Consider the following 56,909-nt stretch of genomic DNA (forward strand, 5'->3'; position numbering starts at 1 on the left):
CGCGTTGTCGGACTTCCTGATCGCCAACCCGGATCGCTGGCACGACCTGGCCATCGACGACCCGGTGGACGAGGAGTCGTTCGCGCCCGCGCTCGTCGCCGCGGTCGAAGGGCTGACCGGCGCGGACGCCGTGCGCGCGTTGCGGCTGGAGTACCGGGCGCTGCTGTGCCGGATCGCCGCCGCGGACCTGGCGCACGTGGTCGAGCCGGACCAGTTGTACGTGAGCTATGACGAGGTCGCCGGTCTGCTGTCGGACCTCGCGGTGGCGGCGTTGCGGGCCGCGCTGGACGTCGCCGAACGGCAGGTGCCGCGGGCCGACGAGTGCCGGCTCGCGGTGATCGCGATGGGCAAGTGCGGCGCGCGGGAGCTGAACTACGTCAGCGACGTGGACGTGGTGTTCGTCGGCGAGGGCGACATCGCGGTGGGGACCCGGCTGGCCAGCACGGTCATGCAGGTCGCGGGCCAGGCGTGCTTCGAGGTGGACGCGGCGCTGCGGCCGGAGGGCAAGGCGGGCGCGCTGGTCCGCACGCTGGACGGCCACGCCACCTACTACCAGCGGTGGGCGCGCACGTGGGAGTTCCAGGCGCTGCTCAAGGCCCGGCCGGTCGCCGGTGACGAGGAGCTGGGGCGGCGGTACATGGACGTGGTGCGTCCGCTCGTGTGGACGGCCGCTGAACGAGAGAACTTCGTGCCCGACGTGCAGTCCATGCGCCGCGTCGTCGAGGACCACGTGCCGGTGGGCCTGGCCGACCGGGAGCTGAAGCTCGGGCGCGGCGGGCTGCGGGACGTCGAGTTCGCCGTGCAGTTGCTCCAGCTCGTCCACGGTCGCGGTGACGAGGAGCTGCGGATCACCACGACCACGCAGGCGTTGGCCGCGTTGGGGCGTGGCGGGTACGTGGGCCGCACGGACGCCGTCGACTTCGGCCGCGCCTACCGGTTCCTCCGCACGTTGGAGCACCGGTTGCAGTTGCAGCGGATGCTGCGCACGCACCTGTTCCCGGCGGACGACGACGCCGGCGCGCTGCGGTGGTTGGCGCGCGCCGCGGGTTTGCAGGCCGAGGGTGGGCTGTCGGAGAGCCAGGTGCTGCTCGCCGAGTTCCGCAAGCGCGCGAACCAGGTGCGCCGGCTGCACGAGAAGCTGTTCTACCGGCCGCTGTTGCAGGCCGTCGCGAACGTGCCGACGGAGGCCCTGCGGTTGACCACGTCCCAGGCCGCGGCCCGCCTGGCCGCGTTGGGTTACGCCGCCTCTGACGGCGCGTTGACCCACATCGAGGCGTTGACCAGGGGTGTTTCCCGGCGGGCGCGGATCCAGACGGCGCTGCTGCCGGTGCTGCTGGACCTGTTCGCCACCACACCGGACCCGGACCGCGGGCTGCTGGCGTACCGGAAGGTGTCCGAGGCGCTGGCCGAGACGCCCTGGTACCTGCGGCTGCTGCGGGACGAGGGCACGGTGGTCGACCGGCTGGCCGCGTTGCTGGGCACGTCGAAGCTCGTGCCGGACCTGCTGGTGCGGGCGCCGGAGGTGCTGCGGCTGCTGGCCGACACCGAGGCGTTGATCGGCGGCGACCCGATGGCCATCGGCAACCCGCTGCGCAGCGCCGTGTCCCGGTACACCGACCTGGGCCGCGCGGTCACCGCCGCCCGGTCGTTGCGCCGTCAGGAGCTGCTGCGGGTGGCGTCGGCGGACCTGCTCGGGCTCGTGCCGCTGCGGACGGTGTGCGTGTCGCTGTCCGAGGTGTGGATCGCGGTGTTGCAGGCGGCGTTGGACGCGGTGGTGCGGTCGTCCGGCGAGCGGTCGGCGTCGATCGCGGTCATCGGCATGGGCCGGCTCGGCGGGCGTGAGCTGGGGTACGGCTCGGACGCCGACGTGCTGTTCGTCTGCGAGCCCGCTGAAGGCGTGACGGATTCGGACGCCGCTCGGTACGCGTCGTCCGTGGTGGAGGAGGTGCGGCGGCTGCTCAGCGCGCCCAGCCAGGACCCGCCGTTGCAGGTGGACACCGACCTGCGGCCGGAGGGCAGGCAGGGGCCGCTGGTGCGCACGCTGGAGTCGTACCGGGCGTACTACGCGCAGTGGGCCGAGCTGTGGGAGGCGCAGGCGTTGCTGCGGGCGCGGTTCATCGCGGGTGACGCGGAGCTGGGCGCGCGGTTCATCGAGATGATCGACCCCGTGCGGTATCCCTCGAAAGGGCTGGACGCGGCGGCGGTGCGGGAGATCCGGCGCATCAAGGCGCGTGTGGAGGCCGAGCGGCTGCCGCGGGGCGCCGATCCGTCGACGCACACCAAGCTGGGGCGCGGCGGACTGGCGGACGTCGAGTGGACGGTGCAGCTGTTGCAGTTGCAGCACGCGTTCGAGGTGCCGGGCCTGCGGACGCCGTCGACCGTGCGCGGGCTGCGTGCGGCGACCGACGCGGGGCTGATGTCGCCGGAGGACGCGTCCGCGCTGATGGAGGCGTGGGTGATGGCGACGAAGGCGCGGAACGCGGTGGTGCTGGTCCGGGGCAAGGCCGGTGACCAGCTGCCGACGGCGGGGCGTGACCTGGCGGCGGTGGCGTCCGCGATGGGGCACGACACCGATCCGGGCGAGTTCGTGGACTCCTACCGGCGCACGGCCAGGCGCGCGCGGGCCGTGATCGAGCGCATCTTCTACGGTTCCTGAACACTGGAGTTCGTGAAAGCGATCGCGCAGAACCAATTCGGAGATGCCGACGTCCTCGTGCTGCGGGAGCTGCCGGACCCGCCGATCGCCCTTGACCAGGTGTTGGTCGAGGTGCGGGCGGCCGGGGTGAACCCCGTGGACCGGCTGGTGCGGATGGGGTACGTGGCGGGTTCGATGCCGCACCACTTCCCGTTGATCCCGGGCTGGGACATGGCCGGCGTGGTGCGTGCCGTCGGGCCCGCGGTGGACGGGTTCGCGGTCGGCGACGAGGTGTTCGGCTACCAGCGCAAGGACCACGTGCAGCACGGGACGTACGCGGAGCTGGTCGCGGCCACCGAACGCGGGTTGGCGCACAAACCGGCGTCGCTGTCGTTCGAGGAGGCGGGCGGGCTCGCGTTGACCGGGCTGACGGCGTTGCAGGCGTTGCGGAAGGTCGGGGTGTCCGAGGGCGACACGGTCCTCGTGCACGCCGCCGCCGGTGGTGTCGGGCACCTCGCCGTGCAGGTGGCGCGGATCCTGGGCGCTTCGCGGGTCATCGGCACCGCGTCACCGCGCAACCACGCGTTCCTCAGGTCGCTCGGCGCGGATCCGGTGGCCTACGGGGACGCGTTGGTGGACAACGTGGCCGAGCTGCTCGGCGGCGACGGGCTGGTCGACGTGGCGTTCGACTGCATCGGCGGTGCGGCGCTCAACGACTCGCCCGCGCTGGTGCGCGATCCCGCCCGGATCGTGTCCATTGTGGACACGAACGTGCTGGAGCTGGGCGGGCGTTACGCGTATGCCAAGCCGGTGGCCGCGGACCTGGACTGGCTGGCCGGGCAGGCGGGCTCGGGGGCGTTGAAGGTCGAGGTGCAGCAGACGTTCCCGCTGGCGCTGGCCGCGGAGGCGCACCGGCTGCTGGAAGGCAAGCACGTGCGCGGCAAAGTCGTGCTGACGGTGTAGTGAAGGGCCCCCGTCGAGGACGAGGGCCCCTCGGGGGTCTTACTCCTCGTCGACGGTCGGGACCGAGGTGAGCAGTTCGACGATCCACTCCTCGACGAGGGTGTCGTCGGATTCCTCGTCCTGGACGAGGCGGTTCGACACCCGGACGCCGAGTCCGAGCACGTCGGCGGCGGCGATCGCCTCGATCGCCTCGGAGGCCGAGTCGAAGATGTTGGTGGACAGCACCTGGGCGGAGTTCACGACGTCATCAGACACGGCGTGACCCTAACCGGCGTCCACGACCGGGGGACGGGCAGCCCTGGCGTCGACGCGGTGTCCACGGAGGGCTCGCGGGGGCTGACGCGGTGTCCACGGGGGGCTACGGAGGGTCGATCCAGGGCCTCTACGCATTGACTATTGGTGTTCCCTATGTCGAGACTGTCCGCACTAATGGGGGAGATTCCCGTTCGCACGCGTGCGCCCGGACGAAGGACGTCATGGACGACGAGAACCAGACCCACCGCAAGAAGAGCAGCGCGTTCCTGAAGATCGGCATGGTCGTGCTCGGCGTGCTCGTGCTGCTCGGTGTGATCCAGGCGGTGACCGCAGGCACGATCGGTGTCGGCGCGTTGAGCGTCACCCTGCGCGAAACTTCTTCGACGGTCCCGACGACGTTGTCGTCCCCGACCTCGTCCTCGGACGACTCCGTCGGCTTGGACGGCGCGGTGGGGTCGGCCCCGTCGTCTTCTGATGCTTCGGACACTTCGGACGCGGGGGCGCCGCCCAGCGCGGAGACCAAGGTCGCCGGCGGGTCGTGGAAGCAGGCGCGCGGCCTGCTGACCGTCGAGGTGACCAAGGTCGAGAACGAGGGCGGCCGGCTGAAGGTCTTCGTCACCGCGATCAACGCCAGCACCTCGAAGATGGACCTGCCGGTGGCGTCGATCTCGGCGGTGGACGACGCGGAGCGCAACTACGCGGCGTCCCCGTCGACCAGCCGGTGGCCGGCGTCGATCGGGAAGAACTCGGCGATCAACGGTTTCGTGGTGTTCGACCAGAAGGCGAGCGCGTCCGGCACGACGTTCTCGCTGACGTTCGCGGGGATCATCGGTCAGCTGGCGCCCACCGGTGGCGCGGTGACCGTGTCCGGTGTCCCGATCCCGAAGTAGGTGGACGTCCTCGTCGGTGTCGCCCTGGGTCTGCTGGGCCTCTGGGCGGCACTGCTCCCGGGCCTGTTCCTGATCCGGCCGCGCGGCAACGCGCCGGCGTTGGCGATCCGCCTGCTGCCGGACGTCCTGCGCCTGGTCGCCCGCCTGGCCCGAGACCCCGAGTCCCCCCACCTCGCCGGACGGCCTGGCCGTGGTGCGCAGGCTGACCAGGACCTGATTCCCGTTGAGGGATGACACAGGCCGAGGGCCGGGCGACTGTGTGGTCACCCGGCCCTCGGCCTGTGGTCGATCAGACGCTACGGATCACACGTCGTAGTACAGAGCGAACTCGTACGGGTTCGGGCGCAGGCGCAGGGGGTCGATCTCCTGCTCGCGCTTGTACGAGATCCAGGTGTCGATGACGTCCGGCGTGAAGACGCCGCCCTCCAGCAGGAACTCGTGGTCCGCTTCGAGGTTGTCCAGCACCGCGTCGAGGCTGGCCGGCACCTGCTTGACGTCGCGGGCCTCCTCGGGCGGCAGCTCGTAGAGGTCCTTGTCGATCGGAGCGGCCGGCTCGATCTTGTTCTTCACGCCGTCGAGGCCCGCCATCACCATCGCCGAGAAGGCGAGGTACGGGTTGCCCGACGAGTCGGGGCAGCGGAACTCGATCCGCTTGGCCTTCGGGTTGTTGCCGGTGATCGGGATGCGCACGCAAGCCGACCGGTTGCGCTGGGAGTAGACCAGCGAGACCGGGGCCTCGTAACCCGGCACCAGGCGGTGGTACGAGTTCACCGTCGGGTTGGTGAACGCCAGCAGCGACGGCGCGTGGTGCAGGATGCCGCCGATGTAGTGCCGCGCCATGTCCGACAGGCCCGCGTAACCGGACTCGTCGTGGAACAGCGGCTGGCCGTCCTTCCACAGCGACTGGTGCGTGTGCATGCCCGAGCCGTTGTCGCCGAACAGCGGCTTCGGCATGAACGTCACCGACTTGCCGGCCTGCCACGCGGTGTTCTTGATGATGTACTTGAACAGCATCAAGTCGTCCGCGGCGTGCAGCAGCGTGTTGAACTTGTAGTTGATCTCGGACTGGCCCGCGGTGCCCACCTCGTGGTGCGCGCGCTCGACCGAGAAGCCCTGGGCCTGCATGTTCAGGACCATCTTGTCGCGCAGGTCCGCGTAGTGGTCGGTCGGCGAGACGGGGAAGTAGCCGCCCTTGTACTTGACCTTGTAGCCGCGGTTGCCGCCCTCTTCCTCACGGCCGGTGTTCCAGGCGCCGGAGATCGAGTCGATCTCGTGGAAGGACGCGTTCGCGGTGGTGTCGAAGCGGATCGAGTCGAAGATGTAGAACTCGGCCTCGGCGCCGAAGTACGCGGTGTCCGCGATGCCCGACTCGGTGATGTACTGCTCGGCCTTGCGCGCGATGTTGCGCGGGTCGCGGCTGTAGGCCTCACGCGTGAACGGGTCGTGCACGAAGAAGTTGACGATCAGCGTCTTCTCGATCCGGAACGGGTCGAGACGCGCGGTGTACAGGTCGGGCAGCAGCAGCATGTCCGACTCGTGGATCGACTGGAAGCCGCGGACCGACGAGCCGTCGAACGCGAGGCCCTCGGCGATGGCGTCGGCGTCGAACGCGGAGGCGGGGAGCGTGAAGTGCTGCATCACGCCGGGCAGGTCGCTGAAGCGGACGTCGACGAACTTTACGCCCTCGTCTGAAATGAACTTCAGGACCTCGTCGGGATTCTTGAACACCCTCGTCGACTCCTCTGCTGCGGTGGGGGCGTGGTTGTACGCCGCTGCGGTGTGCGGCCGGCCATCGTGGCGAAACTAAGACCGTGTTGTTGCCCAGCCATCACCCACGTGTTTCGCCAGTGTTAACGGGGTGCCCGGGTCGGGCAACCCGGCTGCCGCTCCTCACCCGCTGAGCACGGCCCTTACTCTGGTGGGGTGAGCAAGTGGACCGGTTCGTGGCTGTCTGGATCTCGCTCGGCGCTGGAGCCCGGCGCCGACTCCGGTGACGGTACCGGGCAGCGGTGGCGAGGTGAACGCCTCGGCCTGCCGCAGTCGGGACCCGGCTCGGTCGCGTCCAGCGGGCGGCGGGCGTTCGCCATCCTGGTCGACTTCCTGCTCTCGGCGGGTGTCGCGGGCCTGTTCACGATGCCCGAGCTGCCGCAGAACTGGAGCCTGCTGACCTGGTTCACGATCACCGTGGTCGCGGTCGGCTTCTTCGGCTTCACCCCTGGTCACGCGCTGTTCGGGCTGCGGGTCGCCCGGCTGGACGGCGCGGGCATGGTCGGCGTGCCCCGCGCGATCCTGCGGACGGTGCTGATCTTCCCCATCGTCCCGGCGGTGGTGTGGGACGCCGACGGCCGGGGTCTGCACGACAAGGCCGCGGGCACGGTCGTCATCCGCGTCCGCTGAGTTCGCGTTCGCTGACCGTTCCGCCACGCGGGCGAACCGCTGAAACGACTCCGGCACCGTGCCGCGGTGCGCGGTTCACGGTGCCGGAGTGGACGACGTGCGGGGTCAGCGGCGGCGCATGGCCCGCTGCACGTTCCGCATCTTGGCGCCCTGGGGCATCGGGCCCTTGGGCAGTGCCGCGCCACGGCTGGCCAGCGCGGCGAGCCGGTTGTCGATCGTGTCGACCTGGGCGGTCGAGATGTTGCGCGGCAGCTTCATCAGGTGGCCCTGGAGCTTGCGCAGCGGGACCTGGCCTTCCTCCGTGCCGACGACGAGGTCGTAGATCGGCGTCTCGCCGATCACCCGCGCCACCCGCTTCTTCTCCTGCGCGAGCAGGCCCTTGACCCGGTGCGGCGCGCCCTCGGCGACCAGCACCACGCCCGGCCGGCCGAGCACCCGGTGCACCATGTCACCGCTCGTCGTGCCCGCCACGGCCTGGGTGACCCGCCACTTGCCGCGCAGGTTGTCCAGCGCCCACGCCGCCGCGCCCGGCTGCCCGTCCGCCTTCGCGTACACGGTGCGCTGCACCCGACGGCCGAACACGATGACCGCGAGCAGCGCGCCCACCGCGATGCCCATCGGCAGCAGCACCCAGTGCATGTCCCAGATGAGGCCGATCAGGAACGCCGCGGCCGTCGCGCCGAGCAGGCACGCCAGCATCAACGGCACGAGCGCCTTGTCCTCGCGGCGCTGCATCTTGAACGCCTCGAAGATCTGGCCGCGCTTCGCCTTCGATGCCGCGCGCCGGGCCTTCGCCGCTTCCTTGGAGGCCGCCTTGGCAGCCGCCTTGTCCTGCTTACCAGCCATGCCCACCAGGATACGGCGCGGCGCGTCGCCCCATCACGGGAGGACTCGCTGTGCTCTGCGAGGATGCAGCGCATGGACCGGCTGCTGGAGGGACTGGACCCGGAACAGCGTGCCGCCGTGGAGGCCCCGCGCGGCCCGGTGTGCGTGCTCGCGGGCGCCGGCACCGGCAAGACCCGGACGATCACCCACCGGATCGCCTACCTCGTCCAACGTGGGCATGTTTCCGCTGGTCAAGTCCTCGCCGTCACGTTCACCGCACGTGCCGCGGGTGAGATGCGGACCCGGTTGCGGGCGCTCGGCGTGCACGGCGCGCAGGCCCGCACGTTCCACGCCGCCGCGCTGCGCCAGCTCCGCTACTTCTGGCCGCGCGTGGTCGGCGGCGAGCAGTGGCAGCTGATCGACCGGAACAAGTTGAGGCTGGTCGCGCAGGCAGCCAACCGGGCGGGCCTGTCCACCGAGTCGGATTCGCTGCGCGACCTGGCGGGCGAGATCGAGTGGGCCAAGGCTTCGCTGGTCTCTCCCGAGGACTACCCGGCCGAGGCGGGCCGCACGAGCCGTGACACGCCCGCGCCCGCCGAGCAGGTCGTGCAGGTCTACCGGACGTATGAAGAGCTGAAGAACCAGGCGCAGCTGCTCGACTTCGACGACCTGCTCCTGCACACGGCGGCGGCGTTGGAGGAGCACGGCGAGGTCGCCGAGGAGTTCCGCGACCGGTACCGGTGCTTCGTGGTGGACGAGTACCAGGACGTCACGCCGTTGCAGCAGCGCGTGCTGGACGCGTGGCTGGGCGCGCGCGACGACCTGACCGTGGTCGGCGACGCGAACCAGACCATCTACTCGTTCGCGGGCGCCTCACCGCGTCCGCTGCTCGACTTCCCGCGCCGGTTCCCCGAGGCCGTCGTGGTGCGGCTGGAGCGGGACTACCGGTCCACGCCGCAGGTCGTTGGCCTGGCCAACGAAGTGATCAAGTGGGCGCGCGGACGTCCGGCCGGGTCGAGGTTGAAGCTGATCGGGCAGCGCCCGGACGGTCCGCGGCCGACGTTCACCGAGTTCGACGACGAGCCGCTGGAGGCAGCGGCGGTCGCGCAGCGGGTGAAGGCGTTGCTGGACGAGGGCGTGTCGGCGAGCGAGATCGCCGTGCTCTACCGGGTCAACGCCCAGTCGGAGGTCTTCGAGCAGGCGTTGGCCGAGGTCGGCGTGCCGTACCAGGTGCGCGGCGGCGAGCGGTTCTTCCAGCGGGCCGAGGTGCGGCAGGCGATGGCCGCGCTGCGGTCGGCGGTGGCGCACGAGCCGACCGGCGAGCTGCCGAAGGTGGTGCGCGAGGTGCTGGCGGGGATCGGCCTGACCGACGAGCCACCCACCGGCGGGTCGGCGCGGGAGAAGTGGGAGTCCCTGCTCGCGCTGGTCGAACTGGCCGAGGAACTGGTCACCACGGTGGACGGGGCGGACCTGCCGAAGTTCGTCGCCGAACTCGACCTGCGTGCGGAGGCCCAGCACCCGCCGACGGTGGAGGGCGTGACGCTCGCGTCCCTGCACGCGGCGAAGGGGCTGGAGTGGGACGCGGTGTTCCTGGTCGGGTTGGTCGACGGCACGTTGCCGATCCAGCACGCGGACGGTGACGACGCGGCGATCGAGGAAGAGCGCCGGTTGCTGTACGTGGGCGTGACGCGCGCCCGTGTGCACCTGTGGATGTCGTGGGCGTTGGCGCGCGCTGCGGGCGGACGTCGTTATCGGCGGCGCAGCCGGTTCCTCTACGGGTTGGTGCCGGAGGACCACCCGGCGTCGCGGACGGCCAAGCGTGAGCCGTTGCAGAAGCGGCCCAAGCCGCAGTGCCGGGTGTGCGGGTCGGCGTTGGTGGACGCGCGGGCGATCAAGCTCAGCCGGTGCGCTTCGTGCCCGTCGGACGTGGACGAGGAGCTGTTGGCCAAGCTGCGGTCGTGGCGGGCGGACCGGGCGCGTGAGCTGAAGGTGCCGGCGTACGTCGTGTTCACCGACGCGACCTTGGTGGCGATCGCCGAGCAACGGCCCGAGGACGTCGCCGGCCTGGTGTCGATCTCCGGCATCGGCGCCGCCAAACTCGACCGCTTCGGTGACGACGTCCTGGCCCTCGTGCGCGGCGGGCGTTGACGGCCGGTTGGTGGGTCGGCGTTCGCGGGCGGGCGTTGACGGGCGGGCGTTGACGGGCGGTTGGTGGGTCGGCGTTTGCGGGCGGGCGTTGACGGGCGGGCGCTGATCGGCCAGCGTTGAGGGGTGGCGTTGATCGGCGGGCGTCGACGGGGCGGCGTTGATCGGCGGGCTTGGCGACGTGCGGTGACCGGCCTGTCCCGCCGGCGGGCCGACTGGTCCGGACGAGTGTTCGCGTCCTAGCCCTCTGTGCAGGGCAAACGCAGATTTTTCACTCAATCGACAGGTATTTGGAAAAACCGGTTGCACCCGCCGTGCGCCGAGTCATAACCTGCTCAGGCCGGGTGCGATGCGCCCGCTGGGGATTCAAGAGCTTGCAGTCGACCACGAGACACCCGAGGAGGTGACCGGACGTGAACAGCAGCCTCATGTGCTTCAAGACGCCCGGTTACCTGAAGTCCGGGGTGGCTCTGGCGTCCGGCGCTGCTCGTGTCGCGGGGGAGAAGTCTGCCCGCGATCGCCACGCCCTCGGTTGGGGCGTCGAGCGAGTTGAACTGATTCAGGTGCCGACGCCGCACGCGTCGACCTATGTCCCGACTCAGAACGTTGCGCCGTCCGCGCGAGAGCGAAGTACCTGACCACCTTGTAGTCAGGCCACGAAGCTCACAAAGGCCGCGGACCCGTAACCGGATCCGCGGCCTTTGTGCTGTTCAAACCCGTTTTTCGCACGCAATCGCACTACCAAACCCCATGCAAGACCTGACAGGAGTCCACTGATGTTGACCGCGACCGTCCCCATAAACGGGACGTTGTCCACCGAGTCGGAGTTCGTCGGAGCCGGAGTCGCTTCCTTGATCGACACCGCGCCCGACGCCGGCTTGGAACTTCCTTGCCGTACCAACAACCCTGACCTGTGGTTCGCCGACGCTCCGGCGGAGCTGGAGGAGGCGAAGAAGTTCTGCGCCAACTGCCCCGTGATCGCCGAGTGCCTGGCCGGCGCGATCGCCCGCCACGAGCCCTGGGGGGTCTGGGGCGGCGAGATCTTCGAGCGCGGAGCCGTGATCGCGCGCAAGCGTCCCCGTGGACGCCCCCGCAAGGATGCAGCACCCGTTGTGCCCGCGGCGCCCGCCGCGACCGTTGTCCGGGGGGCTAACGACCAGGAGGCCGCCGCGTGACCACGTACCGATCCACCACAGACGAAGCGATGTTCACCGAAGTCAACCCCAAGGGGAACCCCATGCTGCTCGAAGAAAATCTTGCCAGATCCCGAATGCATGACGCGGAGATATTCGCGCAACAGCATCGACTGGCCCACCGGCTCGTCGTCGCCCGCAGGTGGCGTCGGCTGGCCGGATGGGCCCAGCGCAGGGCCGCTCTGAAGGCTCACGCGATCTGATGCACGCCGCGGCCCGTCCTCCCCGCCCGATGCGGGGATGGCGGGCCGCTGCCGTGCGACCCGGCGTGCCATCGCGTGGTGGGCGGTGCGATTTTCGGTGGGAGGGTTTCGCCCGTTCTGGGTACGGTGCGACTTGTGGCCGTTCACTCTCACAACCATGCCCGCACCCATGACGGAATCGACTGGTCGTCCCAGCTGAACGCACGGCGACGGGCCGACGAGCTGGACGCCGAGGCCCACCGCGTGGTCGCGCGCAGACTCGTCCGCACCCTCCCCGACAACCCGACCGTGCTCGACGTCGGTTGCGGCACGGGCGGGATGAGCGTCGCACTGGTCGAAGCCCTGTCCGCTCGTGGCGGTGGCACGGTGGTGCTGGTCGACGCGGTGCCCGAGATGCTGGACGCCGCGACCGGTTCGGCGCGGTCGGCCGCCAGCTACGAGACCGACACGACGAGGGCGACGGTTCGCATCCGGCCGGTCCTCGCCGACCTGGCCACCGAACGGCCGGCCGAGATCGCCGGGGCCGCGCAGTTGGTGTGGGCGTCGAACGTCGTGCATCACCTCCCTGATCAGCGTGCCGCGGTGTCCGGGTTGGTCGAGGCGGTCGCGCCAGGTGGGTGGTTGGCGCTCGCCGAAGGCGGGTTGTCGGGCAAGTTCCTCCCGTTCGACCTGGGGGTCGGTGAGCCTGGCTTGCAGGATCGGCTGCTGACGGCCCGGGCCCAGTGGTTCGTGCGGATGCGGGAGAACATCACCGACGCCGTTCGCATGCACGGCGGCTGGAACGTCGCGCTCGCCGATGCCGGTCTCGTGGACGTGACGGCGTTCAGCTACCTCATCGACCACCCCGCACCGGCCAAGCAGGCCGTGCGCGACTGGGCCGTTGACCACCTGAAGTGGTACGGGGAGGCCGCCGGCGACCTGATGCACCCCGCCGACCGCCGCACGGTTCGGCAACTGCTCGACCCGCAGGACCCCGCCTTCCTCGGGCTGCGCGACGACGTGTTCATGCTGCTCGCCAACACCGTGTACCTCGGCCGCAAGCAGTGACCGACACCTGTGCCCGGTGTGGTCGGATGCGGTCTTCGGTGACTGATCCGGCGGAGCTGTTGGCATGGGTGCGTGAGCGGGAACGCGGAGTAGACCAGTGGTTGTGCTCCCAGTGCGCGCGGACACACGTCCGGGACATCGAGGGCAAGCTGCCCAGCGACTACTGGTCCCACTGATCCCACTGACAACCGACCTACAGACCTCGTACGACCCCCCTCTGACAACCCCCTCCCGCTGACTACCGGCACTGTGGCTGCCGGCGCTGTGGCTGCCGGGCAGGGTGACCAGTGCGGGCTGGAGTGGCGGACTGGGCGCGCGGTGGCCGCCGGGTGTGGTGGCGGACTGCGCTCGGTGCGGATCGGGTGTGTTCCGGATCCGGTGTGGTGGCGGGCTGGCTGCGCTGCCGGATTGGGTGCGGGGCGGACTCGGCACGGTCCTGGGCTCGGTGTGGTGGCGGACTGGGTGCGGTGGCGGCTTGGGTCTGGGGCTTGGGTCTGGGGCTTGGGTCTGGGGAATTGGGTGGTGGGTTTGTTTGGCCGGGGTTTCTGCCTGGTGAGGGTGGTCGGGTGGGTGGCTGGTGGTCAGCGGAGTAGGGCGGATAGCAGGCGTAGGGCCGATCTTGGGGTGGCTGAGCCTCGCCGGCTGCCTGCGTTCAGCTCGGCGGTGAGGTCGGCGACTGTGCACAGGCCCGACCGGACCGCTGTGGCGAGCATGTGGTGTTGGCGCAGCGCGTCCGGCTCGTGCCGGGCGGCGTCGACCACGGCGCGGTTCGGCTCGGCTAGCGGCAGGCCGTCGCGGACTACTACCGCGGGTGGTCTGGTGGTGCGTTCCAGCAGCACGTGGTCCGCGCAGGAGCGGCGGCTGGCGGCCGGTTGCAGCAGGTGGATCCTGCGCGGCGGCGGCAGAGGCCGGAGGCCGTGGGCGTGTAGGGCGTCGACGCCGGTGACGACGGTGCCCGGACCCGCGTAGACCAGGGCCGCGCGCACGCGCTGCGCCCTGGTCGGCGGGCCGGCGCCGAGCAGCAGCACCCCCGGTAGGATGCGCTGCCACGGCCCGCCGGGGCGGCACTTGAGGTCGATGACGTAGCCCGGCACGCCGGTGGCCATCAGGTCTTTGGTCTTGATCACTTGGTCCATGGGATCGATCTTCCGGGGGTTCCGGGGATCGGGCCATGGGCTGTGGGTGATCTGTGGATAAGTCGGCGAGCTGTGGACAACTCAGTCGGCGAAACCGGGCTGCCACTTGGCGACGATGGCCTTGGCCTGCACGTTCGCGTCGAGCTGGCAGAGGATGCCCGTCGCGCCGAGCGTGACCCTGTGGATAAGTAGGTACTCGGGAGGCAGGTTCAACCACCTTCCGGCCTGCGATTCCGGGTTCTGGAAATCGCTGACGCGCTCAGCCTCGCGCTGCAACCACTTGCGGGTGAAGTGGAACGACTCCGTCCGCAAGGGCTCCACGAACGGCCCCAGGTAGTTGATCAGTTCGTCGGGCTGCATCTCCGTCCCCGGACGGATGAACCGCTCTGCCCGGAACAGCTCCACCAAGTCCTCCGGCCGACCCTCCAGCGCCACCTTGGTGATCACGCCGAGCGTCTTGGGCAACCCCTGGGGCAGCCGCGCGACCGCGCCGAAGTCGATCACTCGCAGCCGTCCGTCCGAGCCGAGCATGAAGTTGCCCGGGTGCGGGTCGGCGTGCAGCAAACCGGCCCTGCTCGGCGCGGAGAAGTGGAACTCCGCCAACAACTGCCCGGCCAGGTCGCGTTCGTCCCGGTCGCCATCACGGATGATCTTCGACAGCAGCGTGCCGTCGATCCACTCGGTGACCATCACCTTCGGCGAGCTGGCCACCACCCGCGGCACCAGCACGCGGTCGTCACCATCGAACGCCTTGGCGAAGACCCGCTGGTTGTCCGCCTCGATCCGGTAGTCCAACTCCTCCAGGTAACGGTCGCGCAGCTCCTCCAGGAGCGGCTTGACCTCGACACCCGGCGCCATCATCTGAAAGACCCGGCTGAACCGCAGCAGCTGCTTCAGGTCGGCCTGCAACGCCTGGTCGGCACCGGGGTACTGCACCTTCACCGCGACTTCGCGGCCGTCGTGCCACACCGCCCGGTGCACCTGCCCGATGCTCGCGGACGCGGCGGGCGTGTCGTCGAACGACGAGAACCGCTTCGCCCACGCCGTGCCCAACTGCTCGGTCAGCACGCGGTGCACGGTGCGGGCCGGCATCGGCGGCGCCGACGTCTGGAGCTTGGTCAGCGCGTCGCGGTACGGACCGGCGAGCTCGTCCGGCACCGCGGCCTCGAACACGCTCAGGGCCTGGCCGAACTTCATCGCGCCGCCCTTGAGCTGCCCCAGCACCGCGAACACCTGTTCCGCGGTCTTCGCCGACATCTCGGCGCTGACCTCCTCGGAACTGCGTCCTGCAAGGCGCTTCCCCCAGCCGCCCACCACGCGGCCCGCCACCCCGAGGGGAAGGCTGGCCAGCTTGGCGGTGCGATGCGCTGCACTCCGTGGGATCTCGCTCACCCGGTGATTCTCCTCCCCGCCCGTTCGCGTGGTGGCTGTAACGCGCGCCACCCCCACAAAACCTACACAGGCCTCCCTGAGGGTGGATCACAGCGCGGAACGGCACTCGCAGCGCGGGTGCACAGGGGCCAACCGGTGCTCGACCAAACCGGTGAACGCGTCGACCTCCAGGGTCGCGTCCCAGGTCGGAGGCCTGGTCGGAGCCTCCTCCGAACGGTCCAGTGCCAGCAACGCCTGCCCGACCGCGACGCCCGCGGTGGCCGTGACGGTGGCCAGATCGGCGTGCTGCGGGCGGTCCACTAGTTGGGCGGCTATCAGCGGCCACGCCGGGTCGAGGTCGGCCTGGTGCCGGTCCGCGCACCTCAGGCAGCTGCTGCGGCCCGGCACCACCAGCGGCCCCACCACGCCCAACCCTTCGCGGACCCGAACAGCCAAGTGCGTGGTGCCGTCCGACGCGAGCTCGTGCAGCAACTCCGGGGCGGGCACCAACGCGTCGGCCAACACCACCAGATCCGTGCCGCGACCCACCGGCCGCACGGAGCCGCACGCGCGTTGGACCGCGTCCCGGGCGGCGTCTGCGCGCAACCGGCCGACGTCCGACTCGACGTAACCCGATCCAGTGTCCTCAGGCCCGACGCGTCCCCGCGCTATCACCCGAACGTGTGCCACGCCGGAGGCCGCCAGGAGCGCCGCGACGGTCACCGCGAGACGCCCCTCGCCGTGCACGACGACGGATCTGGCGGCACGGGCGGCGGGCAGCCGGACCGCCGAACGACGGGTGCGCAGCGCCCAGCCCGTCACCTCGGCGGTCAGCCGGGCGTGCGGCGCGGGCACCGATTCCTCGACCAGCCCGGCGCGCGCCAGACCGTGCAGGACGCCGGTGAACTCGGCTGCCTGGTCACCGTGACGGTCGAGGCGTTTTCGCAGGTCGGAAAGGGTGTGCTGGCCGGTGAGGCCGAGCAGCACGGAGGACATGGGCTCGGGCACGTCCTCGACCAGCATGGCGTGCCGGGGGTCGGTGCCGATCTGCACGACATCGTCCCGGCGGCGCAGCAGCGGCAGGCCGGGGAGAACCCTGGGGCGGTTGGGGAGATCCACACCGGCAGCCTGCCCACAGCCGCCGATCTGGCAAAACGCCTGTCCACAGGCTTACGGGTTGTCCACAGGAGAAGCGGAGGGCCTTGACGGGAGGCCGGGCATCTGCCGCCCGGCCACCCGTCGGGGTCAGACCTTCGCCTTGCCGAGGATCCGGGTCACCGTGGTTCCGCAGACCGGGCACTTGCCCTTGGCCATCCTGCGGTTGTTGCTCTCGTGCACCTCGCCCGTGAAGTCCCGCTTCTCACGGCACTTGACGCAGTAGCCGTTGTAGGTCTCGGCCACGGCTTCCTCCCTTGTTTCGAGAGTGCGGCGCGATCTGCGCCACACTCGGGGGTTGCGCTGCACGCTACCTCCGCAAACCCCGGTCCGCTGCACGCCGCGTCCAGCGTGTCCAGCCGCCTTTCGGTGGAACCTGCTCGTCCGTCCCTCCACACACCGCCGCTTGGCCGCCGCGAATTGTCGGTCTCTGGCCTTACCGTGAACGCCATGCCCGAACCGCAGGTGGAGGTGCGGCGCAGCGCCCGGCGCCGTCGCATGGTGAGCGCGTACCGCGAGGGGGACACGGTCGTCGTCCTGCTGCCGGCTCGTATGAGCAAGAGCGAGGAGAAGCACTGGGTGGCGGAGATGCTGAGCCGCCTCCAGCGCAGCGAGACCCGCAGGCGTTCGCCCACGCGCACGTCCGACGCGGCGTTGCTGGCCAGGTGCGAGGAGCTTGCGGACCGGTACCTGAACGGCGTGCAGCCGAGCAGCGTGCGGTGGGTGCCGCCGATGCGCACGAGGTGGGCGTCGTGCACGCCCAGTGAGGGCACCATCCGGATCAGCGAACGCCTGCGTGACGTGCCCGCCTGGGTGCTCGACTACGTGCTGGTGCACGAGTTGGCGCACCTCGAGGTGCCCGGCCACGGCAAGGACTTCTGGCTGCTCGTGCAGCGGTACCCGAAGGCCGAGCGGGCCATCGGGTACCTGGAGGGCATCTCGGCCGCGGCGGGCCTGGGCATCATCGAGGAGGACTAGCGGGCACGACCAGCACACCGCGCGGTGAGGGCACCGCGCGGTGCCGGACCGGACGGCCCGCGCGTTCTGAGCGTTGAACTCAGGGGTCCTGAACGTAGGACTCGCGTGTTCTGAACGTAGGACTCGCGGGTTTAGGCGTCCTTGCCCTTGTCCTCGTCAGAGTCCGAGGCTGAGGGCTTGTCGGAGTCCGCGGGCTTGTCGGGCTGGTCGTCGGACTTCTCGCGGAGGGTGCGTTCCAGCTCCGCCATCGGGTCCTCCAGCGCCTTGCGCGTCTTGCCGAACCGCTCGGCGAACTCCATCGGGTCGTCCAGGTCCTCGGCCGTGGGCACGAGGTCGGGGTGGTCCCAGACGCTGTCGCGCTGCTCCATCCCGTGCTGGTCGCCGAGCAGCTTCCACAGCGCCGCAGCCGACCGGTGCCGGCGCGGACGCAGCTCCAACCCGACCAGCGTGGCGAACGTCTGCTCGGCCGGACCACCGGACGCCCGCCGCCTGCGCAACGTCTCGCGCAGCGCCTCGGCGCCGGGCAGCCGCTCGCCGACCGCCTCGTTCACGACCACGTCCACCCAGCCCTCGACCAGGGCCAGCAACGTCTCCAGCTTGGTCAGCGCGGCCTTCTGCTCGGGCGTGGTCTGGGGTTCGAGCATCCCCGACTTCATCGCCTCTTCGATGCTCGCCGGGTTCGCCGGGTCGATCTGACCGGCCAGCTCCTCCAGCGCGGACGTGTCGACCGTGATGCCGCGGGCGAACTCCTCGACCGTGTCCAGCAGCCGCTGCCGCAGCCACGGCACGTGGCTGAACAGCCGCTGGTGCGCCGCCTCACGGGCGGCCAGGAACACCAGCACCTCGCTGGCCGGCCGCTCCAGGCCCTCGGTGAACTTCTCGATGTTCTCGGGCAGCAGCGCCGCCGTGCCCTCGGGCCCCAGCGGCAACCCCACGTCGGTCGACGTCAGCACCTCGGCGCCGAGCTGCGCCAGCGCGCCGCCCAGCTGGGAGCCGAACGCCATGCCGCCCATCTGCCCGAGCATCGACAGCAGCGGGCCGGCGGCTTCCTTGGCCTCGGCCGGCATCGCCTCGACCCACGCGCCGGACACGCGCTGCGCCACCGGGTCGCACAGCCGCTGCCACGTCGGCAGCGTGCGCTCCACCCAGTCGCGCGCGCTCCAGCCCTGGGCCGTGCGCGCGCCCGCGGGCAGCGCCGTCACCGGGTCGAGCCACATCTCCGCCAGGTGCACGGCGTCGACCACCGCGCTGTTCTGGTCCGGGCCGAACCCGGTGGTCGGGCCGCCCTTGCCGGCGAGCTGCTGGAGCGCGATCTGCTTCGCGAGGTCGTAGTTGACCGGCCCGGACGACGTGCCCGCATTGCTGAACATCGCACCGAGCTGGCTCAGCATCGCGCCGAGCTGGTTGAAGTCGAAGGGGTTGTCCCCTTGGTCTCCTGGTTTGCGGTTGCGGTCGTCGGGGTCCTGCGGGCCGAACCCGAAGGGCTGGTCACTCATACCTCCACGGTACGCGGGACGCCGCCCGGAGGAGGAGCCGACAATCCGAACACAGGCGTGCGGGACCGGTTCGCCGGTAGCGGAACGCCGGGGTCGTACCCTGTCGTGCGTGACCGAAGGCACCGACACCGTCGTGGACCAGGCACCAACACCACCGCACGCGCCCCGGCGTGGCCTGACCCGGCGGACGTGGACCCTCGTGGTCAGCCTCCTGGTCGTGCTGGCGCTCGGCCTTCTCGGCGGGTTCGCCCGGGTGCCTTACGTGGCGCTCGGCCCCGGACCGACCTACGACACGTTGGGCCAGGTCAACGGCGGTGACGTGGTGTCGGTCGACGGGCAGCAGACGTTCCCGACCGGTGGTCGGCTCACCATGACGACCGTGTCCCTCACCGACGACGTGTCGCTGTTCGGCGCGCTCGGCCTGTGGGTCAGCGGCCGGTACGCGCTGGCGCCGCGCGAGGAGTTCTTCCGGCCCGGCGAGTCCGAGCAGCAGGTCCGCGACCAGAACGTGAAGGCGTTCCAGGACTCGCAGACCAGCGCCGAGGTCGCCGCGCTGCGCTACCTCGACTACCCGATGAAGGTCGTCGCCGCCGAGATCACCAACGACACCGCGGCGGACGACGTGCTCAAGCCGAACGACCGGCTGCTGGAGGTCAACGGCAAGCAGATCGGCAGCGCCGACGACGTGCGCTCGTCGCTGGAGAGCACCAAGCCGGGCGACCAGATCGCGTTGACCTTCGAGCGCGATTCCGAGCGCAAGACCGCGACCGTCACGCTCGGCCGGACCGAGGGCCGCGAGACCGGCTTCCTCGGCGTGCTGCCGCTGGACCGCGCGGACGTGCCGTTCGAGATCAAGATCAGCCTGACGGACGTCGGCGGCCCGTCCGCGGGTCTGCTGTTCGCGTTGTCGATCGTCGACAAGCTGACCCCCGGCGAGCTGAACGGCGGCCAGTCCGTCGCGGGCACCGGCGAGATCAACGACAAGGGCGAGGTCGGCCGCATCGGCGGCATCGGGTTCAAGATGGTCGCCGCCCGCGAGGACGGCGCCACCGTGTTCCTGGTGCCGGCCGGCAACTGCGACGAGGCCAAGCAGCACGCCCCCAAGGACCTGCGCCTGGTCAAGGTCGACAAGCTGGACGACGCCGTGACGTCCCTGGAATCACTCAGCAAGGGTGGCGAAGCCCCCAGCTGTTAGCCGAGCCTTGGCTGTCAGGCGCGCAAGGTCTCAAGCAGGGCGTGGGTGAGGTTCGGGGCGAGTTCGGGGTGCTCCACGACTTCCTCGGGCACCTCCACGCTGCCCCGCAGCCGCAGGACGCACGCCGCCGAGCCGTCCCGCAGCACGGCCGCCACCAGCCGGGCCTCCCGACGCTGGGGGTGCTCGGCGGCGAACCGGCGGGCCTCCTCGTCGTCCAGCTCCTCCGCGGTCAGCTGGGCCTCCGCGTCCGGCGGCAGCACGACGATCTCCTGCGCCAACGCGCACCCGTGCACCAGGTCGGGCCACACGATCCCGGCCAACGCCCGGTCCAGCTCGGAATCCGGCAGCGAGTCCTGGGCGATCGGCGTCAGCGGTGACGCGTCGGGATCGAGCTGACCCGCGAGCTCCGGCTGCCGCACCAGCAGCTCCGCGGTCGGGACCAGCGCGAACAACTGCATCGGCTGGTTCCACCCGGCGGTGGACACGAACTCCTCGACCTCGCGGGCGACAGCGGGCAGCACCACGGGCGGCGTTTCACTGGCTGACACGTGCGCCATCGTCGCATCACCGCCCTCGGACCGGGCAATCAGATCCGGGCAATCGGCCGCGAAGGGAAGCCCGACGGGGAACCCTCAGCGGCCTCCGTAGAGTTGGACAGAACGTACGAACGCCACTACCGCGATCCAGGAGCGTGCCCCGTGGCCACACGGCCCCCGGTCGGACTGCCCAGGCTGTCCCGTCGCAGCCGCATACTGCTCATCGTCGGTGCGGTGGTCCTGGTCGGTCTGATCACCGGCTCAAGGCTGCTCGGCACCTACGTCAACTGGCTCTGGTTCGGTGAGGTCGGCTTCCGCAGTGTTTACGCCACGGTGTTGGGCACCCGCTTCGGGTTGTTCTTCGCCGCCGGCCTGCTGGTGGGCGGCCTCCTCGCGATCAACCTGATCATCGCCTACCGCACCCGGCCGGTCTTCGTGCCGGTGTCCGGGCCGGACGACCCGGTGGCCCGCTACCGAGCGGTCGTCGGCAAGCGGATCAAGCTGTTCTCGATCGGCCTGCCGGTGCTCGTCGGCCTGATCGCCGGCACCTCGGCGCAGGCCGACTGGCAGTTGCTCCAGCTGTTCCTCAACGCCACCCCGTTCGGCGTGAACGACCCCGAGTTCGGTCACGACATCGGCTTCTACGCCTTCGAGCTGCCGTTCTACACGTGGATCATGGGGTGGCTGTTCATCGCCACGGCGGTCTCGTTCGTCGGCGCGGTCGTGTCGCACTACCTGTTCGGCGGCATCCGGCTGGCCGGCCGCGGCGGGCAGCTCTCCGGGCCCTCGCGCACCCACCTGGCGATCGTGGCCGGCGTGTTCATCCTGCTCAAGGCGGTCGCGTACTTCTTGGACCGGTACACGCTGCTGTTCTCCGACCGCAACGACAAGTTCAACGGCGCGAGCTACACCGACCTCAACGCGGTGCTGCCCGCCAAGCTGATCCTGCTGTTCATCGCGGTCTTCTGCGCCATCGCGTTCTTCGCGGGCGCGGTGTTGCGGAACCTCCAGCTGCCCGCGATCGCGACCGTGCTGCTGGTGCTGTCGAGCATCCTGGTCGGCGCGGCGTGGCCCGCGGTGCTGGAGCAGTTCTCGGTGAAGCCCAACGCCATCGAGAAGGAAGCCGAACCGATCGACCGGAGCATCAAGGCCACCCGACAAGCGTTCGGGCTGACCGATGACAAGGTCGAGAGCAAGCCGTACGCGGGCAAGCAGAACGTCTCGCTGGACGAGCTGAAGAACGACCAGGCGACGCTGGGCAACGTCCGGCTGCTCGACCCGGCCGTCATCTCCAAGACGTTCACCCAGTTCCAGCAGCTGCGGCCGTTCTACGGGTTCCCGGACAAGCTGGACGTCGACCGGTACAAGGTGAACGACCAGCTCCAGGACTACATCGTCGCGGTCCGCGAGCTGAACACCGCGGGCATCCCGTCCGGCCAGCGCGACTGGATCAACCAGCACCTCATCTACACCCACGGCAACGGCATGGTGTTCGCCGAGGCCAGCAGGGTGAACTCGCCCGCGGACGACGGCGGCAACGGCGGCTACCCGGTGTTCGAGGTGGCGCAGGTCGGCCAGAACGGCGAGGTCCAGCCCGGACCGTTCGGCGTGGAGCAGCCACGCACCTACTTCGGTGAGATGGGGACCAGGGCCGACTACGCAATCGTCGGCGGCCGTGGTGAGGGCGCGCCCGGCGAGTACGACACCGACGGCTCGTCGTACACCTACGACGGCAAGGGCGGCGTCCGCATCGGCGGGCTGTTCAACAAGTTCGTCTTCGCCGCCGCCTACGGGGAGCGGAACATCCTGTTCAACTCGGCCGTCGACGAGGACTCGCGGATCATCTTCAACCGCAACCCGCGCGACCGCGTCGAGACCGTGGCGCCGTGGCTGACCGTGGACGCCGACCCGTACCCGGCCGTGGTGGACGGCCGCATCACGTGGATCGTGGACGGCTACACCACGCTCGACAACTACCCGTACGCACGCCGCACGGCGCTGGGTGAGGCCACGAACGACTCGCTGCCGGGTGTCGCGCAGCAGCCGGACCGGGAGATCAGCTACATCCGGAACTCGGTGAAGGCCACTGTGGACGCCTACGACGGCTCGGTGACGCTGTACGAGATGGACCAGCAGGACCCCGTGCTGAAGGCGTGGATGGGTGTCTTCCCGGGCACGGTGAAGGCGAACAGCGAGATGTCGCAGTCGCTGCGGGAGCACCTGCGCTACCCGGAGGACCTGTTCAAGGTCCAGCGGGAGATGTTGTCCCAGTACCACGTGGACAACCCGCGTGACTTCTACTCCGGCGTCTCGTTCTGGGACGTGCCGTCCGACCCGACCATCGACAACGCGACCACCGTCGAGGCGCAGCAGCAGAGCGTCCAGCAGCAACGCGACCGGCAGCCGCCGTTCTACGTGCTGGCGGGTGACCCGACCGGTGACGCGAACAAGGTCAGCTTCCAGTTGACCAGTGCGCTGGTGCGGTTGAACCGGGAGTTCATGGCGTCGTACGTGACGGTCAGATCGGACCCCGACAACTACGGCAAGATCAGCGTGCTGACGTTGAACAACGAGGTCAAGGGTCCGCAGCAGATCCAGACCACGTTCCTCACCAACGGCGAGGTCAGCGGTGAGCTGAACCTGCTCGCCCAGCGTCAGACGAAGGTCGTCTACGGCAACCTGCTGACGTTGCCGGTGGGTGGTGGTCTGCTCTACGTGGAGCCGATCTACATCGAACGGGCCAGTCAGAACACCCAGTTCCCGCAGCTGTTCAAGGTGCTGGTCAGCTTCGGCGACAAGGTGGGCTACGCGCCCACGCTGAGCCAGGCGCTGGAGGAAGTGCTGACCGGCGCCGCGGCCCAGGTGCCCGGTGAGGACACCAACGGGCAGCCGCCGACGTCCACACCGTCCACACCGCCGTCGACCACGCCGGCCGACGGGCAGCAGGGCACGGAGCTCCAGCAGGCCGTGAAGGACATCCAGACGGCCCTGGAGCGGGTGAAGACGGCGCAGGCGAGCGGTGACTTCGCGGAGCTCGGCAACGCGTACAAGGCGCTCGACGAGGCGACCAAGCGGTTCAACACGGCGAGCACGGCGACCACGCAGTCGCCGTCGTCGGTCCAGCCGTCGCCGACACCGACCGGCTGACCTGCGTTGATATCGCGATCGGGTGGCCTGGGACACGTTCCGGGCCACCCGATTTGCATTCCCGTTAACCCTCGGCGTACAGTTCTAATTACAGCGCGGGGTGGAGCAGCTCGGTAGCTCGCTGGGCTCATAACCCAGAGGTCGCAGGTTCAAATCCTGTCCCCGCTACAAAATGGGAAAGCCCTGTTCGCGGATTACGCGAACAGGGCTTTTTCGCATTTACATCGGGGGTCCGACCCCCGAACCCCGGGCAGGCGGGCTTCGCCCCCTGCGCCCCGACCGGGGGCTTTGCCCCTGGACCCCGTGGGTGAGCTGCGGATATGCGGTTAGGGGACCCCGGTGAAAAGGGGTTTTCAGGGCGTGTATAGTTGTCCTTACAGCGCGGGGTGGAGCAGCTCGGTAGCTCGCTGGGCTCATAACCCAGAGGTCGCAGGTTCAAATCCTGTCCCCGCTACGACGTGAAAGGCCCCCGGATTCCGATCCGGGGGCCTTTTGCGTATCCGCTCCTCAGGTCATGTTCTCGGCCCAGTACTGGGCACAGGTGAGTGAGCACACCCGGCCCTCGCCGCTGACCGTGCGGTGCCGGCGGATCTGCTTGCCGCACACCATGCACTCGTCCTTGCCCGCCTGCTCGGGGATCGTGCCGGACGCCCACGCGCGGGCGTTGCGGACTACCTTCGTCCCCGTCGTCCATTTGATGCCCACAGTCGACCTCCCAGTCGAACAAGCCAGTCGAACGACAACCCGCCGTAATGGTCCCACCACCCGACGTGTTCGCCAGGGTGCGGGCGCGACATCACCGGGTTGTGCTATCCGTCGACGGCCCGTTGGGGCGTGCCGGACGCTCCGCGTGACACGGCGCTGCCGTTCGAGTGAACGCAAAAGTGCGGTTTCCGTTGTGGGTCAATGGATTTCCACCCGGCGTGGACAGCCGCGGTCAAGGGGCCGAACGCGTGGTGTTGATCAGCGGGCGGTTACGCAGCGATGCTTCTCGTTGCTCCGCATGGCCCAACTCCGCTAGCCCGTGATCAGCCACAGTGGACAGAACGGCTGACCATTGTGGACAGCGACCGGTGAGCGTGGCACGGTTGGTGGTGTGTCGGACCTGAATGCGACGGCGGCGGCCCTGCTCGGGCTGCTGCACGACGGACCCAAGACCGGTGGCCAGCTCGTGGCTGAGGCCGGAGAGCGCTTCGGCGCGTTCTTCAGCGTCACCCGCAGCCAGGTCTACCGCGAGCTGCCCGCGTTGGCGGACGCCGGCCTGCTGCGCCTCGGCAAGCAGGGCCCCCGTTCCAGCCAGCAGTACGTGCTCACGGCGGCGGGCAAGAAGGCGTTCAAGAACTGGCTGCTCTCCGAGCCGGGACCGGACCACCTGCGCAGCCCGCTGATCCTGCGGCTGGTGCACGCGGGTTCCCTGACCGCGAAACAGCGGCAAGGACTCGTGGACTCCGCCCGCGCGAGCTACGGCGCGGAACAAGAGGCGGCGAAGACAGCCGTCAAGACCGCGGAGGACGCCTATGCCAAAGCGGTCGCCGAATTCGGCCTGGCCCATGCCAAGGCCGTGCTGAAACTGCTCGACGCCATCCCCACGGCCTGAAGCGCGCCCACCGGTCGCGCTCAGCGACCGGTGCCGGCGTAATCTTTGGACGTGAACCCCGACGTCGAAGCAGACATCAAGGACCTCTCCGCCACGCTTTCGAGCATCGAGGCGGTGATGGACCTCGATTCGCTGCGCGCTCAGGTCGCCGATCTGGAAGAGACGGCTGCCCGACCCGACCTGTGGGACGACCAGGAGCAGGCGCAGAAGGTCACCAGCCAGCTCTCGCACAAGCAGGGTGAGCTGCGGCGCATCACGACGCTGCGCGAACGGCTCGACGACCTGTCGATCATGTACGAGCTGGCCGAGGACGAGGGTGACGCGGGCAGCCTCGCCGAGGCGGACACCGAGCGAGCCAAGCTGCGTGACGAGATCTCCTCCCTCGAGGTCCGCACGCTGCTGTCCGGCGAGTACGACGAGCGCAACGCGCTGGTCACCATCCGGGCCGAGGCGGGCGGCATCGACGCGGCCGACTTCGCCGAGATGCTGCTGCGGATGTACTCGCGCTGGGCCGAGCGCCACGGCTACGGCGTCGACGTGTTCGACACGTCCTACGCCGAAGAGGCGGGCATCAAGTCCGCGACCTTCCGCATCACCGCCCCGTACGCCTACGGCACGCTCAGCGTCGAACAGGGCACCCACCGCCTCGTGCGCATCTCGCCGTTCGACAACCAGGGCCGCCGGCAGACGTCGTTCGCGGGCGTCGAGGTGGTGCCCGTGGTCGAGACGACCGACCACGTCGACATCGACGAGAAGGAACTGCGGGTCGACGTCTACCGCTCGTCCGGCCCCGGCGGCCAGGGCGTCAACACGACCGACTCGGCGGTGCGCCTGACGCACATCCCGACCGGCATCGTGGTCTCCTGCCAGAACGAGCGCTCGCAGCTCCAGAACAAGGCCACCGCGATGGCCGTGCTCCAGGCGAAGCTGCTGGAGCGGCAGCGGCAGGAGGAGCAGGCCCGGATGGACGCCCTCAAGGACACCGGGTCCAGCTGGGGCAACCAGATGCGGTCCTACGTGCTGCACCCGTACCAGATGGTCAAGGACCTGCGCACGGAGCACGAGGTCGGGAACCCGTCCGCGGTGCTCGACGGCGAGATCGACGACTTCCTGGAAGCGGGCATCCGCTGGCGCAAGCAGAGCCAGTCCTGATCGGTCAAGCCGCCGTCCGGCCCCGGGAAGAAGGGCGAGACGGAGGCTTTACCCGGGCCGCGAGTACACTCGCCCCTCGTGATTCGCCTCGAACACGTGTCCAAGGTCTACAAGAGCTCCGCGCGCCCCGCTCTCGACAACGTCTCGGTCGAGATGGGCAAGGGTGAGTTCGTGTTCCTCATCGGGCCTTCCGGTTCCGGGAAGTCCACGTTCCTGCGGCTCCTGCTGCGGGAGGAAGTGCCCAGCAAGGGCCGCGTGTACGTGTCGAACTTCGACGTGGCCAAGATGTCCCGGCGCAGGGTCCCCCGCCTGCGCCAGTCCATCGGCTGCGTGTTCCAGGACTTCCGGCTGCTGGCCAACAAGACCGTGGCGGAGAACGTCGCGTTCGCCTTGGAGGTCATCGGCAAGCCGCGCAACACCATCGTCAAGGTGGTGCCCGAGGTGCTCCAGCTGGTCGGCCTCGACGGCAAGGCGGACCGGATGCCGCACGAGCTGTCCGGTGGTGAGCAGCAGCGGGTGGCGATCGCCCGCGCGTTCGTCAACCGGCCGCTGGTGCTGCTCGCCGACGAGCCGACGGGAAACCTGGATCCCGACACCAGCCAGGACATCATGTTGCTGCTGGAGCGGATCAACCGCACCGGCACGACGGTGTTGATGGCCACCCACGACCACTCCATCGTCGACTCCATGCGCCGTCGGGTGGTCGAGCTGGACAACGGCCGGATCATCCGCGACGACGCGCGGGGTGTTTACGGCGTGGGCCGCTGAGCCCGAGGCCGACGGACCCCCTCATCCCCCGACTCTGAGGAACGTTCCCCCCGATGCGTACCAGCTTCGTGTTCAGCGAGGTCGTCACCGGCCTGCGCCGGAACGTCACGATGACCATCGCGATGATCCTCACGACCGCGATCTCCCTCTTCCTGCTCGGTGTCGGCCTCCTGGTCGTCAACATGGTGGGCAAGATGCAGGACGACTACCTCGGCAAGCTCGAGGTGGCGGTCCACCTCACGAACGACATCAGCGCCAACGACAAGGACTGCACGCAGCAGCCGTGCGCGGGCCTGCGCACGCAGCTGGAGGGCACGTCCGGCGTCGAGTCGGTCGTCTACGACAACCGCGACAAGGGCTACGAGCGGTTCAAGAAGGTCTTCGAGTCGCAGCCCGAGCTGGCCAAGCTGGCCCGCCCGGAGGCCATCCCGGCCATGTTCCGGGTGAAGCTGGTCGACGCCGAGCGGTCCGACGTGATCGTGCAGGCGTTCAGCGACAAGGCCGGCGTGAAGAAGATCGACGACCAGCGCGAGGACCTCGACCGGCTGTTCGGCTTCCTCAACGGCGTGCGTGACGCGGCGTTGGCGCTGGCGCTGCTCCAGGCGTTCGCGGCGCTGATGTTGATCTCGAACACCATCCAGGTGTCGGCGTTCACCAGGCGGACCGAGGTCGGCATCATGCGGCTGGTGGGCGCGACCCGCTGGTACACGCAGCTGCCGTTCCTCATCGAGGCGGTGGTCGCGGGCATCATCGGCGCGGTGCTGTCGATCGGGCTGCTCGTGGTGACCAAGGTCTTCCTGCTCAACCGGGTGCTGGGCGACCTGTTCGCGTCCAACATCATCCCGGAGGTGAGCATGATCGAGATCCTGTTCATCTCGCCGATACTGCTGGGCGTCTCGATCCTGATCTCCGCGTTGACGGGCTACGTCACCCTGCGCCTCTACGTCCGCCTGTAGCTGCGTCCGATAACCGCTGGCCTGCTCACGTAAGGTTTCGGTCATGGTCAAGGAACGCGGTCAGAAGGTGATCGCGTCGAACCGCAAGGCTCGGCACGACTACACCATCCTCGACACCTTCGAAGCGGGTGTCGTGCTCGTCGGCACCGAGGTGAAGAGCCTGCGCATGGGCCGGGCGTCCCTTGTGGACGCCTTCGCCCAGGTGGACAACAACGAGATCTGGCTGCACGCGCTGCACATCCCCGAGTACGTGGCGGGCACCTGGACCAACCACGAGGTGCGGCGCAAGCGGAAGCTGCTGCTGCACCGCGGCGAGATCGAGCGGCTGATCGGCAAGACCAAGGAGAGCGGTCTGTCGCTGATCCCGTTGTCGATGTACTTCAAGGACGGCTACGTCAAGGTCGAGCTGGCGTTGGCGCGCGGCAAGAAGTCGTACGACAAGCGGCAGGACCTGGCCAAGCGCGACGCGGATCGGGAGATCCAGAAGGCGCACGGCCGGGCGTTGAAGGGCCGCTACTGAACGGCGTGCCAGGACTTGTCGGCGTGCCCGGATTGGTCGACGTGCACGTGCACTTCATGCCGCAGCGCGTGCTGGACAAGGTGTGGGACTACTTCGACGAGGCGTCACGGCACTACGGCGTCGACTGGGCGATCCGGTACCGGCTGCCCGAGGCGGAACGGCTGGCGGCGCTGCGGTCGTTCGGGGTGGTCGGGTTCGCGCCCCTCGTGTACCCGCACAAGCCGGGCATGGGTGAGTGGCTGACGGACTGGGCGCTGGACTTCGGGTCACGGGTGGACGGCGCCGTGCCGACGGCCACGCTGTACCCGGAGCCGGGCGTCGAGGCGTACGTCTCGCGGGCTCTGGAGGCCGGTGCGCGGTGCTTCAAGGCGCACGTGCAGGTCGGCGGTTACGACCCGCGTTCGCTGGACGGCGCGTGGGGCCTGTTGGCCGAGGCACGGGTGCCGGTGGTCGTGCACTGCGGGCACGGGCCGATCCCGGGGGCGCACACGGGGCTGGACGTGTTCGAGGACGTGCTCCGGCGGCACCCGTCGTTGGTGGCGGTGCTGGCGCACGCCGGGATGCCGGACTACGTGGGCGCGTTGGACCTGGTCGGCCGGTACGACGGCGTGCACCTGGACACCACGATGGTCGGCGTGCCGTTCACGGAGGCGCTGGCCGCCCTGCCGCGGGACTGGGCGGCGCGGCTGGTCGACGTGAGCGATCGGGTGGTGTTGGGCTCGGACTTCCCGAACATCCCGTACGACTACTCCGTGCAGCTGGACGCGATCGAGGGCTGGGCCGCCGCCGACGACCGCCTGGGTGAGCCGTTCCTGCGCGCCGTGCTGCACGACAACGGCGCCAGGCTGCTGGGCATCAGCCCAGGTTGAGGTACGCGAGCACGGCCCGGACGCGGCGGTGCTCGGACGTGCTGGGTTCGAGGCCGAGCTTGGCGAAGATGTTGCCGACGTGCTTCTCCACCGCGCCGTCCGACACGACCAGGGACGCGGCGATCGCGCCGTTCGAGAGACCTTCCGCCATCAGACCCAGCACCTCGCGTTCACGCAGGGTGAGCGAGTCCACCGGGTTGCGCCGCGACCGGGCCATGAGCTGCGTGATGACCTCGTGGTCGATGCTCGTGCCGCCGTCGGCGACCCGGCGCACCGCGGCGACGAAGTCCGCCACGTCGGCTACCCGCTCCTTGAGCAGGTAGCCGACGCCGTTCGCGCCGCCCGCCAGCAGCTCCACCGCGTACCGCTCCTCCACGTACTGGGAGAGCACCAGCACCGGCAGGTTCGGGATGCGCTTGCGGGCCTCGATCGCGGCACGCAGGCCCTCGTCGGTGAACGTGGGCGGCATGCGCACGTCCACCAGGGCCAGGTCGGGCCGGTGTTCCTCGATCGCGGCGAGGAGGGCGTCGCCGTCCTCCACCGCCGCGACCGTCTCGATCCCCTCGTCGGCCAGCAGGCGCTGCACGCCCACCCGCAAGAGGACCGAGTCCTCCGCGATCACCACGCGCACGGCAGCTCCGTCCGGATCACTGTCGGCCCGCCGAGCGGGCTCACCACCACGACCACGCCGTCAATCGTCGCAGCACGGTCCGCGAGGCCCGCGAGGCCACCTCCCGGACGCACCTCGGCGCCGCCGCGGCCGTTGTCCGTGACCTCGACCACCACGGAGTTCTCCGTGCGGGTCACCTTGACGTGCGCCTCGGTCGCGCCGGCGTGCTTGGCGATGTTGGTCAGCGTCTCGGCGACGGTGAAGTACGCGGCGCTCTCCACGGCTGTCGGCGGGCGCGGCTCCACGTCCACGTCCACGGTCACCGGGATCGGGCACCGCGCGGCCAGCGAGGACAGGGCCGGGTCGAGGCCGCGGTCGCCCAGCACCGACGGGTAGATGCCGCGGGCCAGGTCGCGCAGTTCGGAGATGGCCAGCTTGGCGTCGGCGTGCGCCTCTTCGATCAGGTCGCGGGCGGCGTCCGGGTCGGACTCCATCTTGCTGCGTGCCCGGCCGAGGCCCATGGCCACCGACACCAGGCGTTGCTGCGCGCCGTCGTGCAGGTCGCGTTCGATACGCCTGCGCTCCGCCTCGGCCGCTTCCACGCCCCTCGCACGGCTGGCGCTCAGCCGCTGCGTCTCGGCGGACAGCACGCTGTTGCGGGACGGGCCGAGCATGGCCCGTGCGAACCCCGCGTGGCCCCTGGCCATGACCTTGAGCAGTCGGTACGCGATGACGCCGAGCAGCAGGCCCAGCACGCTCACCGGGAGGGCCTTGACGAACGAGTCGATCAGCCACACGTTGCCTTCGCCGAAGTCGACTTCCCACGTGGCGGGCAGCGTGTGCACGTAGAACGGCAGGAACACGGTGGCCAGGACGGTGGACCACAGCGTCACCGTGAGTGAGAACTCGATCACGCCCAAGGGCAGCATCAGGAGCCAGTAGGACAGGTCGCGCCACGTCGCCGGGTCTTTCACCAGCGCTTTCGCTCGACCGCCCAGCCCGTCCGGCAGCGGCCGGTAGGGCGACGGGATGTCGACACCCAGCGTGACGCCCAGCCACGCCCGTTCGGCGCTCGCCGCCGCTCGTGCCAGGACCATCGTCAGCACGCCCAATGGCACGCCGACCCAGATCACCGCGGTGCCGAGGCTGACCGCGCCCAGGGTCACCAGCAGGACGAACCAGAAGATCCCGGTGACCAGGTTGATCAGGAAGTACCCGCTGATCCGGGCGATGTCCGGGTTGACCCGCGTCGTCATGTTCCCCACCTTCAGGCTGATGTACCGGCCCAGCATCGCCCGTCCGGGTGGCCGGAAACCATCAGGTACGCCGGTCAGCGGGGGGTGGGGACAGCCCTACCAACCTAATGGGAATGAACCGGGGTGCGCGGGGCGTTATGCTGTGCGCAGCAAGACCCACGACACGGGGGTGAACGGTTTCGACTTTGTGCGTTGATTCAAGGGAAGCGTGCCGGTGCAGGCGAGAGACCACCGTAAGCGTCATCGCAAACCAATAAGCGCCGAGTCTAACGACCAGCGCGCGTTCGCCCTCGCCGCCTGAGGCTAGGAGCAACGCTGTCGGCCCGGAGGCGCCTCCGCTCCGGTCGCCGGCATCAGCTAGGAGGCTCACCGCCGTCCCCGGCCACGGGGAACGGTTGGGACACTCACAGTGGCTGGGCTCATCACGATGACTTGTCTGCGTGATCATCGGGGCCGAGTAGAGGTGTAGCAGACTGCGCACGGAGAAGCCTTGATGATGCGGCAGAGGACCCGGGTTCGATTCCCGGCACCTCCACGGCCTCGGCCGACCCATGTTCGCGGAACGCGCGAACCGGGTCGGCCGTCGTGGTTTGTGGGGGGTGCGATCCCCACGCCCCGCCCGGCGGGCTCCGCCCCCGGACCCCCGTCCGTACGTGGTTGCGTTGAGCGGTTTCCGGCGGTTGCCCTACTCGTAGGTGGTCGGGTCAGCGGCGGTCGAGGTAGTCCTTGATCAGGGTGGCTACCAGGGTCGGGTTTTCGAAGGCTGCGGCGTGTGAGGTGTCCATGCGGACCACTTCGATGTTGGGCGGCAGGGTGGGCAGGTCTCGGAGCAGGCCTTCGTGGTACTGCTCGAACAGGGTTTGGCCTGGCATGGGTTTCGTGGCGACGGCCAGCAGCATCGGGCAGCGGACGTCGTGGAAGACCTTGAAGCAGTCGAGTTCTTCGATCGCCTGTTGGAGTTCCGGTTGGCCGAAGCCCTGGAAGAGTTCGCGCAGGGCGATGATGTCGTCGGCCACCGCGGTCGGGTCCAGGTAGCGCTGGGGCTGGGTGGGGACGCCGTGGCCGTCGATGTCGATCACCGCCGGGCATTCCGGGTGACGTCTGCCCCACAACGCCGCGACCATGCCGCCCAGCGACATGCCGAGCACGGCCGGGTTGTCGGTGGCGTGTGGTTCGATCCGGTCCAGGACGGAGTCCCAGTCCCACGGGGCTTCGAGCGTCAGCGGGACGATCTCGTGGGCGCCGTCGAGGGCGCTGATCACCGGGTCCCAGTCGGCCGGTGAACCACCCGCGCCGTGCAGTGCCAACACCTTCATGTCGTCAACCTCGCCCTCACCGAGTCGACGGTCACGCCGCCGCCGTCCGCGTTCCGCTCCAACTTCCCGCGCCGCACGAGGTCGTGGACGCCCTGCTTGGTGACGCCGAGCATCGCGCCGGCCACCGAGTACGACACCGCCCGCGTCGCCGGGTGCCCCATCCGCCGCGCCACGACCTGGCCCAACGGCGTGCGCCACCACTCGGCGGGCGGGTCGAACGGCGCGTCACCGGGGTAGAGCGCGCCGACGAGTCTTGCGATGGCGTGCACGGCCGCCGCGTCGTCGTCCCCCTGCATGGCCGCCGCCAACTGGTGGGCCACCTCGTCGGCGCGGGACGGCAGGTCGCCGACGTCGTCGAAGAGGATCTCCAACGGGTCGAGCAGTCGGGTGCGGATGATCGTGGCGATCTGTTCTGCGAGCACTCGCGCCACCTCCTTGACGGCTATCGTCAAGTACTTGACGCATGCCGTCAAGTAGCTAGCGGCGGGCGGGGCGCGCGGTCATCGGGTCCTCGGGCCAGCGGTGTTTGGGGTAGCGGCCCCGCAATTCGGACCTGACCTGCGGGTAGCCGGTCCGCCAGAACGACGCCAAGTCGCCCGTCACGGCGGTCGGCCTGCCCGCGGGGGACAGCAGGTGCAGGACGATCGGCACCCGTCCATCGGCCAACCGGGGCGTTTCGGTCCACCCGAAGACCTCCTGGACCTTCACCGGCAGCGCGGGCTCGGACCCCGAGTAGTCCACTCGGACGCGTGAACCCGAAGGCACCTCCAGCCGGTCCGGGGCGAGCTCGTCGAACCGGGCCGCGGCGGGCCATGGCAGCAACCGGCGGACGACCTGCTCGCCGCTGATCCGCGCCAAGTCCACCTTCCGGCGCGCGTCACCCACGTCCACGACGGCGAGCAGCGACTCGTCGTCCACCGCCGGCCACGGATCGCCGATCACGCGGTGCAGGAAGGCCATCCGCTCACGCGTGCGCAGACCGTCCGCATCCCACCGGAGCAGGCCCAGGCCCTCCGTGCGGAGGCCGTCCGTCAACGCCTGGCGGATCGCCTCGCGGTCGTGCAACGGCTTGCTGGACAACGTGATCGCGCCCAGCTTGCGCAGCCGGTTCGCCACCACGTCACCGTCCCACCGAACGTCGTCCTCCCATGTCAGGAGGGATGCGGCGGCCTTGATGGCGAGTTCTTCGTCGGCCCGCACCGCCAACCTGATCCGACCGTGCGTGCGGCCCGGCTCCCGGTCGGCGATCGCCACTGCCAGCCACTCGGCGTCGGCCAGACCACTGCCCGGCGGCAGTTCCACGGCTGTGCCACCGGCCATCAGGTACAGCGGTGAACCGGGGGAACGCCTGCGCGCCAACCGTTCCGGGTACGCGAGGGCGACCACGAGTGCCGGGTCGGAGGCTTTCCTGGTCGGCGGGTCGTCGACCATCGCGGCCAGTCGGCGCACCTCGGGCGGGTCGGCGTCGCGGACCGCCAACTCGACGCCGGAGTTCGACCGGTCGTCGTCCAGCAGGGCCACCACCGATGCGGCTTGGCGTGCGCCTACGGCCGCCGCGCCGTCCAACAACGCCCGCGCCAGGCGGGGATGCAAGCCGAGGTTCGCCATTCGGCGGCCACGGTCGGTGGCGCTGCCGCTGTCATCCAACGCACCCAGCGCCCGCAGCACCGTCCGGCCAGCGTCGAGCGCACCCGGCGGCGGGGCGTCCCACCAGCCAAGACCGGAACCGTCCGGCACGCCCCAGCACGCCAGTTCCAACGCCAGCCGGGTCAGGTCGGCGGTCCGGATCTCCGGCTCGGGGTAGCGGGGGAGCGTGCTGTGCTCGTGCGCGGGCCAGCACCGGTAGACGCGGCCAGGCGCCTCACGTCCCGCCCGGCCCGCGCGCTGGTCGGCGACGGCGGCACTGACGCGGACCGTGGCCAGGCCGGACAGCCCGCGCCGGTGGTCGACGCGGGAGACGCGCGACAACCCCGAGTCCACCACCGCCCGCACACCCGGCACGGTCAGGCTCGACTCGGCGATCGCGGTGGACAGCACGACCCGTCGTCGTGCACCGGGCCGCAGCGCGTCGTCCTGCGCGGTGGTGGTGAGCCGACCGTGCAGCGGCAGCACGTCCACGTCGTTGCCGAGCAGCGCCGCGCACCGCCGGATCTCCGCCACACCCGGCAGGAACGCCAGCACGTCACCGTCCACTTCGGACAACGCCTGGCGGATCGCGCGGGCCACGGTGTTCTCGACCCGTTCACGGCGCACCGCCGGGATGTGCGCGATGTCCACCGGGAACGTCCGCGCCTCCACCCGGATCACCGGCGCGTCACCGAGGAGCTGCGCCAACCGGTCGGCCGCGACCGTCGCCGAGGTGGCCAGCAGCTTCAGGTCCGGCCGCAGCCCGGCCCGTGCGTCGAGCAGCAACGCCAGCAGCAGGTCCGCGTCCAGGTGCCGTTCGTGGCACTCGTCCAGCAGCACCGTGCCGACGCCCGCCAGCTCCGGATCGTGCTGCAACCGCCGCACCAGCAGACCGGACGTGACGACCTCGATGCGGGTGTTCTTCGACGTCTTCCGGTCTCCCCGCACCGAATAGCCCACGGTCTGGCCGACCGGTTCGCCGAGCAGGCTCGCCATCCGTGCGGCGGCGGCACGTGCGGCGAGGCGACGTGGTTCGGCCACCACGACGCGACCGTCCAGTGCCAACGGCACCAACGTCGTCTTGCCGGTGCCCGGTGGCGCGACCAGCACCGCCGAGCCGTGTGCCGTCAGCGTGTCCGCGATCTCGCCGAGCACCGGTCGGATCGGGAGGTCCGGAAGCTCCGGCAGGTCCGAGGTGAGCCAGTGTCGTCCCATAGGTGTGTGCCATTGTGGACCAATGGGGAAATGGGGTGTCCTCGGCGCGACGGTGGTGTTGGCTCGTGCTGCCGTGGCGATCAAGGTGTGGCAAGAGGTCAAGCGACTGCCTACTTCGACGGTCGACGCCGGGCCGGTCACGGTCGTCGTGCCCGCGCGCAACGAGGAGCAAACGATCGACCGCTGCCTCTCCGGCCTGCGCAAACAGGACTACGCGGACCTGCGGATCCTGGTCGTGGACGACGCGTCGACCGACCGCACGGCCGAGATCGTGCGGCGGCACGCGGAGGAAGACCCGAGGGTGCGGCTGGTCGCCAGTTCCGGACCGCCGTCGGGCTGGGCGGGCAAGGTGCACGCGCTGCACCTGGGCTGCGCGGACGTGGACACCGACTGGCTGCTGTTCATGGACGCCGACACCGAGGCCGCGCCCGACCTGGTCGGACGGCTGCTCGCGGGCGCACGGCGGGACGAGGTGGACCTGGTGTCCACGTCCGGCCGCGGGACCAGGCCGAGCGCCGGGTGGTGGCTGCTGCTGCCGCCGGTGAACCAGCTGCTGTTCGAGACGACGACCGTGGACGGTCGGCGCGGGATGGCGTTGGCCGTCGGGCACTGCATCCTGGTCAGCCGTGCGGCGTACGAACGGTCGGGCGGCTGGGCCGCGATCGCCGGGTCCCGCGCGGACGACGTCGGCTTCGCGACGCTGGTCCGCGACACCGGCGGCCGGACGCGGTACGTGGACGGGGCGGACTCGCTGACCACGTCGGGGATGGACACGTTCGGCGACATGTGGGCGTCGATGCGCAAGAGCATGGTCGCCGGCACGTCGATGTACGCGAAGGGACCGGCCACCGCGTTCCTGTCGCTCGGGTCGACAGGTCTCGCGCACATCGCGTACGGGGCGGTGCCGTTGGTGACGGCGCTGCGCGGGTCCAAGCTCGGGATGCTGGCGTTGCTCGGCCAGTCGGCCGCCGGGTGGATCTTCCTGCGGCGCTCCCGACAACCGCAGGCCGCCGCCGTTCTCGCGCCGTTGTCGTACGTGGTGTTCGGCGCCATGTCGTTGGACGCGGCGTGGCGGGCGTTGCGCGGCACCGCGAAGTGGAAGGGCCGGGACGTGCGTGGTTGACCCGCTGCGCGACCCGGACGATCCGGACCTGCTCGACCCGTACCGGGCCCGTGAGCTGGCCGGACTGGTCGAGGCCGCCCGGTTGGCGTCCGGCGCCGTCCGGTACGGCAAGGTCGGCCGGGTCGGCGTGGCGCAGGTCGTGGTGAACCGGGACAACCCGTTGCCCGGCGGCAACCACGCGTGCGCGGTGTACGGGTCGTCGGCCGAGGTCGCGGGCACGTTGATGCAGTTGGAGCAGACGTTCGCCGACGTGGGGCGGGCGGAGGCCGTGCTGTACGCGTCGCCGACGACGGTGGCCGAGATCGAGGGCATCGCCGACGACACCGGGTGGCACGCGGTGGAGGAGGCGCTGGCCGTGGTGCACCGCGGTGAGGTGCAGCGATCGCCTCTCGTGCGTGCGGCGCGGGACACGGACCTCGAAGGCATCGCCGAACTGCTGGCCGACGACCTGGGCGTGGACGGCCCGCGGCTGTTGCGGCACCTCGGGCAGCGGATGGACGACCCGCGATGCGTGTTCCTCGTGGTGGACGACGGTCCGGCGGGCGAACGGATCGGCGGGTTCGCGTCCGGGTTCGGCGAGCGCCGGGTCGGGCTGGTGGAGCACGCGGTCGTGCGGCCGGCACGGCGTCGACGTGGGCTCGGCGGTGCGTTGGTGAGCGGCGTGGTGACGGCGTTGCGCGAGGCAGGGGCGCTGTTGGTGGCCTCGCACGTGGCCGAGGGCGGCGCGGGGGAGCGGTTCGTGGAGGCGTGCGGTTTCGACGTCGGTTATCCGGTAACCGCCTATGCACGCAGGGTCGACGAGCTACTCGATTGAGAATTTAGTTGCTGTACCGCATATCCTTAGCACAGCTAACGGAGATCGGAAGGGGCGCACAGTGCTGGGGTCCGATGCGAAGGTCAAGGCACGGCTGCCCAGCGAGGTGTGGGTCCTCGTCGTGGCGAGCTTCATCATCGCCCTCGGCTTCGGCATCGTCGCACCCGTCCTGCCCGCGTACGCCAAGAGCTTCGACGTCGGCACGTTCGCCGTGTCCGCCGTGGTCAGCTCGTTCGCGCTGGTCAGGCTGCTGTTCGCGCCGATGAGCGGCCGGCTGGTGAACCGGTTCGGCGAGACGTGGGTCTACATCGTCGGCATCCTCATCGTGGCGCTCGGCACCGGCGCGTGCGGCTTCGCCACCGCGTACTGGCAGCTCATCGTGTTCCGGTCGTTCGCGGGCATCGGCTCGACCATGTTCACCGTCGCCGCGGTCGGCCTGCTGATCCGGATCACCCCGGCGGCGTTGCGCGGCCGGGCGTCCGGGCTGTGGGCCACCGGGTTCCTGCTCGGCAACATCGGCGGCCCGATCGTCGGCGCGGCGCTGGTGGAGATCTCCATCCAGGTGCCGTTCGTGACGTACGCGGGCGCGTTGGTGGTGGCCGCGCTGGTCGTCTGGTGGTACCTGCGCACGTCCACGCTCGCCGCGTTGGACAGTTCGAACGAGAACGCGTTCATGCCGATGCGCGCGGCCGTGCGGCTGTCGGCGTACCGGGCGGCGTTGGCCTCCGGGTTCGCCAACGGCTGGGCCGTGTTCGGCGTGCGGATCTCGTTGGTGCCGCTGTTCGTGGTCGAGGCGCTGCGCAGCACACCCGCCATCGCGGGCATCTCGCTGTCGGTGTTCGCGGCCGGCAACGCCGCCGTGCTGATGATCTCCGGGAAGCTGTCCGACTCCATCGGCCGCAAGCCGGTCGCCATCGCCGGCCTCGCCGTGTCCGCGATCGGCACGGTGTGGCTCGGCTTCAGCGGCGACGTGCGGATGTTCATGGTGGCGTCGCTCGTCGCGGGCATCGGCGCGGGTCTGCTCAACCCGCCGCAGAACGCCGTCGTGGCCGACGTGATCGGCGCCAAGGCCAGGGGTGGTCCGGTGCTCGCCGGGTTCCAGATGGCCGCCGACTGCGGCGCCATCATCGGCCCGCTGCTCGCCGGTGTGCTGGTGGACCAGTTCTCGTACCAGGCCGCGTTCACCCTGACGGGTGCCATGGCGGCGGTGGCGCTGGTGTTCTGGGTCTTCGCGCCCGAAACCCTGCCGCGAGAGGAAGAGACGCACGTCGCGGCGGAGGTGGCCGGTGAGTCCGGGTGCCTGCACGAGGGGCCCGAGGTGCCGGTCGGCGAGCGCGTGGCGGGACGTCCCCGTCAGCCGGACGCGTGACCACTCAGGTTCCGCTCAGCATCGCTCGGTAGCCTCGCGCGAGGGTGACCGGGAGGATTTGGCTGTGGGTGGCGCGGAGCGCAACGCTCGGAAGAAGAAGCAGCAGCAGCGGGCGACGACGGCGGTGAGCGCTGCGCGCGGGGCGTCCGGCGACCGTTCCAAGGTCGTCATCGGGATCGTGGTCGTCGCGGTGCTCGCGGTGGCCGTGATCGGTGGTGTGATCTGGTCCAAGTCCGGCGAGAAAGAACCACTGGCCGTGCCGCAGGACGTCACCGGCGTGTCCGCGCCGATCGTGCGCGAGGGCGGCGCCGTCGTGGTGGGCAAGGACAGCGCCAAGGCCACCATCGACCTGTACGAGGACTTCCTCTGCCCGGCGTGCGGCACGTTCAAGAAGGCCTACGGCGACGAGATCAAGCGGGAGATCGAGGCCGGCACCCTCAAGGTGAAGTACCACGCCCTGCCGTTCCTGAACAAGTACTCCGATCCGGAGGGGTACTCGCGGGACTCGGCGAACGCGGCGCTGTGCGCGGCCGACGAGGGCAAGTTCTGGGAGTACCACGAGACGTTGTTCGCGAAGCAGCCCGAGGAAGGCGGTCCGGGGCACACCAAGGAGGAGTTGGTGAAGCTCGGCACGGACCTCGGGATCACCGGTGACACGTTCAAGCAGTGCGTGGAGAGTGGGGCGCACGAGGCGGACGCGCAGGCCGAGTTGGACGCCGTGAAGGCGGGCGGGAACTTCGGCGGCACGCCGACCGTGATGCAGGACGGCAAGATCGTGGACTGGGACGACGAGGACTGGCTGACCAACCTGGTCAAGTAGGGCCGGACGTCGGTCTAGCTGCCCGGATGCCGGGCGGGACCCCCCGATTTCGTCCGTGCGGGGGCGATGTTGTACGGTATTGCCACACGAGAACGGCGGCCCCAACCGCCGGGAAACGTACAGGCACGGGGCTGTGGCGCAGCTGGTAGCGCATCACACTGGCAGTGTGAGGGTCAGGGGTTCGAGTCCCCTCAGCTCCACAATTGACACAGCATGCGAAGGGCGGGGGCCGGGTCACCGGTTCCCGCCCTTCGGTGTTGGTGGCCCCTGAACGCGCGGTGCGTTATGGGTACGCCCCTGGTTCCGCCGGGGCGAACTCGTTCCGTGACTCGATGGACATGCCGTATCACCCTTGTGCCGTCGCGTCATGTGCCAGGTGAGTCCCAGGTCGCCCGCAAGTCGGCGCACTGGACGAAGATCGTGCCCCCGGTCAGCTTCACCTCGTGGGTGCAGCCTGTCGCCGCCGGCAGGATCTCATCGAGCTGGAGGTCGCCGAGACGGCGGCTCTCCGGCCAGACCTTCGTCCCGGGCTTCGACTCGTCCACCTCGACGTTGAAACGCGTGACCCCCTCATAACGGATCACCAGACCGCTGTCGTGCTTGAACCGGTTCGGTTCGAACTCGATCACTGCCGTCACTTGGTCGTGGCCTGCCTCTCGGATCGTCACGGCGCCAACGGCCAGGTCCTTGACGCACCGCACCGATCCGAAGTCGTAGTGATCGGCATCGGTTGCGAAGGCCGCGGCGCCGGTCGGCAGTTGTGGTGCCAAGTCGGGCAGAGCACGCAAATAGGGCTCCGGGTCGAGCATGTTCACAGGCCACGGGTCCCGCTCGAACCCCACGCTGACGAACCTCACCCACAACCTCCACGTCTTGTGGTGAACGGGCGCTTCCGCGCGTCACCATTGATGTCTTCGGTGTCGGTAGCCCCGATGGGCGGTTCGCTACGGGCGCGCTCGCGGTTCCGCCGGGGCGAACTGGTCGATGTCGTCCAGGGCGTCCTGGGCTGTCCCACCCACAACGGGGTCGGACAGCAGGGTGCGCAAGGTGGGCACCACGGTCCCTCTGGTGATCTTGCCGTGGATGCGTGCCAGGTGGCCGAGGCAGGTCGTCGCCAGCAGACGCAATCGGACGTCGTACTTCGGAGCCAGGTGCTCCAGCAGGATTGGTTCCACCCAGTCGCCGTCGGGGTCGTCGTAAGTCAACTCGAGCAGTGCCTGGTTCGCCACCTGCGGGTCGCCCGTCCTGATGTCGGCGAGCATCTCGGCCCGCCAGCGCTCGTCGACGTCAATGCCGCTTAGTTAGTGATCTTGCCGAAGAGGTGGATGCCAGGTGGCCGGTCGTAGCGGGTGCCTGTGTGGTGCGCGCGTTTGATCAGCTTGCTGCCGACGTTGCTGCGTTTGACCACGCGTGGGTAGGAGCGGTGGCGGCGGCCCCGGGCGCGTCGGTGTCGGATCTCCTCAAGCGTCTCGATGATCGCGTTCTTCAGGCGGTGAGGGGGAAAAACCCGCCTGGTTGGTGACCTGGCGGCGCACAGCGTTGAGACTTCGGACGAAGGACAACCCGTCGACGTCGAGCCCGTCGTCCGGACCGAGGCCCTCGGCGGCCTCCAACATCAACGCCCGCACCGCGTAGTGGGTCAGCAGCAACGCCCAGATCTCCTGCCGGACCAACTCCGGGGACTTCGACCGCAGCACCCTGCCATGCGGCATCTGATGGGTCTCGATCTCGTCCAGGGTCAGCTCGAACTCCCACCGCTGCCGATACAGCACCGCCAACTCCACCGCCGGCGCCACCTCGCGATCCATGATCGACACCACCAGGCGGATCATCTCGGGCTGCCCGCCGCGGTCGGTCACCGAGTACTCCACCACCCGCACCGGCAACCGCGACCCCTCCGGCGCCCGCGACCGCTTGCCCCGCTTCAGGTCCGCCTTGACCTTCGAGGGCAGCAGCTCACTGCGGTAGGACCCGTCGGGAAGCCACCCCAACACCGGCAGGTCCACATCGTCACGGACCCGCCACACCAATTGCGCCCCGCTCCGGCGCGCCCGCTGCCACAAGTCGTAGGAGAACACACCGCGATCGGCCAGCACCAGCATGTCCGGCTCGAACGCCGCCACCAACCGCTCGCACAAGCCGCGTTCCTGCACCCGCCAGGAATCCAACTCCGCCGCCACGATCGCATGCGTGCCGCACTCGCCCAGCCCCATGATCCGCACCTGCGGAAACGGGCTCTGCCCGCCCTTGTGCGGCTTCTTGCCGAACTCGGCCACGTTGGCCGCCGTGTCGGGCAAGTCCAGCACGACACCGTCGACCGCCATCACCCGCCACCCGTGAAACCACGCCCCCCGCGTTCCGGCATGGGCCATCGGCACCGCCACCCGGTCGAACAGCACCCGCAGCGGCGCCTCGCCCAACCGCCCCCGCGCCTGGGAGATCGCCCCCGTCGTGGGCACCGTCCACCCCTGCCGCCACGTGCCCAGAAACCGCAGACCGTCGACCAGCTTGCGCATCACCTCTTCGTAACCGTCATCGAAGAACAGGCACAGCGCCAGCACGTAGTAGACGACCACCCGCGCGGGCAGCAGACGCGACCGCCTCTCCCGACGCCCCGTTTCCGCGAGCACCTCGTCCACCAGATCCCGGTCGAACACACGGGCCAGCACACCGATGCTGATCCCATCGGTGAAACGGCGAGCAGACGGCACTGATCAACAGTACTGCCAACCAATCCACTCGCCTCAACCCGCACACCAAGGCCACTAACTAAGCGGCATTGTCGTCGACGTGGTCCGACGGGTTCATCTCAGCGGTCACGGGCCGATTCTTCCTTCACGGTCTTCTCTCGTCGACCGGTTTGCGGGTTGACGGCCTTGATCAGCAGCTCAGGCCCTTGAACAGCCACAACGGAGTTCTCATGCTGTGTAGTCAGGTCCACAAGTTAATAGCTTGACTGATTCGCCCGCTGACCTGCGGTAATGCAGGTGGCGGGCGATCTTGCTTTTAGATCCACTGTGGACTGCGGCGGCCTGTCTGGAGCAAATCTGGAGCAGGCGGTCGCTCCGCACGAAATGTTGTCAGCCGTGTGCTCCAGGTCTCACTAGCCCGGTTGGGTGGAACCGCCAAAGAACTTTGCGGTCTCCGTAGCCGCCGTCAATGTTCGGCGCTGGCGCAATGACCCCAGGGTGGTCCGGTGCGGCCGTCAGCGGGCGCCTGGTGCCCGAACCCGCGGTTGGCGACGCGGCTGGACCTGTTCGTGTGAGTATCTCGGAGGGCTGCGTGGCGCCGGGCGAGTTCGTCCGGGACCGCGTGGCTCTTCGCGTCCACAGCCGAGGGCGCAGTGTGATCAGCTAAATCTCGGTGGTCTACGTGCGTTCGAAGGCCTTCTCCACGTCGGGTTTGATGGAGTTGCAAAGATATGACTGACACTCACATAAATGGTGTGGGGTTTGGAGAAACCTTTTCGTCCAATTACGCGATACAGCCCTCGACAGCACAGCGAACGGGGTGGTCCATATGGGCGTCGAGGCCTTCGGTATCGAGAAGGAGTTCCTGAAGGACCTGCTCACCCAGGTGGACAAGGGGGAGGCGCAGCTCCCCGAGTTCCAGCGAGGGTGGGTCTGGCCCGACCGAAACATCGCCAGCTTGATCGCCTCGATCTCTCTGGGCTACCCGGCGGGCACTGTGATGATGTTGAAGCAGGGTGGCGACGTCCGCTTCAAGACCAGGTCCGTCGAAGGAGCGCCGCGAGCCAGCGCCGTGCTCGACCGGCTGATCCTGGACGGGCAGCAGCGGTTGACCTCGCTGTACCAGTCGCTGTTCCGCGACGCCCCGGTGGAAACCCACGACGTCCGCGGCAACACCACACGCGGCTGGTTCTACATCGACATGGAGAAAACCCTTCTCGGCGACGGGGACCGTGAGGAGGCCGTGGTCTTCGTCCCCGAGACCAAGGTCCGCGTGGACTTCCGCGGGCAGGCCCTGTTGGACCTGTCCACGCCGGAGCAGGAGTTCACGCACCGCATGTTCCCGTGCACCGCTGTGTTCAGCTCGATGCAGTGGATGATGAGGTTCTTCCAGCACTCGCCCGAGCGCCAGTCCGAGAACCTGGCGCTGTGGAGCAGGTTCCACGAGGCCGTGGTCAAGCGGTTCGAGCAGTATCAGCTGCCGGTGATTGAGCTGGGCAAGAGCACGCCTCGCCAGGCGGTGTGCCAGGTCTTCGAGAAGGTCAACACTGGTGGCGTCACCCTGACCGTCTTCGAGTTGCTGACCGCCACCTTCGCGGCCGACGACTTCGACCTCCGCCAGGACTGGACCGACTGCCGGGCGCAGTGGGCCGGCAGCAAGTACGGCATCCTCTCTGAGGTCGCCAACACCGACTTCCTGCAAGCGGTCACCCTGCTGGCTACGTACGAACGCCACCGGGCCGCCATCGAGACCGGTCGGGACGAAGCCACCGTCCCGCGCATCGGCTGCCGGCGGGCGGACATGCTCAACCTCACCCTCCCCGAGTACCGCAAGTGGGCGCCCGCGGTGACGGACGGCCTCAAGTCCGCCGCCCAGTTCCTGCACTCGCAGCACATCTTCGACACCCGGTTCCTGCCCTACGGCAGCCAGCTCATTCCCATGTCCGCCATCTTCAGCCTGCTCGGCACCAAGGCCGAGACCGTCGGCGCGCGGCAGAAGATCTCGCGCTGGTACTGGTCCGGTGTGTTCGGGGAGCTCTACGGCGGCACGACCGAAACACGCTTCGCGCGCGACGTGCCCGAGGTCGTGGCCTGGGTGACCAGCCAAGGCGACGAACCCCGGACCGTCCATGAGGCCCAGTTTTTCTCCAGTCGCCTTTGGTCGCTGCGGACCCGCGGCTCCGCCGCCTACAAGGGCCTCTACGCACTGCTGCTCAAAGTAGGGCCGGTCGACTGGGGCACCGGGTCCGACATGTCCGACGAGAACTACTTCGACAACGCCGTCAACATCCACCACGTGTTCCCCAAGGCGTGGTGCGAGAAGCAGGGGATCAGCCCCGCCGACTACAACTCCATCGTCAACAAGACGCCGCTGACCGCCCGCACCAACCGAATCATCGGCGGGCGGGCACCTTCCGTGTACCTGCGCGGACTGGGCAAGACCGCGGACGCCACGCCTGAACAGGTCGACCGGAACGTGCAGTCGCATCTGATCTCGGCCATCGACCTGCGCAACGACGACTTCGATGCCGCGATGAGGGCTCGACAGCGAGCTCTGCTCGCTGTCATCGGCGAAGCCATGGGTAAAGGCGCGCAGATCGACACCGAATAATCGACTCGCTCGATCGTCTCGCCGTTCATCCTCCTCTGTCAGTGCGACTGAATTTCACCATCGGTCTGGCTAGCAATTGAAGGGCAACACCCATGAACATGACCATGCCAACCAGCGCTGTCGAAGGAATCCGGCTGACGGTCACCCCGTTCCGTCCGGACGCGGTGATCGGCACGATGGGGTTGCCCACGCTCCTGCAACTCGTCCCCTCGCCGAAGACGGAGGAGGATGCCCGCGCGCTCAAGTACGCCTCGGGCGTCCTGCGCAGGCACGCAGAGGTGAGAGGCATGGTGCAGCGGATGTTGAAGGCCACCCAGAAGGGGCGCAACGTTACTTCCTACGCCTCCTACATCGCTTCCGGTGTGAACGGCGATCACGGCGCCGCCTGGTCCACCCCGCCGATCACGCTGTGGCTGGACGGCCAACCGGGCGCGATCGGCGATGAGCTCGTGCCGGGGACAGGGATCCGCACCATCACCGTCGCCGCGGGTTCACCGGTCGTCGCCATCGATGGGGAAACGCAGGTGACCGCCTGGCACGAGCTGTACGACGACCCGGCGCGCTTCGGCTGCGCCTACGAGAAGCTGGACGCGGTTCGCGTGCCGTTCGAGTTGTACTTCGGGCTGAGTGTCGAGGACGCACGGCAGATCTTCTACGACCGCAACGTCGAGGGCGTGCCGGTGGCCAAGAACCTGGCCATGTCCATGGATCAGCGAGACATCGGCACGCAACTCGCCCATCGCGTCGCCGAGGCCGTCAAGGTCGAGCACGAGGGCAAGATTGTGCCGTTCAGCAAGCTGGTGCAGGCGCGCAAGCGGCAGCTGACCAAGCTCGATCCAGAACTCGTCACCCTTTCCGCCCTGCGCGTGCTGGTGATCACCGCGTTGCACGGACGCGGGGGACTGGCGCTGTCCTCGTCGACCGTCCACGAGGACGACCTGCCCGGAGGAGTCACGGTCAGGCAAGCGGAAGAACAGCTCGTTCCACTCCTGTCTCGGGCCATCAGTGCCCTGTACCCGCACTTCGCCGCCAGGAGCGCCATCTCGGCGCCGGCTGTACTTGCAGGACTGGGGATCGCCGCCCACCAGGCCACCGGATGGGCCTCTTCGGGAAGGCTGCTGACAGCCGACGAACTCACCGAACTGCTGGAGTCCGTGCACTGGGAGCGCGAAGCACGCTACTGGGACGGTGTCGCCGCCAGTGCCAACGCCAGTGGAGTGCTCAACTTCGGTGGGGGCGCGAAGGACTCCGGCGGTCGTGTCGCAGACGCCCTTTTGCACCCCGACACCGAGTACGGGCGCAAGATCCGAGGCTGGTAACCAACTGTCTGAACAAAACTTCTGCCGGAGGAGGGCGACGCGTTCGAACCGCCGCTTTGCGACGGAGCCGACGTCGCCACGCCAGGGGGTGGATGTGCCAGGGAGGTGACATCGGCATCATGGGTGACCCTCGACCCCGCCTCAGGGAGCCTCATTGTGATCGTGTCCTCGGTGATGACCGACCATCCTTCTTGGCTGTCGGTTGGTGACGCCACCTACCGCGCCGTCCGTTCTGGACGCTCCTCCTGGGTGTTGATCTGCACGTCCACCAGAACCGGTGATTGCCGAGCAGAGGCTCATCTCGTGTCCGGCGAGGGGGACGCCCCCGTGCTCGACGTCGTCGACCCCGCCGGGCTGACCGGTACCGATGACGTGGTGGGTGTGCTGCGCGCCGCAGGCACGGTGGGACGTTGGCGCAACCCGGACTTGTGGGACGCCCTGGCGACGTCGATCGTCCGGCAGGTGATCCGAGCGGGTCAGGCCCGCAAGCTCTACCGGGCTTTCTGCGAGGCGCACGGCGAGGAAGTCGTCACGCCTCACGGGCCGGCGTGGTTGTTTCCGACGCCGGAAGCCGTCCTGGCACTCCCGGACGACGAGTTCACCACCCTGGGGATGGCGTTCAAGCGCCGTCCACTGAAAGCCGCTGCCGAAGCAGTGCTGGAGTTCGGCTCGAAGTGGGCCGAGCTCGATCCGGCCGTGCTGCGGGACGAGGTGCAGAGCGTGCCCCGAATCGGCCCGTGGACCGCGGGTGCGACCGTCGCCGACCTCACCAACGACTACTCGCTGTACCCGTACGCCGATCTTGCGGTGCGCACCTGGGCGAACCGCCTGTCGACCGGGCGAACCTGGCCCGAAACCGAACCGGAGTTCGCCCGCCGCTGGGCACGGTTGGCGGGGAAGGACCTGTCCGCCTGGACGCTGCTCACACTCGCATGGGGAGTACGTCATGCCAACACCTCAGGAGCCGTCGCCATCTGACCTACCCGCAGCACCGATCACCGGCGCAGACCTCCGGCACCCGCTGGACGCGCTCTTCGTCAACGCACCGCTGCGCGACTACGCCGAGCGCCCTCGCGTCAACGACTTCACCCTGCCTGTGCTCGGCATGGGCTACCTGGCCACCTACGCCGCCTCGCAGGGCTTCAACGTCGGCGTCTTGGACGCCGAGGCCCACGGCTTGGGCGTCGACCACACCATCGACATCGTCAACCAGGCCGCTCCGCGGTGGGTCGGCTTCAACCTGCTCGCCCCGACCTACCAGGTCAGCGCCCGCATCGCCGCCGCCCTCGACCCGGCCATCAACGTCATGCTGGGTGGCCATCAGGCCAAGGCGATGCCCGTCGCCATCCTCACCGACCCGCGCATGTCACGCTGCGAGGCCCTCGTGCTCGGTGAAGGCGAGACTCGGGTGGCAGCCCTGCTGGCTGACCACCGATCGCGCACCGAACTGCCTGGCGTCATGTGGCTGGATCCGATCCTGAAGACCCCGGTCACCGGCGGCGTTCCCGGCAACTCCCACCACCTCGCGCCCGACGTCGACGCACTGCCCTTCGTCGACCGCCGCTACCTCACCCAGGACCCCCACTACAAGGCAGGTCGGTGGGAGGCCAACATGGTCGGCGCCCGCGGCTGCCCCTACGACTGCTCGTTCTGCGGTGCTGCGGTCTCCGCCAACCCCGACATCACCATCCGCACCCGCGACTCGCACAACATCATCGCCGAAATGCACCAGCTCCGGGACACCGGCGTGACCGCGTTCCGCTTCGTCGACGACCTGTTCCTCGGTGCGAGACGGGTGATCGACCACATGATGAGCACGTTCACCACCGAGCGCGTCGGGGACTGGGCGGTCTGGGACGCCACCGGCCGGATCAACGTCCTGCACCGCGCGAGCGACGAGACCTTGGACATCCTCGCGCGCAACGGCCTGCGCGAAGTCGCCCTGGGCATCGAATCCGGCAGCGAACGCATGCTCACCCTGATCGACAAGCGCATCGACCCCGCCATGACCAAGACCGTCGTCTGCCGCCTGACCGAACGCGGCATCAACGTCAAGGGTTACTTCATCCTCGGCTTTCCCACCGAGACCCCGAGAGAGATCGCCGCCACCGTCCGCCTCGTGCGCGAACTGTGGGACCTCACCGACCCGCTACCGGGACGGTTCCGCGCCTCGGTCTTCGAGTACCGCCCCTACCCCGGCACGCCCGACTGGCACCGCCTCATGGCCACCGGCCGCTACACCGCCGACCAACTCCTCGACTACAGCCCTGTCGACCTCACCGACGCCGGAGTCGACGAGTCCATGCGGGAACGCGACGAGTTCAACTTCTCGGTCAACGTTCAACTCTCCGAAGCGCCTATCGACCATGTCCGCGCCCAGCTCGTCGCCCTGACCCGCGAACAGCACGCCCGAAAGGCCGCAGCGGCATGACCGCCCACCGCGGTCTTTTCGTGACCATCGACGGCCCAGGTGGCGCAGGCAAGAGCAGCACCACCAGGCTCCTGCACCACCGGCTCACCAGCCAGGGCTACGCCGTCCACACCACCACCGAGCCCTCCCACGACCAACTCGGCGAGATCGCCCGCCACGGCACCGACACCTACTCCGGACACGCCCTCGCCTGCCTGGTGGCAGCCGACCGCTACCACCACCTGGCCACCGAGATCCGCCCACAACTCGCCGCGGGCAAGATCGTGCTGTGCGACCGCTACGTCGCCTCGTCCTACGTGCTGCAACGCATGGACGGCGTCCCGATCGACTTCATCGAAGCCCTCAACGCCGCCGCCGACATCCCTGACGTTGCCGTCATCCTCACCGTCGACCCGAAAGTCACCGCCCGACGCATTCACGAGCGCGGCGCGCACAGCCGCTTCGAAGCCGGCATCACCACCAGCCGGATGGAAGCCGAGCTGTACGCGGACACCACCCACCGCTTGACCCGACGCAACTACCCGATACTCGCGATCGATACGACGAAATGCGCAACAGAGCAGGTCGTTGACATGATCGTCCAACGAATTGCGCAACTGACGGCCAGTCCACCCGACGAATCACACACCGCGTAAGCTGCGCCGGGTCTCAAACCGCGTGAGCAGCTTATGAGGACCCATGGCCGACCGTCACCTGATCGATGTCCACGTCCTCCTCGTCCGCGACGACGAGGTCCTGCTCACCCGCCGCCGCGACACCAATCCGATCTTCGACGGCCTGTGGCACCTGCCCTCCGGCAAGCTCGACGCGGGGGAGTCGGTCCTCGACGCCGCGGTCCGCGAAGCCGAGGAAGAAGTCGGCGTCCACCTCGACCCCACCGACCTGCGCCTGGTCCACACCCTCCACGTCAACGGCTCGGGGCCCGAACCCCGCCTAGGTCTCTTCTTCGAAGCCCGCCGCTGGACCAGGACACCGACCAATCGCGAACCCGACAAGTGCTCCGCGGTCCGCTGGTTCCCCCTCAACGCCCTGCCCGACCGGCTTATCGACTACCCAGCCGCAGGCATCCACGCTTACCGCGCCGCGGCCACCTTCAGCACCCGTGGCTGGTCTCGGCAATCAGTAAAACTCTGAGAAAGATCCAGTTCGGCGAGGAACCACGCCGGTCGTTGCCCTAGAAGGTGTCGGTCTGCTGTCAGCCGACACATATAGGGCGTTTGCCGGTTCGCATAAATTCGTGCAGGAGTTCGCGGAGCAGGCTCAATTGAAGGGTGGCTTCCTTGGGGAACTCCGTGTCTCTGTCGATGTAGAGCGTCACGTCACTGGGAACCCAGGTGTCTGTCTGCCGGGGCAGGGCGATCCATGCCGTGGTGTCGTCCGCGCCACTCGTCACCCCGGCCTCCAGGAAGTCTTTCGGCCCGAACAGGTGGACGGCGCCCACGTGGTGCTGGGTATCGAGATCGAACTTGAGTTGGTGGTCGGGCAACCCTGGCAAGCCGATTGTTGGTCGAATCTCGGCGTACACCACGGTCGGGTGCGGCTGCGGATTGGCCAGGATTTCGGACAGGACGTCGTCGAGGGCGACTTCGGAGTCGACGGTGACCGGCTCGTCGGCGCGGTTGTCGCCGCTGAAGTAGTAGATGAGAAGACCGTGCATGAGCTACGCCATCCTGCGCCAGGTGCTGTCACATCGACCGCATCGCCGCCGACCGCCCGTACTGCTCCGGAAAAAACAAGCGCCACAGCATGAACGTCCAGATCCTCACCGACCAGTGGGGCGACTGCTGTGGACCTCGCCCGCGCTGCCCTGCTCGGTGTACGACCTGACTGCGGCCCGCGCCCACGGCATCGTCGACACTCTGGCCGACGGTGGAGTTGAACGGCATGCGACCGCTTCGAACGGCGGTGAACGGTACCGGCTGACGTGCGGGTTCTCTGTTTGCGCTGGTCAGGGCCACGGTCGGACCGCGCTGGCAGAGTGAGGCTCAGCTGTTGGCTGCACTTCGCCGTAGTTGGCATGGATTGGCGGGTGTTGGGCGCAGTTCGTTGATGTGGCGCGGTTGTGTGTCTCGGGTGTGACTGCGGCGCGCGCATCGTCTGGCGGGGCCAGGCCCTAGTGAGGGTCCTGAACCGCGCACCTTGGTGGTCAGGTCGTGGCCTCGGGTCCAGTCGGTTCGGTAGACGTCGTGCCGGGACTCTCGTTCTTCTCGCCGGCCTCAATGGAGGCGTAGCGCCGCCGTTGGAGCTCATCGCGTTCAGCGTCCGGGATCGTCATCGACTCGGCGAGCACGGCGGCGAGCGCGTTCACCTGAGTGGTGTCGATGTCGGCGTGGAAGAGCCAGCGGATGTTCTCGTCGCGCGTGATGAGGTCGACCACCAAGCGTGAGCTTTGGTCCGGTGTGGTGGTCGCTCGGACGTATCGCACCTGGTCGAGCGGGATGTCTTGACGGATCTCGGCTTGCTCGAGGAATGCGTTTGTCCTGGCCGTGATGATGCGGCGATCCGTGACGGCGACCAATGTCTTTGCCGGAGCCTTATCCCACGCTGCCGTCAACATGTCCTTCGCTCCGCCGACGATCGCGGAAATGGGATCGAGGGCGTCGAGCTGGTCGGGGAAGCCGAGGACACGGAGAGCCTCGCCGTCCTCGAAGAGCCAGCGGAGGATGCGAAGGTACGGATCTGGATCCAGCGATTCGGGCGCGCAGACGATGCCCGGGACCTTGAGCGGAAGGGTCGGCGGATGGAGAGTGTCGGCAAGAGGCTGGATCGCCTCCAGAAGCCGGGCGGAGATTTCGCGGACTGCCTTCACGTCCTTCCGCTTCCCCAGCAGTGGCCACGTGTCGGGGCCGCGGAGCTCGACGGTGATCCGCAGCTCCCGCGTCAGCGAGTCGACGAGGCTCGTCGTCTCGGCGAGAGCGGAGTCGAACTCATCGCTGGTGTGGCGCGCGATGACCTCGGCGTATTGCGCCTCGGCGGCGTCCTCACGTCCAGCGGCTCTCGCCCTCGCGGCGCGAAGCGCGTGATACCCGGTCCATGCCTGGAGAGAGGACAGGAGGGCGTGGACGTCGAAGGCGATCACCTCGCCGTTCGTCTGCAGGTACTCGCGGTGGGTGCGTGCGTCGGCTTGACCGATCTGCCCGACGTGGTCCCGGACGTTCCGCCGGTAGAGCTCAAGTTGCTTCTGCAGCAGCGCTCCACTGCCCGCGACGTCCTCCCAAAGGGACGTCGGGACCGACTCGATCTCTCGCGCCTGGTCGACCGCGCGGTCAATGGCGGCGACGAGCCCTGTCAGTTCGGCCCACTGTTCCTTGCGGATGGCGGTGAGGACCTGACGTGTCACCGCGAGGTTGGTCCGGACGAGGCCCGAGACCTCACTGAGCATCAGCTGAAGGGCCACCATGGCCAGCGCCGGTCCGACCGAGGCCGCGATCTGAGCCTTGCTCACCACGGTCACGGGGAAGAAGCGGGCCTGATGCGCGATGCGGCCGGAAACCATCACCGCGCCGAGATTCCCGCCATCCTTGACGGCGAGCGTCGCGCCGGTGCTCAACAGGGACTGCGCTGTGGCGCCGATCCTGTAGAGCCCCTGCACGTTGGCGAACGCGTTACCGAGATTGCCGACCACGGTCGACGCGTTCCCGATCGAGGCGAGGATCGCCGAGATCTGCTTGCGGTCGGCAGCCGGCACGATCCCGAAGTCGATCAGATCGGGCTTCAGCTCCGGCGGGACCTCACCGACGACGACAGCCACCCCTGGGAGCACCTCCACCAGGACCGTCGACGTCGTCGAGTCGGCGTCCGAGTCGGACGTCGACTCGTCCACGACAGGTGAGTCGGCGGTATCGCTCCGGCCGTTCTCCTCAGTCTCGGTGATCTTCGTCGTGTCCGACGGGTCCTGCATGCGATCTCCTCCACGGGCGCGCGCAACGGCCGGACCTCGTCGGCGTTGACTGCCGGAGTCTACGGCTCAATTCCTTGCGGGCAGCCCGAATCCACCTGGGTTGATTCCGGCGTGGGCGCACCCCGGTGGCGCAGAACCGCTCCCAGCGGTGCTTGTCGGCCACTCCAAACAGGGCGCCCCACTCGGACTCGTTGCGAAGCTGGTGGCGATGATCTGGCCGGTGCGGTGGTGAATCGAATCCACCGCACCGGCCTGTGAGCGGGGCAAGTGTTCTACTTCGTGGCGCACAGGGCCTTGTCGAAGAGGGCGATGACTTCGTACTGGTGGACTTCGTCGTTCGTCCCGGCGACGGTGACCGCCCGGCCGTCAGAGGTGATGGCGGCGCGGGTCTGGAAGCCGTCGGCGTCGCCGCCGTGGCCGTACGCGGTGATCCCGCAGCTGAGCTTCATCTCGACGACGCCCAGACCGTAGCGCCAACCACTGAAGAAGCCGGGCGCGTCCACCGTCTGACGCATCTCCGCCAGCCGACCCGGCTTGAGCAGCCGACCGTCCTGCAGGGCGACCAGGAACTTGTTCACGTCACTCGGGGTGGCGATCATCTGCCCCGCGGCAGCGGCGATCGACGGGTCCCACCGGGTGATGTCGATCAGATCACCGGCGATCGGCTCGCCCTCGTCGTCCTTGGGCAGCAGGTAACCCCGGGGGTGCGGGGCACGGATGTCACGGTCGCCCGGACCCGGGTAGTACGTCTCCTTCAGCCCGATCCGGTTGATGATCTTGTCCGTGACCACCTCGGCGAAGGGACGTCCCGCCGCTTTTTGCGCCACCAGACCGAGCAGCATGTACCCGGCGTTGCTGTACGTCCACACCCTGTCCTGTCCCGGAGCGAACGTCGGCGCGTGCGTCAGCGCCACATCCAGGATCTCCCGGGTCTCGAAGTACCGGTCCTTGATCGGCAGGATCCCCTTGGACATGAAGGGGATCACGGGGGTCATCCCACTGGTGTGGTTCAGCAGTTGCCTGATCGTGATCGTCCGACCGTCGACCGCCGCACCGTCGCCGGCGCCCCGCACCACGCCCGGCAGGAACCTCTCCACCGTGTCGTCCAGCGCGAGCTTGCCCTCGTCGGCCAACTGCAGGATCGCCACAGCGGTGAACATCTTCGTGTTGCTGGCGATCCGGACGTAACCGTCCGTCGGCACCTTCGACTTCGTCCTGATATCACCCACTCCGGCGGTGTAGTCGGTCACCCGCCCATTCCGGTCTCGCACCGACATCAGCATCCCGGGCAGCGACCCGTCGGCGACCAGCGCCTCCATGCCCGCCTGCAGCGCCTTGTCGTGGCCCGACCTCGACCGGTCACCCGAGGCGCCGGCCGACGCCACATCCGTCAGCGTGAGTCCGGCAACCGCTACTGCCGCCATTGCCGCAGCGGCCACACCACGACGCCGGCGCGCGGGGCCCGGTCGGGTTTGGGCCGGACGACGGAGATCATTCGACAAAGGACACTCTCCTAATCGGACACTTCGCACTGACCCGTTCAGTGTTGTCACCGCCCCAACGACCCACGATCCCCCGTGCTGGACACTTCCGGTACAGCCAGCACTACCTCCGACCGGCGAGGGCTCGGGCGTCAGTTCGCGCACAGCGCGGCGTCGACGAGTGCGCCCCGGTCCGCGGCGACGGACTCGTCCTTCACCGACCCGGTGAGCGAGGTGACCACGACGGTCGCCGCACGACCGTCATCGGTGGCCGCGTTGACGGTCGAGTAGCCCGGGATGTCACCGCCGTGCCCCCACGCGACCCCTCCGCAGCTCAACGGCAGGCTGAACACGCCGAGCCCGTATCCCCGGCCCGACTCCGGGCCCGTCGGGATGGTGGTGCGCATCTGGGCCAGCTGGGCCGGTTCGAGCAACTTCCCGTCCAGCAGCGCGCGCAGGAACGTGTTGAGGTCGCCCGGCGTGGAGACCAGGTGACCGGCCGCCCAACCCCAGCTCGGGTCCATCCGCGTGAAGTCGACCAGTTCGCCGGTCGCCGGATCGCGCTGGTAACCCCTGGGGCGCCGGCCGCGGATGTCCTCCTCGCCGACCGCAGGCGCGTACGTGTCGCGCAGACCGATCCGCTGGATGATCCGGGTGGTCACCAGCTCGTCGAACGGGCGGCCGGTGACCCGCTGGGCGATCAGGCCGGCCAGGAGGTAGTTCGTGTTGCTGTAGGACCAACCGCCGCCGGCCGCACGCCCGTCCTCCCTGGCGTTCGCCAGGTCGAGCAGTTCGCGGGGTTCGAAGTAGACGTGCTGGTAGGACAGGAAGTCGCCCATGGACTTGAACATCGAGTCGGTGTAGTCGGGTAGGCCGCTGTCGTGCTGGAGCAGCCGGCGGACCGTGATCCTGTCGGCGTCCACGCCCTTGCCCTTCACCAGGCCCGGCAGGTACGTCTCGATCGACGCGTCAAGCTCGACCCTGCCCTCACCGACGAGCTGCAGCACGACGACGGAGGCGAACATCTTGCTCGCGCTGCCGATCCGCACCTTGCCGTTCGTCGGCACCTCGCCACCGGTCGCCAGGTCACCTACCCCGGCGGTGTAGTGGTGAGTTCGACCGCGCCGGTCCCGAACGGCGGCCAGCGCCCCGGGGTGCCGGTCGGCGCCGACGAGCTTGTCGATGCCCTGCTGGACCGCATCGCGTCGGGGCTCGGCCTGCGCGGTCGGGATCGGGTCGGTGAACGCGAGAGCACCCGCCGCGAGCACCACCGCCGCCGTTGTGCCGACTACGCGGCGGTACCGCGAGGAGGAAGGTCGATCTTGCTGGTGAGAGGACGTGAACAAAGCGGACAACTCCTGGGCTCGGCGGACGTCGGTCTTGGGATGACCGGCAGGATCCAGGCTGCTCACCGCCACCCCGAGTGGACAATCCAGCCCGCTGGACAACCGAGGTGGTGGTGGCACCCCGAGGCCGTCGTTCAGACGGGCAAGCCACGACGGGCGGCTCGATTCGCGTGCTCCACGGGGTTGTGTTGATCGGTTAAGGTTCGGCCGGGGGGTGGCATGACACAGGTGCGGAAGCGCCTGCGGGCGTCGTTCGACGCTGTCGCGCGCTTGGTCGGCGGCCTCGGCACGGCGCTGCTCGCGCTGGCCGTCCTGGTCTGGCTCGGCGTGGTCGCGCTGCTCAGCTGCGTCGGTGTCGGCGTTGTCCTGCTGCCCGCCGCCTTGCGCGCGCTGCGGGCGGCCGCCAACCGGGAACGGGCCCGGCTCGATGTCCTCGCCCCCGGCCCGGCGCCGCGGCAGGTGCTCGCCGCGCTGCGCGAGGTGACCGTGCGGCGTGAGCTGGCTTGGCTGCTGCTGCACGCCACGGCCGGCCTGGTAGCGGGGTTCCTCGGGCTCGCGATGCCGGCCACGGCGTTGCAGAACACGACGTACCCGTTCTGGTACCACCTGCTGCCGCCCGAGGACAACACTCCCAGCCTCATCTTCTGGGCTGTCACCGACTTCACCGGCGCGTTGGCGGTGGGACTGACCGGCGTGTTCTGCGCCGCCTTCATCGTCGGGCTCGGGCCGGCGCTCGTCCGGGCGCAGGAGTGGCCGGGCCGGTACTTGCTGGCACCGCCTGCGGGCACCGACCTGTCGCTGCGGGTCGCCGAGCTGACCGCCACCCGCGCCGCCGCTCTCGACGCGCACGCCGCCGAGCTGCGCCGCATCGAGCGGTCGCTGCACGACGGCACGCAGAACCGGCTGGTCGCGGTGACCGTGCTGCTCGGCGCCGCGCGGCGGGCCCTGGACCGGGACCCGGCCACGGCCGGCGCCGTGCTAGACCGGGCACAGGACGCCGCCGAACAGGCACTGGCCGAACTGCGCGCGGTGGCGCGCAGCATCCTGCCCCCGGTGCTGGCCGACCGCGGGCTCTCCGGTGCCCTGGCCGGCCTCGCGGGCAGCTGCGGCGTGCCGTGCGAGGTGGTGGTGGACGTGCCGGGCCGATGCGCCGCCTCGGTCGAGGCCACCGCGTACTTCGTGGTGGCCGAGGCCCTGTCCAACGTGGCGAAGCACAGCGGCGCAGCGAGCGCCGTGGTGGCGGTGTGCCGGGATGGTGATCGGCTGCTGCTGCGGATCGGCGACGACGGCCGGGGTGGCGCGGACGAACGCGGCGGGTCGGGCTTGTCCGGCATTCGCCAGCGGGTCGAGGCGCACGACGGGCGATTCACCCTGGACAGCCCGCCCGGCGGGCCGACGACGATGCGAGTGGAGCTGCCGTGCGGATCGTGATCGCGGAGGACGACCCGCTGCTGCGCGAGGGGTTGGCGCTGCTGCTGCGCGCCGAGTCGCTCGACGTGGTGGCCACCACCGACACGCCGGGATCGTTCCTGGCCGCGGTGGCCGAGCACGA

At 69.2% G+C, this 56,909-nt stretch carries 54 protein-coding genes, 3 tRNA genes, 1 other RNA gene and 1 pseudogene (2 of these 59 running past the window's edge); 37 read left to right on the forward strand and 22 right to left on the reverse strand.

Annotated features, from left to right (window positions below; genetic code table 11):
* Positions 1-2,656: the 3' portion of a bifunctional [glutamine synthetase] adenylyltransferase/[glutamine synthetase]-adenylyl-L-tyrosine phosphorylase gene (locus F4560_RS37860; protein WP_184927868.1), read on the forward strand. Its footprint begins 287 nt before the window's first position; 2,656 of the gene's 2,943 nt are visible here — the last part of the coding sequence; its start codon lies off the left edge, out of view; it ends in the stop codon at positions 2,654-2,656.
* Between the two features lie 12 nt (positions 2,657-2,668).
* Positions 2,669-3,598 (forward strand): NADP-dependent oxidoreductase, encoded by a 930-nt coding sequence (locus tag F4560_RS37865; RefSeq protein WP_184927869.1) that lies wholly within the window; start codon positions 2,669-2,671, stop codon positions 3,596-3,598.
* A 39-nt stretch (positions 3,599-3,637) separates the two neighbouring features.
* On the opposite strand, the gene F4560_RS37870 is transcribed toward F4560_RS37865, so the two are convergent.
* Positions 3,638-3,853: a hypothetical protein gene (locus tag F4560_RS37870; protein ID WP_184927870.1), complete on the reverse strand. Its 216-nt coding sequence runs from the start codon at positions 3,851-3,853 to the stop codon at positions 3,638-3,640.
* A gap of 221 nt (positions 3,854-4,074) precedes the next feature.
* Here F4560_RS37870 and F4560_RS37875 point away from each other — a divergent pair, with 221 nt between their 5' ends.
* Positions 4,075-4,743 carry a hypothetical protein gene (locus F4560_RS37875; RefSeq protein WP_184927871.1) on the forward strand — a complete coding sequence of 223 codons (669 nt, stop codon included), beginning with the start codon at positions 4,075-4,077 and terminating at the stop codon, positions 4,741-4,743.
* Positions 4,744-4,977, forward strand: coding sequence for a hypothetical protein (locus F4560_RS37880; protein WP_184927872.1), 234 nt, complete (start codon positions 4,744-4,746; stop codon positions 4,975-4,977).
* A 69-nt stretch (positions 4,978-5,046) separates the two neighbouring features.
* Here the strand turns inward: F4560_RS37880 and glnA are convergent, their stop codons facing one another.
* Positions 5,047-6,471 carry a type I glutamate--ammonia ligase gene (gene glnA / locus F4560_RS37885; protein ID WP_184927873.1) on the reverse strand — a complete coding sequence of 475 codons (1,425 nt, stop codon included), beginning with the start codon at positions 6,469-6,471 and terminating at the stop codon, positions 5,047-5,049.
* Positions 6,472-6,666: 195 nt separating this feature from the next.
* Between glnA and F4560_RS37890 the strand changes: the two genes are divergently transcribed.
* Positions 6,667-7,140, forward strand: a complete 474-nt coding sequence (locus tag F4560_RS37890; protein WP_184927874.1) for an RDD family protein — start codon at positions 6,667-6,669, stop codon at positions 7,138-7,140.
* Between the two features lie 105 nt (positions 7,141-7,245).
* Here the strand turns inward: F4560_RS37890 and F4560_RS37895 are convergent, their stop codons facing one another.
* Entirely contained in the window at positions 7,246-7,986 is a 741-nt protein-coding gene (locus F4560_RS37895) for a DUF4191 domain-containing protein (RefSeq protein WP_184927875.1), read from the reverse strand.
* 63 nt (positions 7,987-8,049) lie between these two features.
* Between F4560_RS37895 and F4560_RS37900 the strand changes: the two genes are divergently transcribed.
* The 6 genes from F4560_RS37900 to F4560_RS37925 all read left to right on the forward strand — a co-directional run bounded on the left by F4560_RS37900 (position 8,050) and on the right by F4560_RS37925 (position 12,729).
* A complete protein-coding gene (locus F4560_RS37900; protein ID WP_376775388.1) occupies positions 8,050-10,113 on the forward strand; it encodes an ATP-dependent DNA helicase UvrD2 in 2,064 nt (687 codons plus the stop codon).
* A gap of 410 nt (positions 10,114-10,523) precedes the next feature.
* Positions 10,524-10,748 carry a hypothetical protein gene (locus F4560_RS37905; RefSeq protein WP_184927876.1) on the forward strand — a complete coding sequence of 75 codons (225 nt, stop codon included), beginning with the start codon at positions 10,524-10,526 and terminating at the stop codon, positions 10,746-10,748.
* A gap of 138 nt (positions 10,749-10,886) precedes the next feature.
* Complete coding sequence (locus F4560_RS37910; RefSeq protein ID WP_246477935.1) at positions 10,887-11,285, forward strand: WhiB family transcriptional regulator; 399 nt, start codon at positions 10,887-10,889, stop codon at positions 11,283-11,285.
* A complete protein-coding gene (locus tag F4560_RS37915) occupies positions 11,282-11,506 on the forward strand; it encodes a putative WhiB-interacting protein (RefSeq protein ID WP_184927877.1) in 225 nt (74 codons plus the stop codon). Before F4560_RS37910 ends, F4560_RS37915 begins: the two co-directional genes overlap by 4 nt.
* Before the next feature lie 135 nt (positions 11,507-11,641).
* Positions 11,642-12,553: a class I SAM-dependent methyltransferase gene (locus tag F4560_RS37920; RefSeq protein ID WP_184927878.1), complete on the forward strand. Its 912-nt coding sequence runs from the start codon at positions 11,642-11,644 to the stop codon at positions 12,551-12,553.
* A 38-nt stretch (positions 12,554-12,591) separates the two neighbouring features.
* The gene (locus tag F4560_RS37925; RefSeq protein WP_184929756.1) at positions 12,592-12,729 is read left to right on the forward strand and encodes a hypothetical protein; all 138 of its coding nucleotides are present in this window, start codon (positions 12,592-12,594) and stop codon (positions 12,727-12,729) included.
* 405 nt (positions 12,730-13,134) lie between these two features.
* Here the strand turns inward: F4560_RS37925 and F4560_RS37930 are convergent, their stop codons facing one another.
* The 4 genes from F4560_RS37930 to F4560_RS37945 form a co-directional block, all read right to left on the reverse strand.
* Entirely contained in the window at positions 13,135-13,689 is a 555-nt protein-coding gene (locus F4560_RS37930; RefSeq protein ID WP_184927879.1) for a hypothetical protein, read from the reverse strand.
* A gap of 81 nt (positions 13,690-13,770) precedes the next feature.
* A complete protein-coding gene (locus F4560_RS37935) occupies positions 13,771-15,081 on the reverse strand; it encodes an ABC1 kinase family protein (protein ID WP_184927880.1) in 1,311 nt (436 codons plus the stop codon).
* Between the two features lie 87 nt (positions 15,082-15,168).
* Positions 15,169-16,179 carry a ThiF family adenylyltransferase gene (locus F4560_RS37940; RefSeq protein WP_184927881.1) on the reverse strand — a complete coding sequence of 337 codons (1,011 nt, stop codon included), beginning with the start codon at positions 16,177-16,179 and terminating at the stop codon, positions 15,169-15,171.
* A 126-nt stretch (positions 16,180-16,305) separates the two neighbouring features.
* On the reverse strand, positions 16,306-16,461 hold the full coding sequence (locus tag F4560_RS37945; RefSeq protein ID WP_015098458.1) for a DUF5679 domain-containing protein: 156 nt from the start codon (positions 16,459-16,461) through the stop codon (positions 16,306-16,308).
* Positions 16,462-16,665: 204 nt separating this feature from the next.
* On the opposite strand from F4560_RS37945, the gene F4560_RS37950 reads away from it, so the two are divergent.
* Entirely contained in the window at positions 16,666-17,193 is a 528-nt protein-coding gene (locus F4560_RS37950; RefSeq protein WP_184927882.1) for a M48 metallopeptidase family protein, read from the forward strand.
* A gap of 131 nt (positions 17,194-17,324) precedes the next feature.
* On the opposite strand, the gene F4560_RS37955 is transcribed toward F4560_RS37950, so the two are convergent.
* Positions 17,325-18,689 carry a zinc-dependent metalloprotease gene (locus F4560_RS37955; RefSeq protein WP_184927883.1) on the reverse strand — a complete coding sequence of 455 codons (1,365 nt, stop codon included), beginning with the start codon at positions 18,687-18,689 and terminating at the stop codon, positions 17,325-17,327.
* A gap of 109 nt (positions 18,690-18,798) precedes the next feature.
* Between F4560_RS37955 and F4560_RS37960 the strand changes: the two genes are divergently transcribed.
* Positions 18,799-19,884 carry a YlbL family protein gene (locus F4560_RS37960; protein ID WP_312869715.1) on the forward strand — a complete coding sequence of 362 codons (1,086 nt, stop codon included), beginning with the start codon at positions 18,799-18,801 and terminating at the stop codon, positions 19,882-19,884.
* A gap of 14 nt (positions 19,885-19,898) precedes the next feature.
* On the opposite strand, the gene F4560_RS37965 is transcribed toward F4560_RS37960, so the two are convergent.
* Positions 19,899-20,441, reverse strand: a complete 543-nt coding sequence (locus F4560_RS37965; protein ID WP_184927884.1) for a PPA1309 family protein — start codon at positions 20,439-20,441, stop codon at positions 19,899-19,901.
* A gap of 141 nt (positions 20,442-20,582) precedes the next feature.
* On the opposite strand from F4560_RS37965, the gene F4560_RS37970 reads away from it, so the two are divergent.
* From F4560_RS37970 to F4560_RS37980, 3 genes are all read left to right on the forward strand, one after another.
* Positions 20,583-23,567, forward strand: a complete 2,985-nt coding sequence (locus F4560_RS37970; RefSeq protein WP_312869716.1) for a UPF0182 family protein — start codon at positions 20,583-20,585, stop codon at positions 23,565-23,567.
* A gap of 94 nt (positions 23,568-23,661) precedes the next feature.
* Positions 23,662-23,735, forward strand: a tRNA-Met gene (locus F4560_RS37975).
* 212 nt (positions 23,736-23,947) lie between these two features.
* A tRNA-Met gene (locus F4560_RS37980) sits at positions 23,948-24,021 on the forward strand.
* Between the two features lie 53 nt (positions 24,022-24,074).
* Here the strand turns inward: F4560_RS37980 and F4560_RS37985 are convergent.
* Positions 24,075-24,272, reverse strand: coding sequence for a hypothetical protein (locus tag F4560_RS37985; protein WP_053717392.1), 198 nt, complete (start codon positions 24,270-24,272; stop codon positions 24,075-24,077).
* 391 nt (positions 24,273-24,663) lie between these two features.
* Here F4560_RS37985 and F4560_RS37990 point away from each other — a divergent pair, with 391 nt between their 5' ends.
* From F4560_RS37990 to F4560_RS38015, 6 genes are all read left to right on the forward strand, one after another.
* The gene (locus tag F4560_RS37990; protein WP_077004179.1) at positions 24,664-25,164 is read left to right on the forward strand and encodes a PadR family transcriptional regulator; all 501 of its coding nucleotides are present in this window, start codon (positions 24,664-24,666) and stop codon (positions 25,162-25,164) included.
* A gap of 51 nt (positions 25,165-25,215) precedes the next feature.
* Positions 25,216-26,316 carry a peptide chain release factor 2 gene (prfB, locus tag F4560_RS37995; RefSeq protein ID WP_184927885.1) on the forward strand — a complete coding sequence of 367 codons (1,101 nt, stop codon included), beginning with the start codon at positions 25,216-25,218 and terminating at the stop codon, positions 26,314-26,316.
* 78 nt (positions 26,317-26,394) lie between these two features.
* A complete protein-coding gene (gene ftsE / locus F4560_RS38000; RefSeq protein WP_033442048.1) occupies positions 26,395-27,084 on the forward strand; it encodes a cell division ATP-binding protein FtsE in 690 nt (229 codons plus the stop codon).
* 53 nt (positions 27,085-27,137) lie between these two features.
* On the forward strand, positions 27,138-28,040 hold the full coding sequence (gene ftsX / locus F4560_RS38005; protein ID WP_184927886.1) for a permease-like cell division protein FtsX: 903 nt from the start codon (positions 27,138-27,140) through the stop codon (positions 28,038-28,040).
* A gap of 43 nt (positions 28,041-28,083) precedes the next feature.
* The gene (gene smpB / locus F4560_RS38010) at positions 28,084-28,560 is read left to right on the forward strand and encodes an SsrA-binding protein SmpB (protein ID WP_033442046.1); all 477 of its coding nucleotides are present in this window, start codon (positions 28,084-28,086) and stop codon (positions 28,558-28,560) included.
* Positions 28,561-28,565: 5 nt separating this feature from the next.
* Positions 28,566-29,429, forward strand: coding sequence for an amidohydrolase family protein (locus F4560_RS38015; protein WP_184927887.1), 864 nt, complete (start codon positions 28,566-28,568; stop codon positions 29,427-29,429).
* Here the strand turns inward: F4560_RS38015 and F4560_RS38020 are convergent.
* Both F4560_RS38020 and F4560_RS38025 read right to left on the reverse strand, forming a co-directional pair.
* Complete coding sequence (locus tag F4560_RS38020; RefSeq protein ID WP_184927888.1) at positions 29,416-30,060, reverse strand: response regulator transcription factor; 645 nt, start codon at positions 30,058-30,060, stop codon at positions 29,416-29,418. The genes F4560_RS38015 and F4560_RS38020 overlap by 14 nt on opposite strands.
* Entirely contained in the window at positions 30,048-31,295 is a 1,248-nt protein-coding gene (locus tag F4560_RS38025; protein WP_184927889.1) for a sensor histidine kinase, read from the reverse strand. Before F4560_RS38025 ends, F4560_RS38020 begins: the two co-directional genes overlap by 13 nt.
* A 165-nt stretch (positions 31,296-31,460) precedes the next feature.
* On the opposite strand from F4560_RS38025, the gene ssrA reads away from it, so the two are divergent.
* Positions 31,461-31,833, forward strand: a transfer-messenger RNA (tmRNA) gene (gene ssrA / locus F4560_RS38030).
* Between the two features lie 166 nt (positions 31,834-31,999).
* Here ssrA and F4560_RS38035 read toward each other — a convergent pair.
* Genes F4560_RS38035 through hrpB form a run of 3 tightly spaced genes read right to left on the reverse strand, consistent with a single transcriptional unit; the run spans position 32,000 to position 35,452 of the window.
* Positions 32,000-32,611: an alpha/beta fold hydrolase gene (locus F4560_RS38035; RefSeq protein ID WP_184927890.1), complete on the reverse strand. Its 612-nt coding sequence runs from the start codon at positions 32,609-32,611 to the stop codon at positions 32,000-32,002.
* Positions 32,608-33,033, reverse strand: a complete 426-nt coding sequence (locus tag F4560_RS38040; RefSeq protein WP_312869718.1) for a hypothetical protein — start codon at positions 33,031-33,033, stop codon at positions 32,608-32,610. Before F4560_RS38040 ends, F4560_RS38035 begins: the two co-directional genes overlap by 4 nt.
* Positions 33,034-33,088: 55 nt before the next feature.
* Positions 33,089-35,452 (reverse strand): ATP-dependent helicase HrpB, encoded by a 2,364-nt coding sequence (gene hrpB / locus F4560_RS38045; protein WP_184927892.1) that lies wholly within the window; start codon positions 35,450-35,452, stop codon positions 33,089-33,091.
* A 22-nt stretch (positions 35,453-35,474) separates the two neighbouring features.
* Between hrpB and F4560_RS38050 the strand changes: the two genes are divergently transcribed.
* From F4560_RS38050 to F4560_RS38070, 5 genes are all read left to right on the forward strand, one after another.
* On the forward strand, positions 35,475-36,575 hold the full coding sequence (locus F4560_RS38050; protein WP_184927893.1) for a glycosyltransferase: 1,101 nt from the start codon (positions 35,475-35,477) through the stop codon (positions 36,573-36,575).
* Positions 36,568-37,389 (forward strand): GNAT family N-acetyltransferase, encoded by an 822-nt coding sequence (locus F4560_RS38055; RefSeq protein WP_184927894.1) that lies wholly within the window; start codon positions 36,568-36,570, stop codon positions 37,387-37,389. The genes F4560_RS38050 and F4560_RS38055 overlap by 8 nt, the downstream gene beginning before the upstream one ends.
* 61 nt (positions 37,390-37,450) lie before the next feature.
* Positions 37,451-38,758: an MFS transporter gene (locus tag F4560_RS38060; RefSeq protein WP_312869719.1), complete on the forward strand. Its 1,308-nt coding sequence runs from the start codon at positions 37,451-37,453 to the stop codon at positions 38,756-38,758.
* Between the two features lie 64 nt (positions 38,759-38,822).
* Positions 38,823-39,578 (forward strand): DsbA family protein, encoded by a 756-nt coding sequence (locus F4560_RS38065; RefSeq protein ID WP_184927896.1) that lies wholly within the window; start codon positions 38,823-38,825, stop codon positions 39,576-39,578.
* A gap of 127 nt (positions 39,579-39,705) precedes the next feature.
* A tRNA-Ala gene (locus tag F4560_RS38070) sits at positions 39,706-39,778 on the forward strand.
* A 165-nt stretch (positions 39,779-39,943) separates the two neighbouring features.
* Here F4560_RS38070 and F4560_RS38075 read toward each other — a convergent pair.
* The 3 genes from F4560_RS38075 to F4560_RS38085 all read right to left on the reverse strand — a co-directional run bounded on the left by F4560_RS38075 (position 39,944) and on the right by F4560_RS38085 (position 42,289).
* Positions 39,944-40,435, reverse strand: coding sequence for a hypothetical protein (locus F4560_RS38075; protein ID WP_221483789.1), 492 nt, complete (start codon positions 40,433-40,435; stop codon positions 39,944-39,946).
* Positions 40,436-40,522: 87 nt separating this feature from the next.
* Positions 40,523-40,840: a hypothetical protein gene (locus F4560_RS38080; protein WP_184927897.1), complete on the reverse strand. Its 318-nt coding sequence runs from the start codon at positions 40,838-40,840 to the stop codon at positions 40,523-40,525.
* A gap of 198 nt (positions 40,841-41,038) precedes the next feature.
* Positions 41,039-42,289, reverse strand: coding sequence for an IS4 family transposase (locus F4560_RS38085; RefSeq protein ID WP_184927898.1), 1,251 nt, complete (start codon positions 42,287-42,289; stop codon positions 41,039-41,041).
* Between the two features lie 808 nt (positions 42,290-43,097).
* Here F4560_RS38085 and F4560_RS38090 point away from each other — a divergent pair.
* From F4560_RS38090 to F4560_RS38115, 6 genes are all read left to right on the forward strand, one after another.
* Positions 43,098-44,879 carry a DUF262 domain-containing protein gene (locus F4560_RS38090; protein WP_184927899.1) on the forward strand — a complete coding sequence of 594 codons (1,782 nt, stop codon included), beginning with the start codon at positions 43,098-43,100 and terminating at the stop codon, positions 44,877-44,879.
* Positions 44,880-44,971: 92 nt separating this feature from the next.
* The gene (locus F4560_RS38095; protein ID WP_184927900.1) at positions 44,972-46,198 is read left to right on the forward strand and encodes a DNA sulfur modification protein DndB; all 1,227 of its coding nucleotides are present in this window, start codon (positions 44,972-44,974) and stop codon (positions 46,196-46,198) included.
* A 303-nt stretch (positions 46,199-46,501) separates the two neighbouring features.
* Positions 46,502-47,176, forward strand: coding sequence for a DNA glycosylase family protein (locus F4560_RS38100; RefSeq protein ID WP_312869721.1), 675 nt, complete (start codon positions 46,502-46,504; stop codon positions 47,174-47,176).
* Positions 47,145-48,629 carry a B12-binding domain-containing radical SAM protein gene (locus F4560_RS38105; RefSeq protein WP_184927902.1) on the forward strand — a complete coding sequence of 495 codons (1,485 nt, stop codon included), beginning with the start codon at positions 47,145-47,147 and terminating at the stop codon, positions 48,627-48,629. Before F4560_RS38100 ends, F4560_RS38105 begins: the two co-directional genes overlap by 32 nt.
* Positions 48,626-49,264 (forward strand): dTMP kinase, encoded by a 639-nt coding sequence (gene tmk, locus F4560_RS38110; RefSeq protein WP_184927903.1) that lies wholly within the window; start codon positions 48,626-48,628, stop codon positions 49,262-49,264. The genes F4560_RS38105 and tmk overlap by 4 nt, the downstream gene beginning before the upstream one ends.
* A 43-nt stretch (positions 49,265-49,307) precedes the next feature.
* Positions 49,308-49,763 (forward strand): NUDIX hydrolase, encoded by a 456-nt coding sequence (locus F4560_RS38115; protein WP_184927904.1) that lies wholly within the window; start codon positions 49,308-49,310, stop codon positions 49,761-49,763.
* Positions 49,764-49,824: 61 nt separating this feature from the next.
* Here F4560_RS38115 and F4560_RS38120 read toward each other — a convergent pair whose 3' ends face one another.
* Positions 49,825-50,286 (reverse strand): Imm1 family immunity protein, encoded by a 462-nt coding sequence (locus F4560_RS38120; RefSeq protein WP_184927905.1) that lies wholly within the window; start codon positions 50,284-50,286, stop codon positions 49,825-49,827.
* Positions 50,287-50,318: 32 nt separating this feature from the next.
* On the opposite strand from F4560_RS38120, the pseudogene F4560_RS45215 reads away from it, so the two are divergent.
* Positions 50,319-50,506, forward strand: a pseudogene (locus F4560_RS45215) (transposase family protein); the annotation flags it as partial.
* Between the two features lie 269 nt (positions 50,507-50,775).
* Here F4560_RS45215 and F4560_RS38125 read toward each other — a convergent pair.
* The 3 genes from F4560_RS38125 to F4560_RS38135 form a co-directional block, all read right to left on the reverse strand.
* Entirely contained in the window at positions 50,776-52,530 is a 1,755-nt protein-coding gene (locus tag F4560_RS38125) for a hypothetical protein (RefSeq protein WP_184927906.1), read from the reverse strand.
* A 272-nt stretch (positions 52,531-52,802) separates the two neighbouring features.
* Positions 52,803-53,915, reverse strand: coding sequence for a serine hydrolase domain-containing protein (locus F4560_RS38130; protein ID WP_221483790.1), 1,113 nt, complete (start codon positions 53,913-53,915; stop codon positions 52,803-52,805).
* 248 nt (positions 53,916-54,163) lie between these two features.
* Positions 54,164-55,423 carry a serine hydrolase domain-containing protein gene (locus F4560_RS38135; RefSeq protein WP_312869722.1) on the reverse strand — a complete coding sequence of 420 codons (1,260 nt, stop codon included), beginning with the start codon at positions 55,421-55,423 and terminating at the stop codon, positions 54,164-54,166.
* A 153-nt stretch (positions 55,424-55,576) separates the two neighbouring features.
* Between F4560_RS38135 and F4560_RS38140 the strand changes: the two genes are divergently transcribed.
* Both F4560_RS38140 and F4560_RS38145 read left to right on the forward strand, forming a co-directional pair.
* Entirely contained in the window at positions 55,577-56,788 is a 1,212-nt protein-coding gene (locus F4560_RS38140) for a sensor histidine kinase (protein ID WP_184927908.1), read from the forward strand.
* Positions 56,776-56,909, forward strand: partial view of a response regulator gene (locus tag F4560_RS38145; protein WP_184927909.1) — the start only. 523 nt of this gene lie beyond the right edge of the window; 134 of the gene's 657 nt are visible here — the first part of the coding sequence; its start codon is at positions 56,776-56,778; its stop codon lies beyond the right edge, outside the window. The genes F4560_RS38140 and F4560_RS38145 overlap by 13 nt, the downstream gene beginning before the upstream one ends.

The sequence above is a fragment of the Saccharothrix ecbatanensis genome (genome assembly GCF_014205015.1).
In the GTDB taxonomy this organism is placed as follows: Bacteria; Actinomycetota; Actinomycetes; order Mycobacteriales; family Pseudonocardiaceae; genus Actinosynnema; species Actinosynnema ecbatanense.

What these genes read in the sequence shown, in the direction of transcription:
- F4560_RS38025 (WP_184927889.1), bottom strand. Translation starts at nt 31,295, where the DNA reads ATGACGACGCGGGTCAACCCGGACATCGCCCGGATCAGCGGGTACTTC.
- F4560_RS38035 (WP_184927890.1), bottom strand. Translation starts at nt 32,611, where the DNA reads ATGAAGGTGTTGGCACTGCACGGCGCGGGTGGTTCACCGGCCGACTGG.
- F4560_RS37955 (WP_184927883.1), bottom strand. Translation starts at nt 18,689, where the DNA reads ATGAGTGACCAGCCCTTCGGGTTCGGCCCGCAGGACCCCGACGACCGC.
- F4560_RS37900 (WP_376775388.1), top strand. Translation starts at nt 8,050, where the DNA reads ATGCAGCGCATGGACCGGCTGCTGGAGGGACTGGACCCGGAACAGCGT.
- F4560_RS38090 (WP_184927899.1), top strand. Translation starts at nt 43,098, where the DNA reads ATGGGCGTCGAGGCCTTCGGTATCGAGAAGGAGTTCCTGAAGGACCTG.
- F4560_RS38050 (WP_184927893.1), top strand. Translation starts at nt 35,475, where the DNA reads ATGGGGAAATGGGGTGTCCTCGGCGCGACGGTGGTGTTGGCTCGTGCT.
- F4560_RS38120 (WP_184927905.1), bottom strand. Translation starts at nt 50,286, where the DNA reads ATGCACGGTCTTCTCATCTACTACTTCAGCGGCGACAACCGCGCCGAC.
- tmk (WP_184927903.1), top strand. Translation starts at nt 48,626, where the DNA reads ATGACCGCCCACCGCGGTCTTTTCGTGACCATCGACGGCCCAGGTGGC.
- F4560_RS37930 (WP_184927879.1), bottom strand. Translation starts at nt 13,689, where the DNA reads ATGGACCAAGTGATCAAGACCAAAGACCTGATGGCCACCGGCGTGCCG.
- hrpB (WP_184927892.1), bottom strand. Translation starts at nt 35,452, where the DNA reads ATGGGACGACACTGGCTCACCTCGGACCTGCCGGAGCTTCCGGACCTC.
- F4560_RS38105 (WP_184927902.1), top strand. Translation starts at nt 47,145, where the DNA reads ATGCCAACACCTCAGGAGCCGTCGCCATCTGACCTACCCGCAGCACCG.
- F4560_RS38125 (WP_184927906.1), bottom strand. Translation starts at nt 52,530, where the DNA reads ATGCAGGACCCGTCGGACACGACGAAGATCACCGAGACTGAGGAGAAC.
- F4560_RS37910 (WP_246477935.1), top strand. Translation starts at nt 10,887, where the DNA reads ATGTTGACCGCGACCGTCCCCATAAACGGGACGTTGTCCACCGAGTCG.
- F4560_RS37950 (WP_184927882.1), top strand. Translation starts at nt 16,666, where the DNA reads ATGCCCGAACCGCAGGTGGAGGTGCGGCGCAGCGCCCGGCGCCGTCGC.
- smpB (WP_033442046.1), top strand. Translation starts at nt 28,084, where the DNA reads ATGGTCAAGGAACGCGGTCAGAAGGTGATCGCGTCGAACCGCAAGGCT.
- F4560_RS37965 (WP_184927884.1), bottom strand. Translation starts at nt 20,441, where the DNA reads ATGGCGCACGTGTCAGCCAGTGAAACGCCGCCCGTGGTGCTGCCCGCT.
- F4560_RS37875 (WP_184927871.1), top strand. Translation starts at nt 4,075, where the DNA reads ATGGACGACGAGAACCAGACCCACCGCAAGAAGAGCAGCGCGTTCCTG.
- F4560_RS38115 (WP_184927904.1), top strand. Translation starts at nt 49,308, where the DNA reads ATGGCCGACCGTCACCTGATCGATGTCCACGTCCTCCTCGTCCGCGAC.
- ftsX (WP_184927886.1), top strand. Translation starts at nt 27,138, where the DNA reads ATGCGTACCAGCTTCGTGTTCAGCGAGGTCGTCACCGGCCTGCGCCGG.
- F4560_RS38095 (WP_184927900.1), top strand. Translation starts at nt 44,972, where the DNA reads ATGAACATGACCATGCCAACCAGCGCTGTCGAAGGAATCCGGCTGACG.
- F4560_RS38140 (WP_184927908.1), top strand. Translation starts at nt 55,577, where the DNA reads ATGACACAGGTGCGGAAGCGCCTGCGGGCGTCGTTCGACGCTGTCGCG.
- F4560_RS38080 (WP_184927897.1), bottom strand. Translation starts at nt 40,840, where the DNA reads ATGCTCGCCGACATCAGGACGGGCGACCCGCAGGTGGCGAACCAGGCA.
- F4560_RS37895 (WP_184927875.1), bottom strand. Translation starts at nt 7,986, where the DNA reads ATGGCTGGTAAGCAGGACAAGGCGGCTGCCAAGGCGGCCTCCAAGGAA.